Origin of the sequence: Desulfosporosinus fructosivorans, from assembly GCF_004766045.1 — a bacterium.
Taxonomy (GTDB): Bacteria; Bacillota; Desulfitobacteriia; order Desulfitobacteriales; family Desulfitobacteriaceae; genus Desulfosporosinus; species Desulfosporosinus fructosivorans.
The window spans coordinates 1-57256 of the sequence record NZ_SPQQ01000010.1; the positions used below are offsets into that span (position 1 = coordinate 1).

At 43.0% G+C, this 57256-nt stretch carries 66 protein-coding genes, 1 tRNA gene and 1 rRNA gene (1 of these 68 cut by a window edge); 19 read left to right on the forward strand and 49 right to left on the reverse strand.

What is annotated here, in order from left to right; genetic code table 11:
- Window positions 1-531: 531 nt before the first annotated feature.
- Window positions 532-648: ribosomal RNA gene (gene rrf / locus E4K67_RS22060) — 5S ribosomal RNA — on the reverse strand.
- Window positions 649-779: 131 nt separating this feature from the next.
- Window positions 780-1085 carry a zinc-ribbon domain containing protein gene (locus E4K67_RS22065; protein WP_135550709.1) on the reverse strand — a complete coding sequence of 102 codons (306 nt, stop codon included), beginning with the start codon at window positions 1083-1085 and terminating at the stop codon, window positions 780-782.
- A gap of 367 nt (window positions 1086-1452) precedes the next feature.
- On the opposite strand from E4K67_RS22065, the gene E4K67_RS30265 reads away from it, so the two are divergent.
- From E4K67_RS30265 to E4K67_RS22075, 3 genes are read left to right on the forward strand one after another with little or no spacing between them, the layout of a single operon-like run.
- Window positions 1453-1800, forward strand: a complete 348-nt coding sequence (locus E4K67_RS30265) for a hypothetical protein (protein ID WP_199242628.1) — start codon at window positions 1453-1455, stop codon at window positions 1798-1800.
- A 1-nt stretch (window position 1801) separates the two neighbouring features.
- Window positions 1802-1948 (forward strand): hypothetical protein, encoded by a 147-nt coding sequence (locus E4K67_RS29880; RefSeq protein ID WP_158408541.1) that lies wholly within the window; start codon window positions 1802-1804, stop codon window positions 1946-1948.
- The gene (locus E4K67_RS22075; RefSeq protein WP_158408542.1) at window positions 1923-2174 is read left to right on the forward strand and encodes a hypothetical protein; all 252 of its coding nucleotides are present in this window, start codon (window positions 1923-1925) and stop codon (window positions 2172-2174) included. The genes E4K67_RS29880 and E4K67_RS22075 overlap by 26 nt, the downstream gene beginning before the upstream one ends.
- A 475-nt stretch (window positions 2175-2649) precedes the next feature.
- Here E4K67_RS22075 and E4K67_RS22080 read toward each other — a convergent pair whose 3' ends face one another.
- The 3 genes from E4K67_RS22080 to E4K67_RS22090 form a co-directional block, all read right to left on the reverse strand.
- Entirely contained in the window at window positions 2650-2853 is a 204-nt protein-coding gene (locus tag E4K67_RS22080) for a hypothetical protein (protein WP_135550713.1), read from the reverse strand.
- 404 nt (window positions 2854-3257) lie between these two features.
- Window positions 3258-3332, reverse strand: a tRNA-Thr gene (locus E4K67_RS22085).
- 227 nt (window positions 3333-3559) lie between these two features.
- Window positions 3560-3985 carry a DUF4352 domain-containing protein gene (locus E4K67_RS22090; protein WP_135550715.1) on the reverse strand — a complete coding sequence of 142 codons (426 nt, stop codon included), beginning with the start codon at window positions 3983-3985 and terminating at the stop codon, window positions 3560-3562.
- Between the two features lie 441 nt (window positions 3986-4426).
- On the opposite strand from E4K67_RS22090, the gene E4K67_RS22095 reads away from it, so the two are divergent.
- The 4 genes from E4K67_RS22095 to murC all read left to right on the forward strand — a co-directional run bounded on the left by E4K67_RS22095 (window position 4427) and on the right by murC (window position 9124).
- Complete coding sequence (locus tag E4K67_RS22095; RefSeq protein ID WP_135550717.1) at window positions 4427-5557, forward strand: hydrogenase small subunit; 1131 nt, start codon at window positions 4427-4429, stop codon at window positions 5555-5557.
- On the forward strand, window positions 5554-6957 hold the full coding sequence (locus tag E4K67_RS22100; RefSeq protein ID WP_199242629.1) for a nickel-dependent hydrogenase large subunit: 1404 nt from the start codon (window positions 5554-5556) through the stop codon (window positions 6955-6957). The genes E4K67_RS22095 and E4K67_RS22100 overlap by 4 nt, the downstream gene beginning before the upstream one ends.
- A 193-nt stretch (window positions 6958-7150) precedes the next feature.
- Window positions 7151-7681, forward strand: a complete 531-nt coding sequence (locus E4K67_RS22105; RefSeq protein WP_243454582.1) for a cytochrome b/b6 domain-containing protein — start codon at window positions 7151-7153, stop codon at window positions 7679-7681.
- 90 nt (window positions 7682-7771) lie between these two features.
- Window positions 7772-9124: a UDP-N-acetylmuramate--L-alanine ligase gene (gene murC / locus E4K67_RS22110; RefSeq protein ID WP_135550721.1), complete on the forward strand. Its 1353-nt coding sequence runs from the start codon at window positions 7772-7774 to the stop codon at window positions 9122-9124.
- Between the two features lie 107 nt (window positions 9125-9231).
- Here murC and E4K67_RS22115 read toward each other — a convergent pair whose 3' ends face one another.
- From E4K67_RS22115 to E4K67_RS22230, 23 genes are all read right to left on the reverse strand, one after another.
- On the reverse strand, window positions 9232-9792 hold the full coding sequence (locus E4K67_RS22115; protein WP_135550723.1) for a 5' nucleotidase, NT5C type: 561 nt from the start codon (window positions 9790-9792) through the stop codon (window positions 9232-9234).
- Between the two features lies 1 nt (window position 9793).
- Window positions 9794-10567, reverse strand: a complete 774-nt coding sequence (gene nadE / locus E4K67_RS22120; RefSeq protein ID WP_135550725.1) for an NAD(+) synthase — start codon at window positions 10565-10567, stop codon at window positions 9794-9796.
- The gene (locus E4K67_RS22125) at window positions 10554-12032 is read right to left on the reverse strand and encodes a nicotinate phosphoribosyltransferase (RefSeq protein ID WP_135550727.1); all 1479 of its coding nucleotides are present in this window, start codon (window positions 12030-12032) and stop codon (window positions 10554-10556) included. Before E4K67_RS22125 ends, nadE begins: the two co-directional genes overlap by 14 nt.
- Window positions 12033-13144: 1112 nt before the next feature.
- A complete protein-coding gene (gene argH / locus E4K67_RS22130; RefSeq protein WP_135550729.1) occupies window positions 13145-14515 on the reverse strand; it encodes an argininosuccinate lyase in 1371 nt (456 codons plus the stop codon).
- 199 nt (window positions 14516-14714) lie between these two features.
- Entirely contained in the window at window positions 14715-15923 is a 1209-nt protein-coding gene (locus E4K67_RS22135) for an argininosuccinate synthase (RefSeq protein WP_135550731.1), read from the reverse strand.
- A 118-nt stretch (window positions 15924-16041) separates the two neighbouring features.
- Window positions 16042-16986 (reverse strand): ornithine carbamoyltransferase, encoded by a 945-nt coding sequence (gene argF, locus E4K67_RS22140; protein WP_135550733.1) that lies wholly within the window; start codon window positions 16984-16986, stop codon window positions 16042-16044.
- Window positions 16987-17197: 211 nt separating this feature from the next.
- Complete coding sequence (locus E4K67_RS22145; RefSeq protein WP_420841574.1) at window positions 17198-18058, reverse strand: YitT family protein; 861 nt, start codon at window positions 18056-18058, stop codon at window positions 17198-17200.
- A gap of 103 nt (window positions 18059-18161) precedes the next feature.
- Window positions 18162-18917, reverse strand: coding sequence for an REP-associated tyrosine transposase (locus tag E4K67_RS22150; RefSeq protein WP_206752220.1), 756 nt, complete (start codon window positions 18915-18917; stop codon window positions 18162-18164).
- Between the two features lie 195 nt (window positions 18918-19112).
- Complete coding sequence (carB, locus tag E4K67_RS22155) at window positions 19113-22307, reverse strand: carbamoyl-phosphate synthase large subunit (protein WP_135550737.1); 3195 nt, start codon at window positions 22305-22307, stop codon at window positions 19113-19115.
- Complete coding sequence (carA, locus tag E4K67_RS22160; protein ID WP_135550739.1) at window positions 22297-23397, reverse strand: glutamine-hydrolyzing carbamoyl-phosphate synthase small subunit; 1101 nt, start codon at window positions 23395-23397, stop codon at window positions 22297-22299. The genes carB and carA overlap by 11 nt, the downstream gene beginning before the upstream one ends.
- Before the next feature lie 164 nt (window positions 23398-23561).
- Window positions 23562-24788: an acetylornithine transaminase gene (locus tag E4K67_RS22165; RefSeq protein WP_135551126.1), complete on the reverse strand. Its 1227-nt coding sequence runs from the start codon at window positions 24786-24788 to the stop codon at window positions 23562-23564.
- A gap of 108 nt (window positions 24789-24896) precedes the next feature.
- Entirely contained in the window at window positions 24897-25796 is a 900-nt protein-coding gene (gene argB / locus E4K67_RS22170; protein WP_135550740.1) for an acetylglutamate kinase, read from the reverse strand.
- A gap of 17 nt (window positions 25797-25813) precedes the next feature.
- Window positions 25814-27070, reverse strand: a complete 1257-nt coding sequence (gene argJ, locus E4K67_RS22175) for a bifunctional glutamate N-acetyltransferase/amino-acid acetyltransferase ArgJ (protein WP_135550742.1) — start codon at window positions 27068-27070, stop codon at window positions 25814-25816.
- A gap of 214 nt (window positions 27071-27284) precedes the next feature.
- Window positions 27285-28310 (reverse strand): N-acetyl-gamma-glutamyl-phosphate reductase, encoded by a 1026-nt coding sequence (gene argC / locus E4K67_RS22180; protein ID WP_135550744.1) that lies wholly within the window; start codon window positions 28308-28310, stop codon window positions 27285-27287.
- A 367-nt stretch (window positions 28311-28677) separates the two neighbouring features.
- Window positions 28678-29844, reverse strand: a complete 1167-nt coding sequence (locus E4K67_RS22185; protein WP_135550746.1) for a M20 family metallopeptidase — start codon at window positions 29842-29844, stop codon at window positions 28678-28680.
- A gap of 104 nt (window positions 29845-29948) precedes the next feature.
- Complete coding sequence (locus tag E4K67_RS22190) at window positions 29949-30413, reverse strand: hypothetical protein (protein ID WP_135550748.1); 465 nt, start codon at window positions 30411-30413, stop codon at window positions 29949-29951.
- Window positions 30367-30945: an RNA polymerase sigma factor gene (locus tag E4K67_RS22195; RefSeq protein WP_135550750.1), complete on the reverse strand. Its 579-nt coding sequence runs from the start codon at window positions 30943-30945 to the stop codon at window positions 30367-30369. The genes E4K67_RS22190 and E4K67_RS22195 overlap by 47 nt, the downstream gene beginning before the upstream one ends.
- A gap of 238 nt (window positions 30946-31183) precedes the next feature.
- The gene (gene rocF / locus E4K67_RS22200; protein ID WP_135550752.1) at window positions 31184-32086 is read right to left on the reverse strand and encodes an arginase; all 903 of its coding nucleotides are present in this window, start codon (window positions 32084-32086) and stop codon (window positions 31184-31186) included.
- Window positions 32087-32304: 218 nt separating this feature from the next.
- Window positions 32305-32718 (reverse strand): endolytic transglycosylase MltG, encoded by a 414-nt coding sequence (locus E4K67_RS22205; protein ID WP_135550754.1) that lies wholly within the window; start codon window positions 32716-32718, stop codon window positions 32305-32307.
- Complete coding sequence (locus tag E4K67_RS22210; protein ID WP_135550756.1) at window positions 32715-33188, reverse strand: DNA-binding response regulator; 474 nt, start codon at window positions 33186-33188, stop codon at window positions 32715-32717. The genes E4K67_RS22205 and E4K67_RS22210 overlap by 4 nt, the downstream gene beginning before the upstream one ends.
- 687 nt (window positions 33189-33875) lie before the next feature.
- Window positions 33876-34586 carry an N-acetylmuramoyl-L-alanine amidase gene (locus tag E4K67_RS22215; RefSeq protein ID WP_135550757.1) on the reverse strand — a complete coding sequence of 237 codons (711 nt, stop codon included), beginning with the start codon at window positions 34584-34586 and terminating at the stop codon, window positions 33876-33878.
- 1505 nt (window positions 34587-36091) lie between these two features.
- On the reverse strand, window positions 36092-36391 hold the full coding sequence (locus E4K67_RS22225) for a hypothetical protein (RefSeq protein ID WP_158408544.1): 300 nt from the start codon (window positions 36389-36391) through the stop codon (window positions 36092-36094).
- A gap of 115 nt (window positions 36392-36506) precedes the next feature.
- The gene (locus E4K67_RS22230) at window positions 36507-36719 is read right to left on the reverse strand and encodes a helix-turn-helix domain-containing protein (protein ID WP_135550760.1); all 213 of its coding nucleotides are present in this window, start codon (window positions 36717-36719) and stop codon (window positions 36507-36509) included.
- Window positions 36720-36941: 222 nt separating this feature from the next.
- Between E4K67_RS22230 and E4K67_RS31630 the strand changes: the two genes are divergently transcribed.
- From E4K67_RS31630 to E4K67_RS22290, 12 genes are all read left to right on the forward strand, one after another.
- Window positions 36942-37121, forward strand: a complete 180-nt coding sequence (locus tag E4K67_RS31630; RefSeq protein ID WP_420841578.1) for a helix-turn-helix domain-containing protein — start codon at window positions 36942-36944, stop codon at window positions 37119-37121.
- Window positions 37122-37140: 19 nt separating this feature from the next.
- On the forward strand, window positions 37141-37371 hold the full coding sequence (locus E4K67_RS22240; RefSeq protein WP_135550763.1) for a helix-turn-helix transcriptional regulator: 231 nt from the start codon (window positions 37141-37143) through the stop codon (window positions 37369-37371).
- A 124-nt stretch (window positions 37372-37495) separates the two neighbouring features.
- Window positions 37496-37738, forward strand: coding sequence for a hypothetical protein (locus E4K67_RS22245; RefSeq protein WP_135550765.1), 243 nt, complete (start codon window positions 37496-37498; stop codon window positions 37736-37738).
- Window positions 37738-37962: a hypothetical protein gene (locus tag E4K67_RS22250; RefSeq protein WP_135550766.1), complete on the forward strand. Its 225-nt coding sequence runs from the start codon at window positions 37738-37740 to the stop codon at window positions 37960-37962. The genes E4K67_RS22245 and E4K67_RS22250 overlap by 1 nt, the downstream gene beginning before the upstream one ends.
- Window positions 37963-38123: 161 nt before the next feature.
- Window positions 38124-39431, forward strand: a complete 1308-nt coding sequence (locus tag E4K67_RS22255) for an FtsK/SpoIIIE domain-containing protein (protein ID WP_135550768.1) — start codon at window positions 38124-38126, stop codon at window positions 39429-39431.
- Window positions 39432-39456: 25 nt separating this feature from the next.
- Complete coding sequence (locus tag E4K67_RS22260) at window positions 39457-39978, forward strand: replication-relaxation family protein (RefSeq protein WP_158408547.1); 522 nt, start codon at window positions 39457-39459, stop codon at window positions 39976-39978.
- Window positions 39979-39982: 4 nt separating this feature from the next.
- Window positions 39983-40228, forward strand: coding sequence for a hypothetical protein (locus tag E4K67_RS22265; protein WP_135550772.1), 246 nt, complete (start codon window positions 39983-39985; stop codon window positions 40226-40228).
- A gap of 12 nt (window positions 40229-40240) precedes the next feature.
- Window positions 40241-40957, forward strand: a complete 717-nt coding sequence (locus E4K67_RS22270; protein WP_135550773.1) for a M23 family metallopeptidase — start codon at window positions 40241-40243, stop codon at window positions 40955-40957.
- 15 nt (window positions 40958-40972) lie between these two features.
- Window positions 40973-41695, forward strand: coding sequence for a hypothetical protein (locus E4K67_RS22275; protein WP_135550774.1), 723 nt, complete (start codon window positions 40973-40975; stop codon window positions 41693-41695).
- A gap of 59 nt (window positions 41696-41754) precedes the next feature.
- Window positions 41755-41985 (forward strand): hypothetical protein, encoded by a 231-nt coding sequence (locus E4K67_RS22280; protein ID WP_135550776.1) that lies wholly within the window; start codon window positions 41755-41757, stop codon window positions 41983-41985.
- A gap of 151 nt (window positions 41986-42136) precedes the next feature.
- Entirely contained in the window at window positions 42137-42634 is a 498-nt protein-coding gene (locus E4K67_RS30780) for a hypothetical protein (protein ID WP_243454583.1), read from the forward strand.
- A 17-nt stretch (window positions 42635-42651) separates the two neighbouring features.
- Window positions 42652-42855, forward strand: coding sequence for a hypothetical protein (locus tag E4K67_RS22290; RefSeq protein WP_135550778.1), 204 nt, complete (start codon window positions 42652-42654; stop codon window positions 42853-42855).
- A 517-nt stretch (window positions 42856-43372) separates the two neighbouring features.
- Here E4K67_RS22290 and E4K67_RS22295 read toward each other — a convergent pair.
- The 21 genes from E4K67_RS22295 to E4K67_RS22385 all read right to left on the reverse strand — a co-directional run.
- Window positions 43373-43648 carry a hypothetical protein gene (locus tag E4K67_RS22295; protein ID WP_243454584.1) on the reverse strand — a complete coding sequence of 92 codons (276 nt, stop codon included), beginning with the start codon at window positions 43646-43648 and terminating at the stop codon, window positions 43373-43375.
- Between the two features lie 211 nt (window positions 43649-43859).
- The gene (locus tag E4K67_RS22300; RefSeq protein WP_135550781.1) at window positions 43860-44627 is read right to left on the reverse strand and encodes a DUF5677 domain-containing protein; all 768 of its coding nucleotides are present in this window, start codon (window positions 44625-44627) and stop codon (window positions 43860-43862) included.
- Between the two features lie 112 nt (window positions 44628-44739).
- Window positions 44740-44952 (reverse strand): helix-turn-helix domain-containing protein, encoded by a 213-nt coding sequence (locus E4K67_RS22305; RefSeq protein ID WP_135550783.1) that lies wholly within the window; start codon window positions 44950-44952, stop codon window positions 44740-44742.
- Window positions 44953-45081: 129 nt separating this feature from the next.
- A complete protein-coding gene (locus E4K67_RS22310; RefSeq protein WP_135550785.1) occupies window positions 45082-45405 on the reverse strand; it encodes a hypothetical protein in 324 nt (107 codons plus the stop codon).
- Between the two features lie 20 nt (window positions 45406-45425).
- Window positions 45426-46133, reverse strand: coding sequence for a hypothetical protein (locus E4K67_RS22315; protein WP_135550787.1), 708 nt, complete (start codon window positions 46131-46133; stop codon window positions 45426-45428).
- A 21-nt stretch (window positions 46134-46154) separates the two neighbouring features.
- Window positions 46155-46808 (reverse strand): hypothetical protein, encoded by a 654-nt coding sequence (locus tag E4K67_RS22320; RefSeq protein ID WP_135550789.1) that lies wholly within the window; start codon window positions 46806-46808, stop codon window positions 46155-46157.
- A 408-nt stretch (window positions 46809-47216) separates the two neighbouring features.
- Window positions 47217-47636, reverse strand: a complete 420-nt coding sequence (locus E4K67_RS22325; protein ID WP_135550791.1) for a hypothetical protein — start codon at window positions 47634-47636, stop codon at window positions 47217-47219.
- Between the two features lie 45 nt (window positions 47637-47681).
- Window positions 47682-48431 (reverse strand): N-acetylmuramoyl-L-alanine amidase, encoded by a 750-nt coding sequence (locus E4K67_RS22330; protein ID WP_135550793.1) that lies wholly within the window; start codon window positions 48429-48431, stop codon window positions 47682-47684.
- A 12-nt stretch (window positions 48432-48443) separates the two neighbouring features.
- A complete protein-coding gene (locus tag E4K67_RS22335; protein WP_135550795.1) occupies window positions 48444-49481 on the reverse strand; it encodes a S8/S53 family peptidase in 1038 nt (345 codons plus the stop codon).
- 15 nt (window positions 49482-49496) lie between these two features.
- Window positions 49497-49748, reverse strand: coding sequence for a hemolysin XhlA family protein (locus E4K67_RS22340; protein ID WP_135550797.1), 252 nt, complete (start codon window positions 49746-49748; stop codon window positions 49497-49499).
- A 191-nt stretch (window positions 49749-49939) separates the two neighbouring features.
- Window positions 49940-50107 carry a hypothetical protein gene (locus E4K67_RS29885; RefSeq protein WP_158408548.1) on the reverse strand — a complete coding sequence of 56 codons (168 nt, stop codon included), beginning with the start codon at window positions 50105-50107 and terminating at the stop codon, window positions 49940-49942.
- 39 nt (window positions 50108-50146) lie between these two features.
- On the reverse strand, window positions 50147-50308 hold the full coding sequence (locus E4K67_RS29890; protein WP_158408549.1) for a hypothetical protein: 162 nt from the start codon (window positions 50306-50308) through the stop codon (window positions 50147-50149).
- On the reverse strand, window positions 50301-50732 hold the full coding sequence (locus tag E4K67_RS22345) for a hypothetical protein (protein WP_135550799.1): 432 nt from the start codon (window positions 50730-50732) through the stop codon (window positions 50301-50303). The genes E4K67_RS29890 and E4K67_RS22345 overlap by 8 nt, the downstream gene beginning before the upstream one ends.
- Window positions 50733-50836: 104 nt before the next feature.
- Entirely contained in the window at window positions 50837-51916 is a 1080-nt protein-coding gene (locus tag E4K67_RS22350) for a hypothetical protein (RefSeq protein WP_135550801.1), read from the reverse strand.
- Between the two features lie 18 nt (window positions 51917-51934).
- Window positions 51935-54082, reverse strand: a complete 2148-nt coding sequence (locus E4K67_RS22355) for a right-handed parallel beta-helix repeat-containing protein (protein ID WP_135550803.1) — start codon at window positions 54080-54082, stop codon at window positions 51935-51937.
- Between the two features lies 1 nt (window position 54083).
- On the reverse strand, window positions 54084-54503 hold the full coding sequence (locus E4K67_RS22360) for a hypothetical protein (protein WP_135550805.1): 420 nt from the start codon (window positions 54501-54503) through the stop codon (window positions 54084-54086).
- Window positions 54504-54573: 70 nt separating this feature from the next.
- On the reverse strand, window positions 54574-54729 hold the full coding sequence (locus tag E4K67_RS22365; RefSeq protein WP_135550807.1) for an XkdX family protein: 156 nt from the start codon (window positions 54727-54729) through the stop codon (window positions 54574-54576).
- Between the two features lies 1 nt (window position 54730).
- Window positions 54731-55018 carry a hypothetical protein gene (locus tag E4K67_RS22370; protein ID WP_135550809.1) on the reverse strand — a complete coding sequence of 96 codons (288 nt, stop codon included), beginning with the start codon at window positions 55016-55018 and terminating at the stop codon, window positions 54731-54733.
- Between the two features lie 13 nt (window positions 55019-55031).
- Window positions 55032-55814, reverse strand: coding sequence for a hypothetical protein (locus E4K67_RS22375; RefSeq protein ID WP_135550810.1), 783 nt, complete (start codon window positions 55812-55814; stop codon window positions 55032-55034).
- 12 nt (window positions 55815-55826) lie between these two features.
- Window positions 55827-56438, reverse strand: a complete 612-nt coding sequence (locus E4K67_RS22380) for a baseplate wedge 1 family protein (RefSeq protein WP_135550812.1) — start codon at window positions 56436-56438, stop codon at window positions 55827-55829.
- A 9-nt stretch (window positions 56439-56447) separates the two neighbouring features.
- On the reverse strand, window positions 56448-57256 hold the 3' portion of the coding sequence (locus tag E4K67_RS22385) for a baseplate J/gp47 family protein (RefSeq protein ID WP_135550814.1). Its footprint extends 367 nt past the window's final position; 809 of the gene's 1176 nt are visible here — the last part of the coding sequence; its start codon lies beyond the right edge, outside the window; its stop codon occupies window positions 56448-56450.

Here is a 57256-nt window from a genome sequence, read left to right on the forward strand (position 1 = left end):
GATTCGCTCATTGTTTTTTTGAAACTCCTTAGAGTTTCTCTCATTGGCTGTCCTTGTTGTTTAGTTTTCAAAGACCATTAAAGTCCATGGTTTATGAGTTTGTATCCCCCGCACCCGTTTGGGCCGGATCTACATCTTAGCATTTTCAACTTGCGTTGTCAATGACTAATTTACTGTGGTTTAGATTGAATAGTTTGAAGGTTTAACCCCTCACTTGTTCATTCAGTGTGCGTCTTTGTGGCGCTCAGTTATAATAACCTCTTTTAGTATGTCTTGTCAACTGTTATTTTTATACATGATTACGCCAGTTGTTTTATAATTGGCGAGCGCTTAGATTTATATATCTTACTGGCATCTCAACTAGTTATATTAAACTATAAATATGCATACGAATCATCTGTATTTTAAACTCTATTTCCGATAAATACGCTTCTCAAGGGTTTTAGCTATCTACACTTTAAGCTCCGGAGGAATTGTGTGCGAATATCAAAGCAAAGAGACTGTCTTAAAAGGCAATCTCTTTGCTTGTTTACCTGGCGATGACCTACTTTCCCAGGGGCTTGCGCCCCAAGTATCATCGGCCCTGGAGGTCTTAACTTCCGTGTTCGAGATGGGAACGGGTGGAACCCCTCCGGCATGATCACCAGATGTCTGAGATAAGAGTGTTCTTAGGCACGCACTTACGAGGGCGTCTAGCCAGTATACTACCGCCTTGAGTATGTATAAATTAGAAACCTTCCCAAGCACTTATGCACAGGAAGGTTTCTACTATTAACGATTTACCAGTTGTTACGTGTTGGGGGTACGAAACACTCGCGGCAATAAACAGGTTTGTCGCCTGATGGTTGGAAAGGAACAGTAGTATCTTTTCCACAAGTAGCGCAAACAGCTGGGAACATTTGGCGTTCTTGACGACCATAGCCACCGCCATCATTTCTGTTTTGTGCTTTTTTAGCTGCACGGCACTCAGGGCAACGTCCTGGTTCGTTAGTGAACCCTTTTTCAGCATAGAACTCTTGTTCAGATGCTGTAAATTCGAAATCCCGACCACAGTCTCTGCAATTCAAAACTTTGTCATTAAACATTATTAAAAAACCTCCATTAAATATATTACCCGCGCTACATGGCAAGTCACAACTTCCTGAAGCCTTAGGCAATAGAGAAGGTTTGCGTAAATCCACTAGTTTTAACGAGCTTTTATTAGTATAACTGGATAATTGCAACATGTCAAATAAAATATAATGGTACAAATAACTTTATGCGAAGAACATGTTCAAATTAACAACAGTCAACGTCCCAAATTGAGTTGTATGCTTACTAAAATTATGTGCTCCAGCTGAAGCGAGGATGTTTGACCTCTTGTTATGTGCGTGCGTGCGCGATATACTTATGTCTGACCAAAGAGTTGTTTGCGGATCACAAAGGGGATCGAGGCACGAAGGAGCTTTAAAAATGATTAAGGTATATAGTAATTATGTTGTATGTGACACTCGCGAGGAAGCCATCAAAGCTCAGACGATTATTATCAATGCAATGTGCCATATTCCTAAGATTTGTGAGGAACGGGATATGTTTCTAGTCCACCATGAACTTGGCGAATACAAAATGCAAGCATTACTTAATCCTAAAGCCCTAGCAACCCTTTACAAAGAATGGCGTGAACTTACGGCTGAACATGAACAGGATGGGAAATCCATTGATTGCGGAGAATCAAATGTTCGCTCCGACTTTAGCGCCTTTGCTGAACTTGATGAAACAATCAGCTTTGAAGAAATGCTGATACTCGAAAGGGCGTATTAACATGCAAGTGGGACTAAATACACGCATCGAGCGTGATCTTCGGGTCAGACTCAATGCTCAGGTAGAGAAAGAGAAGCGTCCAATCGCCCAAGTTGTTGCCGAAGCGCTGGAGAAATACCTCGATGAAAAAGATAGTGAAAGCAAATAGCAAAGCACTCGTCTCCGCCTGCCCAACGTTAACGAGTGCTTATCCAAGATACCTTGCTGACATTGTACGCGATCGCCCAGGGTTTCTCACTACCCGATTACTCGATGCCAATGAGCATCTAAAAATAGTTCAAGAATTGCTCGGCCCTGCAAACTTCACAGTGACACTTGAGTTATATTCTCACTACTTCTGTGTGATGAATATGGCAGCAAAGATGAAATGCTGAGGGCTTTAACTATGCGTGTTCGTAACCTTTTGAGACAAGCAAAGATATTTTACAGATTGAAGTAGTAGGCATTCTTTCAGTTCCTTCAAAAAAGAAGAGTCGGCCATCTCTCCTTTTTTACATCTTACAAAACCCACACTTGCAGGTATCGGCTCGAATCCTGTAACACTGTGGACAAACACACATACGATATATTAATTAAGGCATGATTTACACTCCTATAGCTCTTCTTCCATTCTTGGTCTTATGGACTGTGTTAACAGTCACTTGAAGGAGGGAGGTATTTTATGTCTCAGACAATCCCACCTGGAATTATTATCCGAATTTTAAGAGCTTTAGTAAGATTGATTACCTTATTGCTTACCCTGATAACCTAGCCTTATTTTGTGGCCGGAACAGTAGACCTTTTCTAAAAAAGGAGGGTGGTTTAGAATTTAACCACTCTCTAGCTAATCCGGTTCAGTAAATTTTTCTGCTAAGCAACCAGCGTTACCAATAAAACAACAATAATCCATACAAACGGAATAATCTTTAGTGTAGAAAAATAAACTTCTTTTTGAAATCTAAATTTAAATCCCATAATAAAAGGCGCTATAATGTTTACTGAAATTACTGAAATAATGCCTAAAAATAACGCGAACTCTTTTCTGTTTCTAGGGAGTCTTGTTTCACCTTGCATATTTTTTGTCATCTCCATAAATATATTTCAGATGGCAGACGTAGTTGTGAAACAAATATTTTGATACAGTTGGTACAAAAATTGTAAAAACAATTAGAATTCCCACTCTATCGCTACACACTGATTTAGTAAATTTATCACGTTCCTTAAATCAATATCAAGCCTTTTCCCATCAAATTAGCATTCAATTGACGGTCAATTCGTATTACATTTTTAATGTTTGCGATAGGTAACGGAACCCGTTACTATAAAGCCTGCCCTATTTTTTATGTATTTTTGATTTATATAAGGTTCAGTTCAGTCTCAATATGCAGTGCCTGTCCCCAAATGTCCCCATTGCCTATTTTTATGCAACCTCTGTATAAAACAAAATCCCGCAATCGCTTGCGGGGTCTAGTTTCCTATGGAGCCGATGGTCGGAATCGAACCGACGACCTGCTCATTACGAGTGAGCTGCTCTACCTCTGAGCCACATCGGCATGTGAAACGTCGATCTAAGCCTGTTTCCAATTATAACAGTCACTGAACTACTGAATAGGGCAGTTCTTTCGACTTAGACAGTATAACATAAGTGGATTAGTTTGTTAAGGATAAATTTGTGAAATTTATAATAATAAATAAAACCAATTTTCTTCGTCAGAGGGGCCTAGTTCTCCGTGCACCTGCAAGACACACTCTGGAATTTTGATATATAAGCTATTATTGTCTAATTAATTTTAAGAATGATCGGGGTGCCTGCAATGATTTCACTAGCTTCCATTGTGAATCCAGCGAGGCCTTTCGGTACGTCATAGCTTAGATACCCTTCAACGATATTTGCAGGGTTGACTGTCTGAAACGATAATGTTTTATTTTCAGCCATTTCCAAACCCATTGTTCCTCCAGTTGATATGGTAATTTCATGTGTGTCCATGTCCAGTATTTTGAAGTTCAAGGAGTTTAGGTTAATTGCATCCTTCTCCTTCTGATCGTTTTGTATGCTGAGCTTAACAACCTTCCACGGCCCTTGAGGGTAAGGCTTGACTGAATCCCGACGAGTATTGTCTTGGGTTGTAACCTCAAGGAGCTCGATATTGATATTAGTAGATACGACTTCTGTGGTAGGAACAACAGCTGATGGAGTGAGTGATATGAGCGATGTTTCAGAGGTTGATTGAGTTGCAGTCTCTGTGGTGGTCTTCCCCCATTTGCAATAGACTTAATAATTCCTAATACAATGAGTGCTCCAACACCGATAAGCAACTTCTTTCCACATGCTTTACAGTTTTTCATTTTAACTGCTCCTCATACTTAACTTAACTCCCCTATTCAAATAAACTTAAGAGACTTAAATCAGCGTAAACAATTACCTTATACTATATAGCAAGGATAGAGACATTAGACTACTTATTACAGTAGCGGATAGTCACCCCTTTTCAAAGAAATACTTACGTATTTTTTCGCGTACAATTAATGTCAAACTCTTTTATCATTTCGCGAAAATCACTTTATAAATTTAGTTTAGTGGGTTTTAGAATACTTTTGGATTTATCTTTTTCTTTTTGGAAAGAATACCCTCTTAAGGGGGGGTAAAATGTTAAGCCGACGGGACTTTATAAATTTAGTCATTAAAGGGGCTATTTTGGGTAATTTTTACGAGCTAGTTACCCCACCCCTAGCCCAAGCTGTGGCCGCAGGTGAAATTACAAAACTTCCCGTAGTGATGATTGAGACGGGCACTTGTACTGGAGATAGTATCTCTCTTGATAATATTTGGACACCTACTTTTTCTGATATCATAACCAACATCGTCGAATGGCGCTACGATTGTACCATGAATCAGGTACAAGGAGATACCGCCTACGGAATTCTTCAGGAAACGTATGAAAAAATGCCAAATGAATACGTTCTCCTCGTCCAAGGCGCTATGATCCAACGTGACGATGGCCATTATAACCATGTTGCTCATGATAAGGGCAAGCTAATTACTGGGCTGGAACTGGTTCGCCGCATTGGATTGAAGGCAAAATACGTGGTTGCTATTGGGAGCTGCGCCACTTACGGTGGCCCAGTATCCGGTTACCCGAACCCAAGTCATGCAACTGGTGTGCAAAACATTCTACCCGAACTAAGAGTCATTAACGTCTCAGGGTGTCCTGCTCATCCAGATTGGATTATGGGGACTCTACTCCACTTAGCTTTATATGGTGAACCTGAACTTGATAAATTTGGACGTCCAAAGCTTTTCTATGGAGAAACCGTGCATAACCGTTGTCCTCGCAGGCGCGATTATGATCAAGGAATTTTTGCCACGGAAATTGGGCAAAAAACATGTCTATTTAGGGTAGGCTGTAAAGGACCGGTCACCTATGCTGACTGTCCGATTCGACGGTGGAACGACCGATTCAATTGGCCAATCGGCTGTAACACGCCGTGTATTGGTTGTACTGAACCCGGCTTTCCAGATTTGATGTCGCCGTTTAACGCGCACTCCCCCGACATCCCCTTCCCCGGAGGGACAAAGGTTGCTTCTGATACGATTGGACTGGGGGTGCTGGGATTAACTTCCGTAGCCATTGTTGGTCATGTTGCCACTTCACTCTATAAGGGCCGGATCCAAAAGAATTTACTTACATCCTCTGTCAAGGGTAAATATCCACCTTCAATTAAAAAGGTGAAGACCTTCCATCAGTATCGGGTAAAGAAACTACCTAATAAGGAGTGACCATTCTGGAGAAGAAAACGATCTTTCCGATGAGCCGAATTCACTGTCCTATGTTAGTTGAGGCTTGGCTCGAAGACGGGGAAATCAAAGACGCCTATATTTCCGATACTCTCTATCGAGGATTCGAACAAATTCTTATAGGTCGTTCCGCCATGGATATGCCTTATTACACTCAACGAATCTGTGGCATATGTTCATCCGCCCACGCCATTACTGCTGCACTCGCGGTAGAGCAAGCATTAGGAATGCAAGTTCCCCCGAATGGGCTGTTAATCCGCAATCTAATTCTAGCTAGTGATTTTATCCAAAATCATTTTCGGCACCTTTACCTGTATACTTTCCCAGACTATTTCCGTGGTCCAGACATCGCACCGTTTATTCCCCATTCCGAATCAGACCAACGTTTATCCAGCAAGGAAAATACTACAATGACCGAACACTATTTCAAATCCTTTGAAATAGCTCGCACAGCCCATGCTGCCTTTGCTATTTTCGGGGGCAAGGCCCCTCATGGACACGGGATTGTTCCTGGTGGTGCCAGTATGGAGGTTGATGCCGATAAAGTAAATCGTTATCGCGGTTATTTGATGGAAATCTTAGGTTTTATTGACGATGTCCTGCTTCCTGATGTAACTCTGATTAGGGAGCGTTATCCTGAGTACGTTGACCTTGGAAAAGGGGTCGGGAATTATCTGTCAGTCGGAGGATTTCAGCTTCCTGGAGGAAGTACACTTTTTCCCCAGGGCGTAATTCTCCAAGGAAAGAGAGAAGCCTTTGATGAAAAACACGTCACGGAAGATGTGACAAATGCATGGTACAAACCACACGGGCCGCTCCATCCCTCGGAGGAAGATACGGTTCCTGATCACAATCAGCCCAAGGGGTACACCTGGGTTAAATCTCCCCGCTACCGTGGTCAGCCTGTGGAAGTGGGCCCATTAGCGCGGGCTGTTATCCAGGGAGAAGCGGTCATCGGTCAGGGGGCTCTTGCTCGGACCTGGGCACGTTCACTGGAACTTAAAAAGATCGCCAAAGCCACTCTGTTATGGCTCAATCGTCTGGAACCTGGAGCGGAAACTTACAATGGAAAGAAAGGACAAGATTCCGGGATAGGCATTGGACTCCATGAAGCCATGCGTGGAGCATTAGGACACTGGATATCTGTGAAAGACGGGCGAGTCAACCACTATCAAATCATTACTCCTTCTGCTCTAAACTTTGGCGCTCGTGATGAAAAAGGAACCCGCAGTGTTGGTGAATCATCTCTCCTAGGATTAAAAGTTAAATCCGAAGACCTCAAAGAGGCAGGACGGATTATTCGTTCTTTCGACCCTTGTTTTTCTTGTAGCGTACATGTTATTGACGGTGTGAATTTATACAATTTAAAAATTCAAGTCTAATTAAATTTAAGGGGTTCACCCCCTTAAATTTAATTCTTAGTTCGTATAGTATGGGGGCAAGGTAAATCACATGAAACGATCGGTCAAAATCAAAAAGCCTGTCCTGAAACAATTTAAGCAAGCAGATCATGAAAAGCTCGTACTATCTAAGCCGATATGGGTTAGAATCTTTCACTGGGGGTTCGTAGTCAGTATGATCGCGATTCTCCTGTCTGGCCTTGAATTACATAAGCCAGCAAATTTTCTGCTTCTTAACTATGGAAAAGTGTTGATTGTGCATGTAGCATCTTGCTGGTTTGCTTTGGGATTTATGACACTCAGAATAACAGATGCCCTGATCCGTCGCGATATTTCGTTGATCCCAAAAATTCATGATCTTAAGGGGCTTCCAAAACTCTTGGGATATTATTTCTTCCTGCATTCTGCCCCCCCTCCAAGTCGAAAATATAATAGCGGGCAGTTGTTAATCTTCTCCTCGTGGTTCTTCCTTTTTTTGTTTGCAAGCCTGCTTGGACTAGCTTCCTATTGGCAAGGGAAGCATCTAATTTGGGTCTGGCATATGGTGGGAGGTTTCCAGATCCTCCGTTGGATAAAGTTTGCTATTACCATCTATTTTCTTGCGACGATCCCCATTCATATTTATCTTAGTTTAACAGAAGACATTAGCCGCCTTCAGGCGATGATCACTGGTTACGAACGAAAAGGCCCCCCAAAAAACCGCTAGTCAAAATTTTCCTTGTATATAATGATACATTTTAGCTTGAGTTTGGGTATAATGGGGGGTAGAGTTTATACACGGAAGGGACGATAGGCTTTGACATTACATATTCATTTCGTTGGCATAAAAGGAACAGGTATGAGCGCTTTAGCTCAAATTAGCGCTCAAATTGAAGGTGCAACCATTTCAGGGTCTGATGTAGAAGAGAGCTTTTATACTGACAGCGTCCTGAAACGTGCCCAAATTCCCGTATTGAGTTTTTCTCCTAAAAATGTTGAAAACGCAGATTTAGTGGTTACCTCTGCAGCCTATACAAATTTACATCCAGAAATTTCTCGAGCAATGGAACTTAATATTCCAGTCTTGACTTACCCCCAATATCTAGGGCGCTTGCTCTCCAAAAAACGCGGAATTTCCGTTACCGGTACGCACGGTAAAACTACGACGACCGCCATGATGGGCCTAATAATGCTCCAAGCTGGATTAGATCCGACGATTGTTGTTGGCAGTGATGTTCCAAGTATTGGCGGGAATGCACATTCCGGAAAAGGGGAATTTTTCTTAGCAGAGTCTTGTGAATATCGGCGTCATTTCCTTAATTACTCTCCTGAACACTTGGTAATTACCAACATTGAATTTGACCATCCGGATTATTTTAATGACCTTGATGATGTTATTGCTGCGTTCGCTGAACTTGCCAAAAAGGTACCGGCGCACGGCCATATCTACGTTTGGGACGAAGACCCGAATCGAAAATCCCTCTTGTCAGACGCGCCAATCACAACCTTTGGGCTCTCTGAGTCCGCAGATGTTCGCGCAACAGAGATTGTATTCCAAGACGAACGAAGTTCGATGAAAATTATGCTTAAAGGGGAATATGTCGGGGATCTTAATCTCCATGTTGCAGGGAGACATAACATTATCAATGCCTTGGCAACCATTGCCTTATGCTGCGAGATCGGCATACCTATCCAAGCAATCCTATTCGGCCTAGGCCTGTTCAATGGAACAAAACGACGCTTTGAGCATATAGGAAGTAACAAAAATGGCGCCTTGATCGTTGATGACTATGCACATCATCCAACCGAAATCCGCACCACTCTAGAAGGGGCACGCCTATCCTTTCCTGATCGTCGCATCCGTGCCATTTTCCAACCTCATACCTTTAGTAGAACAGAAAAACTCTTACTTGAATTCTCGCAATCTTTTCAAGGGGCGGACGAAGTCGTAGTCGCTGACATTTTCGCCTCAGCAAGGGAACAGGAACATTACACAGTTTCTTCCTTAAATTTAGCGGATCTAATCCTTAAACAAGGGATTCAAGCACGCTACATCGGAACGTTGGAAGACATAGGAGTTTACCTTAACGATACACTTGCACCAGAGGATCTCGTCCTTACTTTAGGAGCAGGAGATATCTACAAAGTCGGATTAGGCATCGTCAGCTAATTATGACGTGATTTTAGGGGCAGTTACGAATTCTTTTATTCGTAACTGCCCCTATCTGTTGTTGTAATAAATCATTTGATGCTCGTAAAACCGTTAATGTCATATCTTTATCCCTTGATTGCCTGGATCCCCTTTATAATCTCATCCCAGCTATGACAGCGCGTTATACCACTGGAGAGCTCCTCTTGATTATAACTGGCATCAAGTAAGAATACCGGCAGTCCACTTTCCGCAATCAATCTGGCATTCACCTGATAATCCTCGATAAAAACCTCGATACCCCAAAGTTTGACCAACTCTAATTTACTACTAACCCCCGCGAAAAGAACGCGTTCATGCTCGTGTGGAATTCCACACATTGAGAGCCAGCGAACTGTGACATCCTTTTCTTCAGGTGTGCGAGCCGTAATATAAATTACTTCATGCCCCTCCCTAAGAAGGGTCTCAATCCCCTCCTTGGCGCCCGTTATAGGTTTGGGAGCCATCAACAATCGCTCTGCATTACAGACAAAGTAGTCGTTCATAGCATCTCTTGACACATCAAAAACCAAATGCATTTCATAGTCGTCGATGACCGCTACGTTCCTATCAAAGTGCAGATTCAATTCTGTTAACCAACATGGATAACTATCAGAAACGACACCGTCAATATCTATTCCAATACGCACGTTAGTCTAACCCCTTTAGTTTCGGAAGTTCCAGGCTGGGAGGAAGATTACGTTTATGTTCACTCTGACGATGGAGGGTTTCAATACGTTCTTGTACCTCTGGAGCGACCTTTTCCTCAAGTAAATAACGATCAATTAAGTCGTATGTTAGGCCCATTTCAGATTCATCCGTTTGCCCAGGCCAGAGCCCTGCAGTCGGTATTCGGGTAGCAATTCTCATGGGAAGTCCTAACATCCTAGCCCATGCGCGCACTTCTGCTTTTGTGAGCGAACTGATCGGTAAGATATCGACACCGCCGTCGCCATATTTCGTGAAATACCCTGTATAACTTTCTGGAGCATTATCGGTCCCCACCACCATGTAATTCATGGCATTTGCCACGGCATACAAAGTAGACATCCGTAAACGTGCCTTCAAATTTCCCTGGCTTAACTTTTCCCCTTCTAACTCGCAGCCTTGACTTTCCAACCCCTTCTTGACTTGTCCCATAATCTGGGTATGGGCACCGCCGAGGTTTACCTCTATCATTCTTATTTCAAAGCCTTCTGCAATCCATAAGGCATCCTCTTTATCCTCTGGATCAGAATGACTGGGCATAACTAGCCCGATGCAATTATCAGGAAAAGCGCGACTACAAAGCCCTGCGACCACTGCGGAGTCAACTCCCCCAGAGATTCCTACCACGAGTCCTTTTGCCTTAGCCTCGGACACCCTTTCACGTAACCAATCCACCGTTTGATTGATACGGCCTTCTAATTCGTTATCTGTCCACATTTTGATCTACCCCCTGATTTTGATTATTTGCTAAAATATCCTGATGGATCGTTAAAAGTAATTTCTGTTTTAATTCAAAGAGATTAGTCGACAAATCGACAATATAGCTGTGTGGATTCGTTAATCGTTTAACTTCATCCCAAAGAGTATCCAATTCTATTTTAGCATACTCCTGAACCTCTGTGAGCTTTGGTAAGTCATAAACCCGCTTTCCGCCTCTAAACACAGGAATCATGAGATCTCTGGTGCTGAAATTCTTTAATGTTTTTTGTTTCCACGTCTGAACAGGATCAAAAATCGTAAGGGGCTTGCCCTCTGTGAAAACTTCATTTTCTAAAGTAATAAGATCTGCCATCGCTTTTCCAGCTCGGTCGTAAAAGCGCACTACTTTTTTAATGCCAGGGTTCGTGATTTTGGATATGTTCTCAGAGACTTTTAAGCGAGGTTGAAACACATTCTGCTCCCCTTCAGCGGCCAGTTTGTATACCCCTCCTAAAGATGGGCTGTCCTTGGATGTAATTAGACTCGTTCCGACACCCCATGCATCAATTGCTGCGCCCTGAGCCTTAATTGCGAAAATAGTTTCTTCGTCTAAATCATTAGACCCTACAATAATAGCACTCTTTAGCCCCGCTACATCGAGCATACGACGGGCTTCCCTCGATAAATACGTTAAATCCCCGCTATCTAAACGTATCCCTACGAAGTGGTGACCTTCCGCTTCTAGTTCAAGACCAACCTTAATTGCATTGGGGACACCAGATTTGATAACATTGTACGTATCCACCAGCAATAAGCATTTATCTGGGAAAGTCCGCGCATAAGCCCGGAACGCCTCCAGTTCCGTTGGGAAACACTGAATCCAGCTGTGCGCCTGGGTTCCTGAAACGGGAATACCGTATCGTTTTCCGGCTAGGACATTTGACGTAGATTGGCACCCCCCGATAAATGCTGCCCGCGCTCCTAGAACTCCAGCATCTGGTCCCTGCGCCCTGCGCAAACCAAATTCCATAACTGAACCACCATGTGCCGCTGACACCACCCGTGACGCCTTGGTTGCAATTAAGCTCTGAAAATTCACCAAGTTCAAAATAGCTGTCTCTAGGAGCTGAGTTTCCATGATTCGCCCTTTAATACGGATCAACGGTTCAAATGGGAAAACAGGGGTCCCTTCCGGAATCGCGTCAATATCCCCAGTAAAACGGAAGTTACGCAGTTCCTCGATAAAATCCTCCGTAAAGAGGTTTAGGCTTCTCAAATACGCCAGATCCTCTTCTCCAAAGGTGAGGTTTTCGATATATTCGACGACTTGTTCAAGTCCCGCTGCCAGAACATATCCACCTTTGAATGGAAGCGTTCGAAAGAAGACATCAAATACGGCTTCCTTATCACGACATCCGTTCATGTAATACCCCTGCATCATGGTTAATTGATAAAGGTCTGTTAACATCGTTAGATTTTGCATTGCAAATCCCCTCGCCACTCTCACTTGAAATTGGTTGATTGCTGTATAAACTATAGCTTACTATATTTGATGCAAATCATGCGTGAGAATTTCGACCTTTTACCCAAGATATCCTGCTTTCAACCATAAATAAAAACCTAAAGGATAATCCCTCTAGGTACAAAGAGTTAAATTGTCGTATTTTCGGCGAGATGGACTAAGGACTTATCCACAGGAACTGTTCAGTTATCCCCTATTGTATAAGGTTTATCCACCATGAAATTCGATCTATTTTGATATTGTCCACAGAGTTATCCACACTATACACAGATTTATTCTAAATTGCGTGAGAACTCAGTCATAAAACCCAGTAATCAAGCATGGTACATACTTGCTCCAAACCCTATACCGGTATCAGATCCCCTTTTTAGTGTATAATTCCATCCAATGCCTATTTTTCCGCTTGCATACGGCATTAACTACTTCTTTTCTGCATTTTTTTTGACAATGTCAGTTTTAATTTTTCTGTGCAGCCCCTGTACCTCATCTTGATGGGGCTGTGCTAAAACTTGTTTGTGTTGTTTTCACATCTCCACTTTTGCTTCTATATCATCAAAAAGCGTCCTCACTCCACTTTGATAGTGAAATGAGTACGCTTTTTGATTCTTGTAACCACTTAGAATTTTGGAGACTGAGTTTTCACACGGCCTCTCCCATGGCAAGGCTCACACCTTACCCGTTTCCAACCAGGTACTCAGAATGCAAGTCGAAGAACCGTCCCCCAACTTGCATCCAATGGCCACAGAGACAAGACGGTGCGCATGAAATGCGCCGTCTCCCCAACATCTCCAAAGCAAATCTAACCGTTTCCCGTTGTTCTCCGTCCTCCGACCCAAGCCCGGGACGCAGTGTCACACAAGCGCGACGTCTTTACGTAAGCAGCCTAGCAAACTTCCGTGTAAGCGACCCCAAATACGGGGCTGAGCACAGGACGTGCGAAGCCACCAACTGAGCCAAGGATGGCGAATTTGGCGAAACACTCACCCGTGTTTCGCCCCGCTCCCCAGAGACAAGAGCTTACACGGTTAGTTTGCTCTGCGGCGTAAGCACGAGTGCTGTGTGACACAAGTCCCTCACACAAGTCCCTCTCGGCTTACCCTAATTCCTTCAGCAACCGTTTCAGGCGAAGGACCTCCCGTTATCTTGCGAGCGCGTACACAATGTTCTATCCCGATAGCTCCAAACAAATCCTCTTCGAAGATTGGAGAAATGCCCTGATACTCACTTAATCCCATATCTTCCAATCCAATTCCCTTTTTGCTACAATGTAGTACAATGCGTCCGACTAACTCATGCGCTTCCCGGAAAGGAACTCCTTTCTTAGCCATATAATCTGCCAGATCCGTTGCATTGGTGAACCCACCTTTTGCTCCACGAGCCATCGCCTCTCGGTTTACTACCATCGTTTTAAGCATGGGTTCAACAACTAGCAAGCACTTCTGAATCGTATCCACTGCATCAAAAACCTGTTCCTTGTCCTCTTGCATATCTTTGTTATAAGCTAGCGGAAGGCCTTTCATGACTGTTAAGAGGGCAACTAAATCACCATATACGCGCCCAGTTTTCCCTCTCACTAATTCTGCCACATCTGGATTTTTCTTTTGAGGCATGATACTTGACCCTGTGGAATATCCGTCATCCATCGTAATAAATTGAAATTCCCCAGTGGACCAAATAACGAGTTCCTCACACATTCTGCTTAAGTGCATCATCATGATAGATGCGGTTGCTAGAAATTCCAAGGCGAAATCTCGATCGCTCACCCCATCTAAGCTGTTTAAAGTGACTCCGTCAAATCCAAGTTCCAGAGCCGCTTGCATCCTATCCAGCGGAAATGTCGTTCCGGCCATCGCTCCTGAACCGAGAGGAGAAGTATTTAATCGTTTACGAGTATCTTTGAGTCGATCAAGGTCTCGTAAAAACATTTGCACGTAGGCCATCATATGATGGGCAAATGTGATTGGCTGTGCCTTTTGCATATGTGTATATCCAGGCATCCAAGTTTCAAGATGCTCTTCTGATATATTGAGAAGAGTGTTGACCAACTCCTCCAGTAGAATTTTAGTCTCGTCAATCTCGCTTCTCAAATAAAGCCTTAAATCTAAGGCTACTTGGTCATTTCGACTGCGCCCGGTATGTAATTTTTTCCCCACCGGCCCAATTCGTTCTGTTAATAGCTTCTCGATATTCATATGGATGTCTTCTGCGCCGATCTCAAATTCCACGTTTCCAGCTTGAATATCTTCGAGGATCGCCATTAGACCATTAATCATACGATTTGCTTCCTCTTCAGATATAACCCCAACACTGCCGAGCATTCTTGCGTGAGCTACACTCCCTAAGATATCCTGTTTGTAGAGGCGTTGGTCAAAGCTAATTGAGGAATGAAAATCTTCTACCAATGCATCTGTCGTCTTTTCAAAACGTCCGCCCCAGAGCTTCAAATCTCATCTTCCTTTCATCTGTCGATAACATTTTCCCTAATTCTTCAATGTTATCTCTCCCTATTATTTATATATTATCCTAAAATCTACCCAGTAAAGAGTACCTGTAAGGGCAATTCACGAATTGACCTTGCAGGTAAAGTTATACTTTTAGACTGGTACGAAGAAAGCGCCGTTTACCGGCGCTAGTCTTCGTTCTTTATTTACGCAATCCTGACTCTTTCTCCATTAGTGCTCTTACCTTTAACGGTAAACCAAAAAGGTTAATAAACCCGCCAGCATCCTTTTGATCATACACTCCGTCCTCACCAAACGTTGCATACGCTTCATTATAGAGGGAGTAAGGGGATTTCACACCTGCTGAGGTGCAATTTCCTTTGTACAATTTCACGCGTACTATACCTGTAACGTTTTTCTGAGTTACATTGACAAAGGCATCTAAAGCTTCACGCAGGGGAGAATACCACACTCCGTCATAAACTATTTCTGCATACTTTAAGGCTAATTGTTCTTTGTAATGAAGTGTAAGGCGGTCAAGCGTGAGATGTTCCAGAGCCTGGTGTGCCATATAGAGGATTGTTCCACCTGGAGTCTCATATACACCACGCGATTTCATGCCGACTAGGCGGTTTTCAACCATATCGACAATTCCGATGCCGTTTTTTCCACCCATTTCATTGAGGGTTTCCAATAAAGCGACTGGAGCAATCTTCTCGCCATTTAAGGTGGTTGGAACCCCTTGTTCAAACCCAAGTTCAAGGTATGTTGCCTCATCAGGCGCATCCTCTGGAGAAACACCTAATAGATAAAGGTCACGTTTGGGTTCATTCCAAGGATCCTCCAAATCTCCACCTTCATGGCTCAAATGCCAAAGGTTACGATCCATGCTATAGGGACGATCTTTCGTTACCGGAACTGGAATTCCACGCGCTTCAGCATAGTCGATGCAATCTTCCCTAGATTTGAGATCCCAAATCCTCCAAGGGGCAATAATCTCTAAGTCTGGGTTAAGGGCTTTAACACTCAGTTCGAAGCGCACTTGATCATTTCCTTTACCAGTTGCGCCATGGGCAATCGCCACTGCTCCTTCTTTCTCAGCGATTTCCACTAAACGACGAGCAATCAGAGGACGAGCAAACGAAGTTCCCAAGAGATAGTCTCCTTCATAAACTGCACCTGCCTTTAGCGTGGGAAAGATAAATTCCGTAAGAAATTCCTCTCGCAGATCTTCAATATACAATTTACTTGCACCGCTTTTAATAGCCTTCTCCTGCAACGGAGCCAACTCTTCCCCTTGCCCGAGGTCTGCCGCCATGGCAATCACTTCATACCCGTACGTTTCCTTAAGCCAAGGAATAATTATGGACGTGTCCAACCCACCGGAATATGCTAAAACAACCTTTTTCATGTCTATCTCCCTCTTTTTAAAGAATCGTGTGAATGTATTGTGTATAGTATATAATCTACACGATGTTTTTATTTATCCTTAATTGTACTACATGTTGCTGTCATCCATCAATTATCAATTACATAACTAATGCCATAATCGCTTTTTGAGCATGGAGACGATTTTCTGCTTCGTCAAAGACGACAGACTGAGCACCTTCAATCACATCATCGGTAATTTCCTCTCCACGGTGAGCCGGAAGACAATGCAGTACGATAGCGGATTGGTTCGCGAGTTTTAAAGAGTTTGAATTGATCTGATATCCTTCAAAAGCCGCTTTACGCACCTTAGCCTCTTCTTCTTGACCCATACTTGCCCAAACGTCCGTGTAAAGCACATCGGCACCTTTTATGGCCTCTAAGGGATCATCCACCACTTCTACTAACCCACCATTATTTTTGGCATCTTCCTGGGCCATAGCAACAATCAACGGATCAGGCTTATAACCCTGAGGGGAAGCAATTGAGACATGTAATCCCATTTTAGCACAACCAAACATCAGAGAATGAGCCATATTGTTCCCATCTCCAACGTAGGCTAGCTTTAAGCCTGCTAAGCGACCTTTATGTTCCTGTATTGTCATCAGATCTGCAAGAACCTGACAGGGATGTAACAGGTCAGTTAGTCCGTTAATAATCGGGATAGTAGCAAACTCCGCCAAATCTAAAACCTCTTGGTGGCTAAATGTCCGAATCATAATGCCGTCGACCATTCGAGAAAGAACACGCGCTGTATCAGCGATTGTTTCTCCTCTTCCTAGTTGGATATCTCGGCCACTCAGAAAGAGCGCATGCCCCCCAAGTTGGTACATCCCTACTTCAAAAGAAACGCGGGTCCGCGTAGAAGACTTCGTAAAAATCATACCCAAGGTCTTGCCCTGAAGAACTGTATGAGGACGTCTGGCTTTTTGATCTGCTTTGAGTTCTTTAGCCACATCTAAGATGCAACTTAATTCAGCCTGGGAAAAATCATGAAGTGATATAAAGTCCCGTCCTTTAAATAATGATCGTTCAATTGTTTTCATATCTCATCCACTCCTCTATTATGCATTATTATACCTTTTAATGTATAATAATGCAATACAAAAATATGCTTTCACAGTTTGCGAATAATTGACATTTGTTTTTATCTGTTGTTCTGATCTACCCGTCGAAGGTTGACCACAAAGCTAGCTCCTACCAGCCTAAACTAGTAGGAGCTTTAAAAGCGTGTCCAGGGTCTTCGTAAAATCCAAGCTAATGAATGGCTTTCTTTTTGAACCTACCGCCCATGACTTCATGGACACTACTAATTGTGACAAAAGCGTCCTCGTCGATTTCATTCAGGATTGATTTTAGCTTAGAAACTTCCAGACGCGTAACTACACAGTATAGCACACTCTTTGAATCTCCTGTGAAACCCCCTTCTCCCAGAAGCCGAGTAACCCCTCTGCCCAATCTCGCCATCAGAACTTCAGCGATTTCTTCGTATTTGTCAGAGATAATCATGATTTCCTTAGATTCGTCTAATCCTTCAATAGTAAGGTCAATGACTTTGAAAGCTATGAAATAGGCAACAAGTGAGTACATTGCTCTATCCCACCCGAAAACCATTCCCGCACTACTTAATATAAAAAGGTTAAAGAACATCACTATTTCACCCACAGAAAATGCACTTTTCTTATCGAGTACTATGGCGATAATCTCAGTCCCATCTAAAGAACCACCATAGCGAATGATCAACCCAACCCCAATTCCTAGAACAATTCCTCCGAAAACGGAAGCCAGAAAGACATCCTGAGTAATCCCTGGTACCGGATGCAAAACACTAACCCACATAGACAACATAGCGACTGAAAATACAGTAGAAATAGTAAATGATTTTCCGATCTGTAGATATCCAAAGATAAAAAATGGAATGTTCAAAATGAAGATAAACAAACCTACAGGCCATTGTGTAAGATACCCTGCCATGATCGATATACCTATAATTCCACCATCAATTACGTTATTAGGTATTAGAAAAATTTCTAATCCAACCCCAGCAAGGGCAGAACCAATCATGAGAAATAGTATTCTTTTAAGGGTGTTTTGAATTCGTTGTTTTTTATTAAGCAATAGCCAACCTCCTTCTGTTATAAACAGTATTATGCTCTATCTATTTTTAGGCCATAAGCCATGTAGGTCGTGAGCACTAAGCCGCGGGACGTTTTGTGTGCCATCATTTCTGATGAACTTTTTCGATGATCCCTCTTCCAATATTAAGAACTCTTGATAACTGTCTGTTGCTTGATGTGGTAACCTCTTTTATAGTTGCCAGTAATTCATTTCTGGATCCAATATCTAGTTGATTTAAAGAACTAATATCTACAAAAGAAGAGACAAATTCCTTTAAATCTTCGTCTGTATATCTTGTTTTCAGATTATATTCTAGACATTGATCATTATTCAACTGCTTCATGAAAGTCACAAAGTCTTTGGTATCCTTAAAAAAACTTAATACAAACTTTGTTTCGACCAATATATTTTCTGTACCCAAATACGCATTAAAACTGCTCCATTGATAATCTTCAATATTTTTTACCATTCTTGCTTTTAGAGGATTTTGGTGAATATATCTTAATACTTCGAGGAAGTATACATCGTTATCTATGATTTCACTCCTAAATCTGTTTTGAAAAAGGTGCCCCGTTCTACCGTTTTGAAAATTATGATACTGCGCATATCCAACAGTTATCCTTCTAACGATATCTCCAACATCTTGTGTTTCTGTCTGTGTTTTTATTAAAAGATGTATGTGATTGGTCATCAAGCAGTATGCGTATATCGTGAATTCGCACTTATCTTTTGCCTTTTGAATGTAATCAACAAACTTCTGATACTCTGAATCCTTTAGAAAGAGATCTCTTTTATCGATCCCTCTAAGCATTAAGTGGTATATCCCCGTTTGGCTTTTTTCCCGCGCTGTTCTCGGCACATTATCACCACCCAACTATACTGATTTATCACCTTTTCCCCACCGTGGCAAACGAAACGTCCCCTTGCCAAGCTCTGATTATATGTTATCACTTTTCTCCAAGCGTGGCAAACAAAACGTCCCTTTGCCACGCTTTATAGCTAAAGAAAACTCCTGCTCGTTTAGCAGGAGTTTCTTATCGTATTCGAATCTTTTCTACAACGCCAAATACTCTTGCAATGATAGTACTTGAGGAGTCGTCTGACTCCGCATTTCTTGCAGTGCCCGAACAACTGCTTTCGCTGTATCCATTGACGTAAAGCAGGGAACTCCATGTTCGGCTGCTAATCTCCTCAGCAAATAACCTGTTCTCTCCGGTGTTCCTTTGGTCGGGGTACTAAGAATAAAGGCAAATTCTCGCAGTCGAATAGCTTCCCTTAAGGCCTCACTAGCTTCACTCACCTCTTCGACTGCTACCCCACACAAGGCAAGAGCCTTGGCTGTATCCCCCGTTCCTTTGACTCCGAAGCCAAGTTGAGCCAATTGCAAGGCTAGAGTTATAGCCTCTGGGCGATCCTTTTCCGCCACAGAAACTAAAATGTTACCATCTTTCGGAAGAGGAATATGTGAGGCCGCGAAGGCTTTCGCTAATGCATGCCCAAATTGAGTATCCATCCCTAAGACCTCACCGGTCGATTTCATTTCCGGGCCCAATGACGTTTCGACCTTTGTCAGCTTTTCAAAGGAAAAAACCGGGGCTTTAACTACAACAAACGGTGCCTCTGGTGCAAGACCATGTGCGTAACCCATATCCTTCAATTTCTTCCCTAGGGACACTTGGACTGCCAAGTTGACTAAGGGGATCCCCGTGACTTTAGAAAGGATAGGCACAGTACGACTGGCCCTGGGGTTCACTTCTAGTACAAACACTTTACCTCTAACAACGACGAATTGAATATTAATTAGTCCTCTGATCCCAATTCCTGCTGCTAGACGGCATGTAAAATCTGCAATTTGTTCAATTTCAGCAGGCGATAAGCTTTGGGGTGGATAGACTGCCAAGCTATCCCCTGAGTGAACTCCCGCTCGCTCGATGTGTTCCATGATACCCGCTATTACAGTGGTTTCTCCGTCTGAGACCGCATCAATTTCAACTTCTTTTCCTTCTAAGTATCTATCTACTAAAATCGGATGTTCGGGAGATAGGTGGATCGCCCTTCGTAAATAGTCTTCGAGTTCATTGATGTTTTCCACCACTTGCATGGCCCGTCCTCCGATGACGTAAGACGGACGAACAATTACCGGAAATTCGAGTTCCTTTGCAATTTTTTTGGCCTGCTCTACCGCAGTAACGCTTCTCCCTTCGGACTGGGGGATTCCTAATTGACTTAAAAGCGCTGCAAAACGTTCCCGATCCTCTGCCATATCAATCGCATCAACCTGTGTACCTAGAATCCTAATCCCAGCTTGGGTCAATCGACCTGCCAAATTGATGGGCGTCTGTCCTCCAAATTGAACCAAAACTCCATCTGCTTTTTCCTTATGCAAAACATGTAGCACATCTTCCAAGGTCAAAGGCTCAAAATAAAGTTTATCTGCGGTATCAAAATCTGTCGAGACCGTTTCTGGATTATTGTTTATCATAATAGCTTCCACACCCGCTTCTTGCAAAGCCGAGAGTGCATGGACGGAGCAATAATCGAATTCGATCCCTTGTCCGATCCGGATAGGTCCTGAGCCTAAGACGACGACTTTGGGGCCAGTACTTATCGAAACTTCGTCTTCTTCTTCATAACAAGAATAGTAATAAGGCGTTGCCGAAGCAAACTCGGCGGCACACGTATCCACGGTCTTGTAGACAGGAACAATTTGGTCTGCTAAGCGCATGGAACGAATCGTTTCTTCTGAGCGCCCCGTAAGTTTAGCAATCGCTAAGTCAGAAAATCCTTGGACTTTAGCGAAACGCAATAACTCCGTTGTCAACGACTCACTTTGCAAACGCTGTTCAAGTAAAACTAGGTCTCTGATTTTATGCAAATAAAAGGGGTCTATTTGGGTAAGCATTTGCACTTCCACGATGGTCCAATCCCGTCGAAATGCTTCAGCTATTGCAAAAAACCGTTCATGGTCAGCACGACTAAGTTTGTCTTCGATCTCCATCTCCGTCCAGCGACCGGAATCATCAATTCGGAGTCCCACAGTTCCAACTTCCAAAGAGCGCGTTGCTTTTAACAGAGCTCCTTCCAAGGTCCGCTCCATGGCCATCACTTCTCCGGTCGCTTTCATTTGCGTACCAAGACGATGGTCTGCCGCAGGAAACTTATCGAAAGGCCAACGAGGGAACTTGACCACCACATAGTCTAGCGCTGGTTCAAAGCAAGCACTGGTATTGCCAGTTACAGGGTTAGTTAATTCTGGCAGGGTAAATCCTACTGATAAAAGTGCGGCCATTTTAGCAATGGGATATCCGGTTGCTTTCGAAGCGAGCGCACTAGAGCGACTTACTCGAGGATTAACCTCAATCACAACATATTCTCTACTCATCGGATTCAGGGCATATTGAACATTGCACCCACCATTAACCTCTAGCGCCCGAATGATTTTTAATGCGGATGCCCGCAACATCTGATATTCTACATCGCTCAGAGTTTGCGACGGCGCAACAACGATACTATCCCCAGTATGTATTCCTACAGGATCGATATTTTCCATATTGCAAATTGTTATGCAGTTATCCGCCCCATCTCGCATAACTTCATACTCGATTTCCTTCCACCCAGCTACGCTTCGCTCCACAAGGCATTGTCCAATCGGGCTGGCCTGCAGTCCTCTTTGCAAAATTTCTTCTAAGTGTGTGGAGTTTTTAACAATCCCACCACCGGTACCTCCAAGGGTATAAGCTGGTCGTACTATTAACGGAAATCCCTGCTTATTGGCGAACTTCTCCCCTTCTTCAAGGGTCGTCACAATCACACTTTGGGCCACTGGTTCACCTAGTGAAAGCATTGTTTCCTTGAAGGCATCCCGATCTTCCGCTTTGTAAATTGTTTCAGCATTACAGCCAATGAGGTCTACGTCATAACGTTTTAAAACCCCGCAGCGTTCTAATTCCATCGCTAGATTAAGTCCTGTTTGACCACCGAGTGTGGGCAACAGAGCATCCGGCTTTTCTTTCCTGATAATCTCCTCTAACCGATCAGGCAAGAGAGGTTCGATATAGGTGATATCTGCGGTTTTGACATCCGTCATGATGGTTGCCGGATTACTGTTAACCAGTATAACTTCGACGCCCACTTCACGAAGGGCTTTGCACGCTTGGGTTCCAGCATAATCGAATTCTGCTGCTTGCCCAATCACAATAGGGCCAGACCCTATGACAAGGACTTTTTTCCACGCCGGGTTAAGTGGCATGTTGAGCCCTCCATTCTTGCATTAGTTGTGCAAACTCATCAAATAGATAGAGGGATTCGCTCGGTCCTGGCCCAGCTTCCGGATGATATTGAACCGAAAAGACAGGCAACTCTCGATGTTTCACTCCTTCGACGCTTTGATCATTGAGGTTGCGGTGTGTTACGTAGAGTGGGGTCTGCTCCAAGCTTTCTTCTGCAATGGCATAGCCATGATTCTGTGAAGTAATCGTCACTCGTTTCGTATTGAGATCTTGCACCGGTTGATTTCCACCTCGATGCCCAAATTTCATCTTATAGGTGTCTCCTCCCAGAGCAAGCGACAAGAGTTGATGCCCCAGGCAGATACCGAAGACTGGGCGTTCACCCATTAGCCCTCGAATTGTTTCAATTCCTACTTCGACGCTCTTAGGGTCTCCTGGCCCATTGGACAGAAAGACGCCATCTGGTTGCAGGTCTAAAATTTGCGTGGCTGTTGTGGTATGGGGAACTACTGTCAAACGAAATCCACTCTCTTGCATCGCGTGCAAGATATTTTTCTTAATTCCGAAATCAAGGACCACGACATGTTGTGAACTTTTCACAGTTTGAGTTGCGGGTAAGGTGTAGATTTCTGAGGTACTGACCTTAGCCACAACATCTGCTGGAACAAGCCACGCTTTCACCTTTGGGATCAATTCACTTAGGTGCTCAGTTTCAGTCGTAATCACCCCACGCAAGACCCCGTGTTCCCGGATAATTCGCGTTAAAGCACGAGTATCAATCCCTTTGATCCCCACAACTCCAGCCTGTGCTAACGTCCTGGAAAGGTTCTTTTCCATCTGCCAATGACTTGGATTACGGGCGGCCTCTTTCACGATAAATCCTTGAACCTGGGCCTTTTCCGATTGGTCATCCATTCGATTTATTCCATAATTCCCAATGAGGGGATAGGTCATACATACCATCTGTCCTGAGTAAGAGGGGTCGGTCAGTACCTCTTGGTAGCCAGTCATACCTGTGTTAAATACAACTTCTCCAAAGGCCTCTCCGATTGCCCCGTATGACTCCCCCATTAAAATTTTCCCTGTTTCAAGTACGAGTGCTGCTTTCATTCCATCCCTCCTTGGAGAAAAATCCTTATCATCTTCTAAGCCCCTATAATCTCTACCTATTTGTTTGTTACCTAGCTCAAGCCATTTAGTAATTCAACTTCTCCTTCTATCTTCTATCTTCGCCTACCGACTCTGGATTCTGGGCTCTGATTTCTGGCTTCTGATTACCAGAGTTCAGAAAATACTGCATCCAAAATTTCCAGTGCCTTATCCATCTCTGGTTTTTCGACAATCAGAGGGGGGAGGAAACGCAAGATCTTGCCACCAACACAGTTGATAAGAAGCCCGTTTAGTCGGCAAGCCTCTACGATCTCGGGGCCCAACTTAGAGACAGGCCACCCTATAATAAATCCCTGTCCTCGGACGGGATCTCCGGTCAGATACTTACTGGCCAGTTCTTCAAGTCCCTTTTGAAAATAACCGGAGCGTTCCTGAACCCCTGCCATGAATCCATCCTCGAGCATCACATCCAAGACTGCGCACCCTGCGGCAGTCGCCAAAGGGTTTCCCCCAAAGGTTGACGCGTGATCTCCAGGCTGAAAAGCGTTGGCAACTTTATCTGTGGCCAACATGGCTCCAATTGGTACTCCACCGCCCAAGGCTTTAGCTAAGGTCATGATATCTGGAACCACACCGCTCCACTCATAGGCAAAGAGTTTCCCTGTCCGTCCAATGCCACACTGTACCTCATCAAAAATCAACAGAGCATCAAATTGATCACACAGCTCTCGTGCTCCTTGTAAAAACTCAAGAGAAGCAGGAAGCACGCCCCCTTCTCCCTGAATGGGCTCAATAAAGACTGCTGCTGTGTTAATATTCACTTTAGCCTTTAGACTTTCAAGATCGTTCAATTTTGCATAAGAGCATCCTACTGGAAGCGGATCGAACCCTTCTTGATATTTAGTCTGACCTGTGAGCGTGAGGGTTGCCAAGGTTCGACCGTGAAATGAATTTTCCAGTGTGACTACTTCATATTTGTGGGCTCCAAAGTTTTTCTTAGCATATTTACGGGCTAGCTTAAAAGCCGCTTCATTCGCCTCCGCTCCACTGTTGCAAAAGAACACTTTATCCGCAAAGGAATTTTCCACCAAGCGCTCAGCCAAGGCGACTTGGTTTGGTATCCAGTACAAATTTGAGGTGTGCATAATCTCTTTGGCCTGCTCTTGGACAGCACGTACGATCGCTGGATGACTATGTCCCAGTGAATTAACCGCTAGCCCTGTCAAAAAATCTAAATAACGCTTTTCTTCCGTGTCCCAAACCCAGGCTCCGTCTCCTTTGACGATCGTCATTGGTAGGCGGCCATAGGTATTCATGACTGCATTTTTCCCTCGTTCGATAATTACCTCGCTTGATAACCCTTCTAATTGTTTCAAGTTTAATCCCCCCATCTTTTCAATATTGATCTTCATATATCTAATATTCATATTCTCATTCGAACCTCGAACCTCGAACCAACTAATTCTGGCATCTGATTACTGATTTCTGGCAATCAGTAATCAGATGCCTTTGAACATCGTTCCGATTCCACCATCTGTAAACAGTTCCAGTAAAATAGCATGACTTAGGCGCCCGTCTAAGATATGCACACTTCCAACTCCACCCTCCAAAGCGGAAACTGCACACTCTACTTTAGGTAACATCCCGCCGGTTAAGATTCCTTCGGCTGTAAGCTGATCGACTTCCCCTCTGGAAATAGTAGAGATAAGGGAGTCCGGATCCGTAACATCGCGCAGTATGCCACTCACATCTGTCAATAAAAGTAACTTATCTGCCTTCAGTGCCTCAGCAATTTTCCCCGCAACAGTATCCGCATTCACGTTATACGTTTCCCCATTTTCTCCACTGGCAACTGGAGAAATGACGGGGATATATCCATGTCCCAGTAAGGTGTTCAAAATATCGGGCGTGACACTCTGTATTTCTCCAACACACCCCAAATCAACATCTTCCATCTGCCCTTGGCTATTTGCCATCTGCATGGGCTTCTTAGTAGCTATGAGGAGTTGCGCATCTTTCCCGGATAAACCGACACCCTTCCCACCAAAGCGATTGAGAAGAGATACCATCTCTGTGTTCAACTTTCCTAACAAAACCATTTGTGCAATCTCCATGGTTTGGGCATCAGTAACTCTTAAACCCCGTACAAATTGACTTTCAATCCCTACTTTCTTCAGCATGGCGTTGATCTCTGGTCCGCCGCCGTGCACGACTACTGGCCGAATTCCCACAGAATGCAAAAGCAAGACATCCATTATGACCGACTCTTTCAAGACTGGATCAATCATGGCGTGCCCGCCATACTTAATGACGACGGTCTTTCCTGCAAATTTCTGAATATAGGGAAGGGCTTCTACTAAAACTCGAGCTTTGCCTAATCCCTGTTCCATCGGTGTCAATTCTTTACCCTCCCATCTCAAGTTCGGTAACTCCCATTAATGGTGACGTACTCGTGGGTCAGATCACACCCCCAGGCAGTTGCCTGTTCTTCTCCCATATGAAGGTTCAATCTAATATGAACGTCTTTCAAAGCAAGAATTTCTTTAGCCTTTTCTTCTGAAAACGCTACTCCTCTTCCCGCTTGTGCAACGATTAAATCCCCTAGCAAGATATCAACCTTTTCTGGGTTAAACTCTGCTCCAGCGTACCCTGCTGCCGTAAAAATACGACCCCAATTTGCATCTTCTCCGAAGAGGGCTGCTTTTACTAAGCTAGAGCCGCAAATACTCTTCGCAATTTTTTGGGCGTCTTCTTTTGTTTTCGCTCCGAATACCTTGACCTCCATAAATTTACTGGCTCCCTCTCCATCTCGGGCAATGTCTTGAGCCAGCTGAATGCACATCGTCTTCACCATATTCTCAAAGTTAGACAACTCTTCTTTGCTCAGGGTCATACCTGAGGCCCCATTCGCCAAAAAGAGGACCATATCATTGGTGCTGGTATCCCCATCTACGGTCACCATGTTGAAACTTTCGTCAACCGCTTCACGTAAGATACGCTGCAATTCCGAAGAAGCAATGTTAGCATCCGTCGTCAGGAAACCCAACATGGTTCCCATATTCGGATGAATCATTCCAGATCCTTTAGCCATCCCCCCTAGGCGGACCACTCCTCCCTCACAAGGAAGTTCATACGCACGTTCTTTGACTGTCGTATCCGTCGTCATAATCGCTAATGCTGCCCGATGCGCTCCGTTCTCTGAAATCTCCTTTGGCTCACGAATCCCCTTGACCATATCTCCGAGGAGCTCTGCACTTGCCGCCCGAATTCCACTTAAGACTCGATCAATCGGCATCTCGACCCCAATCACACCAGTTGAAGCCACGAGAACATCCTCAGCAGGTACAGCCATAAACGTTGCTACCACTTGAGCCATCGCCAGAGCGGCATGATCGCCAGCTACTCCAACACACGCATTGGCGTTACCACTATTAACTACAATTGCTTGGGCTAAACCATTCTGCAAATGGCGCTGCGTTAGATAAAGAGGGTGTGCTTTGACCAAATTCCGAGTATAAACACCGGCAGCTTGAGCTTGAACTTGGGAGAAAACCAACGCCACATCATATTTATCCTTAGCCTTAATTCCTGCCTGGACGCCAACTGCATAAAATCCCTTCGGGGCAGCTACTCCCCCGTTAATAAACTTCCAAGCTATACTATTGTTATCCACTAATTTACACTCTCCTTCACTTAGCCCAAGTATAAATCCAGGCTAGTGCCAACCCCAAATGCTGGCAGTCCCACTAACTATCAAAGCCTACAATTACTTACATATCTCTATGAAAAATCGAAGAAAGATCTCTATGCGATTCAAGTCAGGATCGATACAAGTTCAGGAACCGTCCCCCAGCTTGCACGGGAACCGTTTCCCCGGCTTGCACTAATCAGGGCCAGAGGGCAGTTCCAGAAATTCCTTGGCTCTCAGGGTATCCCATCGCCAGATTCATATTTTGAATTGCCTGGCCTGCTGCCCCTTTCATCAGATTATCAATCGTTGCCACAATGATGACATTTCCAGTTCTCTGATCCACTGTCAATTGTAAAAAAGCATTGTTGCTTCCACTGGCAAATTTCGTCTGGGGCCATGCCCCTAGAGGTAAAACGTGTACGAACTCCTCTCGCTCATACTGTTCTTTCCAGCACTCCCGAAGGTCCTCCTCTTGAATCCCTGGCTGAACCGCAGCATAAATCGTGACCAGCATGCCCCGCGTCATAGGAACTAAATGAGGCGTAAAATTCACGGTTAGTGGCACTTTGGCAGCTCGAGACAGTTCTTGTTCTATTTCTGGGGTATGGCGATGATTTCCTACCCCGTAAGCCTTAAAGTTTTCATTAACTTCAGCATAGTGCGTGCCTAACCCGCCCCCACGACCAGCCCCGGATACGCCCGACTTGGCATCAATAATTAAATAATTTGTTTGAAGCAAGTTATGGCGGAGCAGAGGAACTAGGGCAAGTAAGGTTGCTGTTGGATAACAACCCGGATTTGCAATTAGGGATTGTCCCCTAATTTGCTCACGATAAAGCTCCGGCAACCCGTATACCGCATCTTTAAGAAGCTCTGATGCGGGATGCTTAACCTTATACCATTCCTCATAAACCTGGGCAGAATTCAACCGAAAGTCTGCCCCTAGATCAATGACTTTAATGTTGCGTGCTAAAAATGCACTGGTTCTTGCCGCCGTCAACCCATGTGGGAGTGCGCAAAATAGCACATCAAGATCTGGTACGTTTTCATCCTGCAAAATCCCCACTCTTTGACCGCTCCAATGTGGATATACTGATTCATAATCCTCCCCCGCTACGCTGGAGGAAGCGAGATACAGGTCCCCCACTTCCTCATGGCGTTTCAACAAACGGACTAATTCCTGTCCTGCATATCCCGTGGCCCCTAGTACACCAACCTTCATGTCATAACCCTCCAATCTTCGGATTTACTCTTTTCTATACGATAAGAGTAAAACTGTCTTTATATGCTTTCTGGAAGCATAAGTACGACTTGGCGGCCGCCTTAGCTGAGGTTCAGCGCCAACCAAAATTTTATTTATCTTCTGACTAACTGTCCAGCACAAGGTTCAGATAGCGAACTATTCTAGTCATTTTAGCTCTTGGATAAGTGCCTTAAAACTCTCATTAAAATATTCATTTATAATTATACATTTAATTGTATAAACATTCAATACTATACCGCTAAAAAAGAGGGGTCCTCTCCCCTCTTTTATACTAACCTATCTATGGTTCCCAATTTTGTATGTATTAATTATGATGTCACCAAAATCACTTCACTGTAAGAAACTCCCGCTTCATCTGTTGTAATAGCTTGTTATCACTTACAACGTCCCAGCCCGTTAAAGCGAGCGCAAGCATTGCCAACATAACTAAACTCTCCCCATCAGGAGAAAGGGCCGCTTGGGCAAAATCCCGGGTATGTGGAATCTCTGTGCCCATTCCTAACGTTAAATAGGGATGAATCGCCGGAACAGCGCGACTCACGTTTCCCATGTCTACAGAGCCCATTGCGGTTTGAGGAGGAGCAATTTGCTGAATTCCCAACTCGTGCAGGTTTTTAGTAAAACACTCAGCCAAGGCCAGATTCGTATGCATTTCATCATAAGAAAACTCGAATTTCTGCCAAGTCATCTTTGCTGAGACCATGGTGGCTGCCCCTTCAGCGCAACGAATTACTTGTTCTCTCAATTCATCCAAGTCTTTACGTTTTCTTGCTCGTATATAAAAACGTGCAACCGCTCGTTCAGGGATAATATTGGGGGCAGTTCCTCCCTCAGTGATAATTCCATTAACTTTCATATCTTGAGGAATCTGCTTTTTTAATGCGTTGATCCCAACGAAGAAATTGATGAGAGCATCTAACGCATTTATACCGAAAGAAGTAGCTGCTACAGAATGGGCAGCTCTTCCATGAAATGTAAATTCCAACGCATCCAAAGCTAAGCTGGAAATTACAGGAACGTTTTGACTACCTGGATGAAACATTATTGCAGCGTCAACATCCTTAAAGATCCCTTTTTCAACTAAAGTCACTTTCGCTCCACTTGTTTCTTCAGCTGGACTACCAATCACTAAAATTTCACCCGCTAGTTCCAAACTCTTACTCAAGATGACTGCTGCACCTGCACTGGCAGCTCCTATTAAGTTATGACCGCAGCCATGCCCCACACCTGGTAAGGCATCATATTCCGCCAAATAAGCAATCCGTGGGCCTGGACGTGTACCTTTAAATCGGGCCAAAAAGGCCGTTTCTACCCCAGAGATCCCACGTTTTACTTCAAACCCATGTTTCTGAAGATAACAGCATAACACCTCAGCCGCAAAATATTCCTTGTATCCAAGTTCTGGATGTTCCCCAATCTGGCGCGCAACTTCCCATACATCTTTGCGGAGATACTGTGCCTGATCCCTGAAAAACTCCTTTATTGCATCCATGGAGTATCCCATCTCTCTTCTTCTCTTCTTCTCTTTATTGATTTGCTCTAGGGCATAATGACTAATTACTTCCCACGATTACAGTTTAATCCCATTTTAACTTTTTAGATAGAGGGTTTTTCATTCTGAACTTGATTCGCACTCCTAAATATTACAAAAACGGATACTAACCCGAATATTGGCCATGAAATAACCCCCCACAGAAGACTTAGTCCTGTCTCCAACTCCCTTAAGAGTATCAACTTCTCTAGTATTACGTGTCCAATTTGCTGCAGATCAGAAACATAAGTTAATCCAGATACCATAAACCATAGCGCATTTAATCCTTGAAAGACTATATTACGTTCAAACCATAAAAAGACCCCAAAAGCTAATCCCGCGACCATTAAACTAATGACTAGCCCGATACCCCACTTTCTAAGCTCGACAATGCGTTTTTCCTTTCCAAAATCCACAGGATTGGCCACTATCTGAGCTATAAGCTGTGTTTGAAAATGTTCTAGCACTGTACCGGGAATGGGTTTATCTTGAAACAGTTGAGTCAACAACGCCTTGTCCATCTCCTTCATGGATATCCCGCCTTTCCAAGTGCTTACGCAGTTTTTCTTTTCCCCGATGGAGGTAGGTCTTGACACGACTTATTGGGACGTCTAACACTAAGGCTATTTCCTCGTACGATAGTTCTTGATGAAAACGCAAATAGAGTGCCAGTCGATAATGTTCTGGGAGCTCGTTTAACACTTCCGCAAGCAGGGAGACTTGTTCTTTTGCAAGCAAGACCTCCTCTGGCATGGGTTGATGATCAATCAAGTTTTCATCTGGGAAGAGAGGTACCTCTCTTCGCCGTTTACGCAAAAGGTCAAGAGCTTTATTCCGAGCGATAGTGTATAACCAAGCACGAAATGGATGCACCTCAGAGTATCGACTTAGATTTCGGTAGGCTGCTAGAAATGCTTCCTGAGCGCAGTCGAAAACCTCCTCATCCGTGCCGAGAGTTCTCCGCAAAAAATGAATTAGCGGTATTTGATAACGCTCTACAAGGTCTGCAAATTTTTCGTGATGGCCGTCGAGTACTTGCCGAATGATCTCGGCATCTTCCATACCACTTTAGCTCCTATCCTGAGTTCTAAATCTAACTCAAACTCTAACTCTTAATATTCCCTCACTCTATGTACGTATGACTAAGCTTAATAGTTTCTTCTCAATTGAGAAGCTTCCTAAAGAAGCCAAACATCAAGTGATAGTTCATCTTGCACAAGTTCCATTGTATTTCTTAACACTTTATCTTCTGCACTCATTGACTCAATTCCTCTCATCCAATTTCATTTGCAACCTGAAATCAGTAAATTCGTTTTCCAAAAACCGAACATATCAGTCCCACTGCTAGTTCGGCGGTTTTATTCCTATTATCTAGAATCGGATTAACTTCTACTACCTCCATACTTAATACAAGGCCAGAATCTGCCAAGTGTTCCATCGCTAAATGCGCCTCTCGATACGTAATCCCTCCGAGAACGGGCGTCCCGACGCCAGGCGCCTCCTCAGGATCAATAACATCTAAATCAAAACTCACATGAATTCCATCTGTCCCTCGAGAAGCAATCTTTATGCCCTGGGAGATAACCTCCTGCATACCTAATTGATCAATGTCCCGCATTGTAAACACAGTGATCTTAGATTGGTGTAGCATTTCGCTCTCTTGGGGATCTATTTCACGGGCCCCAATAATCACCGTATTCTCCTCACTAATTTTTTTATGTTCTCCCCCAATTGACGTTAATTCTGGTGCCCCAATACCGTTAGCCACAGCCAAGGGCATTCCATGGATATTGCCGCTGTCTGTTGTTGCAAGTGAGTTATAGTCTCCATGTGTATCAAACCAAATCAATCCGAAATGACGTCCGTCTGACGCCAGACCTGCAAGAGAACCGATTCCTAGACTATGATCTCCACCGAGAATTACCGGTATAACCCCCTCTTTCATTGCCTCGGACACCATGAGATGGAGCTGTTCGTTAACTTTTACGATTTCCGGCAAATATTTAAGCCGCTTATCCTTGATTTCAAGCTCCTCCTGAACTGGAACCTCAACATTGCCAAAATCCTCTACATCCCATCCCAACTGTCGTAAACGCTCATTTAAACCAGCAGTACGAATTGCACTAGGGCCCATATCTACCCCGCGCCGACCAGCCCCCAAATCAATAGGTACACCAATAATCCTGATGACATTCTTTTGCATAGATTTATACCCCCTATCTTGATTCTCTCCTCCGAGTAATTCACTCAAAAGAAGCCAAACCCCTTGGTGAAAGGTAGTCTCCCTCACATCAGCCAAATTCCCAGTCTATCTTAATGTACCCCCAATATAGAAAAAGCTTGCAAATAATTTTGCAAGCAGCATATATCTCATAATAAAAGTCAACGACCGTTCTCAGACTACTAAGTTCCTCACTTAAGTCACTTTAATAATCGACGAATCAATTCCTCCGTGGTAAGACCCAGAGACACAGTAAATGTCCCTGCTTTAAACTGACTTTCTGCCCCCATTTGATGAGCACTCTCTAAGAAAGACTTTTTATCCTTAATCAAGCCTTGAGCGACCAATAAATCTGCGATCTTTTCCGAACTAGCTCCTTTTGGAATAATGAAATCCTGTTGAATAGGTATATTAGGTTCAGCAACCGGCAGAGGATCAGCTTGTTTCTCAGCCGCAAGGGGTGGATTTATTGCTTCTTGCTTTACAGATGGAACAGAAGCTAGATCTTGAGGTATCACAGCTTGTCCCTGTTGTGGTGATATGACTAGCGCCAACATTGCACTAATAATAAGCCCCGAACTCAAGCCGAGCAAGAAGGAACGAGTTACTCTCATTTCGCAGCTCCTTTTGATTGCGTCTGCAAAACCATCATTACTGCATCCTGACTTAACAATAATTGTTGAGCTATTTCAGGTATACGATGACCCTTGGCCGCAAGTTCTATCACTTCTTGATATTTCGGTGAGATATTGCGTTTCCGTTCACTCCCACTTGTTCCTTCTGTCTGCTCTTTGGTCTTTAATTCATAAAGTTGACTTTTTTCATTACACTCAATTCCTCTATGTTCTATTTCCTTATGTTCTATCTCTCTATGGGCAGCATTCTTAGATTCGTTCTTTTCCACTGTTTGTATTTTGTCCTCGAGAATATGCACCTGATCCTGAACCTGAATAATCTCTCTTTTTAAATACGCTAGCCCCTTTAAAGCAGTCATAGCTTCTTCGTTGGGTGGATTCTGCCAACGCCAACCCAGGAACAAGAATACAATTCCAAGTAAAAATAAAATGATCGGCAAATTACTCACAAAACCACTTCCTTTTTCTTCCTCTACGCAGGGTTCGCCTACATAGTTTTATTTCTGTCTTTATCCACTTAGATAACTAGAATATTCGCGGAAAATTACGGTTTTCCTGCAAAACCATCCATTTCCAACTATCTCTTTTACTAATGTGCGCAAGCAAAACGATCTACGAAAGCAGAATAACATTCCGTGTAAGCTTACCACCGATACAGGGCCGCAGCAACATAGCATTTCGTCGCGCCGTTACGGCGCCTTGCCCTCCTTTCCGGCGCTTTAAAATGCAAGTTCAAAACAACTGTCCCAAACTTGCACAAGAACCGTCCCTAAACTTGCATTGAAACGCCCCTATATCACAAGACGGTGCACATAAAATGTGCGGTCTCCTACGTTCCATTCTATCACCGTCTACCCCCCCGTCTTCCGTTTCGTTTTACCGTTCCCCGCCCAAGCCAGGGATGCAGCGTCACACTAGCGCGACGCTTTTACGTAAGCACAATAGCAAACTTCCGCGTAAGCCCGAACCAAAAAACGGGGCGGCGCACAAGGACGTGCGTCGCCACCATTGCGCTAAGGACGGCGCATATGGCGAAATACTCACTCGTGTTTTGCCCCGCTCCCCACAGTAGGAGCTTACACGCTTAGTTTGCTCTGCATCGTAAGCACCGAGCTTGGTGTGTCCCAAGTCCCCTACTACTTACTAAAATACACACTTAAACCCTGATATATGGCAATAGCTAGTTTTTCTTGATACTCTGGAGTTGTAAGCAGTTGTTCTTCTTCAAGGTTTGATAGAAATCCTAGTTCGACGGTTACTGCCGCTTGATGTGCCTTTTTCAAAACGTATATATCCTGATTTCCTTTAGCCACTCTTTTGCCCTGCGTCATACTATTCAACTCCTGCTGAATAGCCTGAGCCAGCAACTTCCCTTCTGGCGAACCCGAATGATAGAACGTCTGTGCACCCGTCAATTTTGCGTCTGGAAAACTGTTCGCATGAATGCTTAGATATACTTCAGCTTGGACGTCCATGGCAAGCTGGATGCGTTGCGCCAAATCTTCTCGTTTTCTCTTTAAAAGGCCCTGTGCCGTACCTAAATCGCTGTCATCTTCTCTGACCATAACTACTTTAGCCCCACCTTGCTCTACTAGGACTTGCAGTCGTTTGGATACAGCCAAGGTCACCTCTTTCTCTAGTACTTTACTTATGCCCACTGCACCTGGATCTACACCCCCGTGACCCGCATCGATAACGACAACTCTATTTCCCAAGGTCCAACTCCATATTTTTTTATCCTGTCCACCAAATCCCCAGCCAAGGGCTAATGTCATAATAAGCGCAAGAGCGATTCCCAGAACTACCCGTCTACGTCGTTTCATACTTACAACCCAGATTGGTCTCATTTCCATCAGCCTCCCCCAGTCTATTCCGTCTTACCTTATGGGGGAGATATTCAAAATATGCATTTAGCTTGTTCATTTCAATTATTGCTTGTCATAACACACAAGCAGCGTATTTAAAATAACATATTACTCACTTATTACCGTTGAATACTTCTCCGAGTTGCTCGAGATAAATGGGCGTATCCAGCGTTACGCTACAATGCTTTTCTAGGTTCCGATACCATTAAATTATAGGAACCTAGAATCCCAAAGATAATAGATTTCTTCTTCTTGTTCATTACCCTTGTGGAAGAATCATAGCCAGTCCATTACTACATGTCACCACCTCCGGGAGGTTTTTGTTTCCCCACAAAGAAAAGAGCCTAGGCATAACAGTTAAGGTCACTATTACTTCCTATGGGCATATCCTGTAAGGGAAGGAGTGATAGTATGCTCTACCTCTGCCTGGGTTTATTTTTCATTGGTTTCATTATTCTATTTACGATCGATGATGCATCTGGAAAAGTTTTATTTGTATTTTCGCTCCCTATAATATTCTATATTTGCTTTATGGCAATAAATCTACTCTTTCGAGTTCTTTTTTGATGATTACACTGAGGTTCCTCCTCACCCCCGCCTTATCTGCCTTATCCCTTACTCCGCATCATGCGATCAATACTCCACGAACATTCAGTGGACATGCTGAATAACATGTATCAGGAATGCACTTATGGTAATCAAAATTGATTAGGTGGTGAAAATATATGCTTTTACTAGGTGTAGGGATTTTAGTAGCATTATTAATAATTATTGCTTTGTTGTTACGAATCATCGCGATAATTACTCCTCCATGCTGAGTTAGCTTAAGTCCACCTAAGTTGGCCTAGGCATTTATACCTGGGCCTTCTTTTACATCGGGCGTTAATACCGCGGTTACTCAGCATTATATGATTTAAACGAATCAAACTTGTATCCTCGTACTTAATTGGTACAAGTGGAGGTTTAGCTGCTCCTTATTTCTTGCGTTTATTCTTAGTCATGTTCCCCCTCCTTTGCCCAAACAGAAAATAGCCCCTAGGGGACTCTTCAAAATACAATAGAAAAACATAACTAATGCCTCGAAAAAACTTACGAAGGAGGAGGTGAACGTCATTGCCGGCACACCTTCGCAACACTGATGGATAATGCAGGAGCAAATAAAGTGAGCATTAAACACATTATGGGACACGCGAGTACTGATATTACCGACAAAGGTGTATACCTATAAGGATATTGAGGAACTTAAAAAGGCAATTGATCTGATCTAAATTTTTTTGTGTATTATATGTATATTACCCATCGAAATTCATAGATTCTCACAGGGGCTTAATAACACGAAAACCCCCGAACCACAATGGTTTGGGGGTTTTGCATTTTCACAACAATTAACGTTTGGAGAATTGAAAACCCGCGCAGATTAGGGATCTTCGACTCATTTGTGTCCTGCCAGTGTCTTATATATAGCACCTAATGAGTTCCTAGGCATGTTATGCTTTAAAACATATCTCTCTAAGTAAAGCAACCCCATCAATAAATCCTTTCCTATATACATCGCGGAGTGAGGCGTTTTCGTCAATTGTGGACAATTCTTCATACTGCATAAAAAGATTCTGCTCCGAACCTAATTTATCCCTTATGATCTTACTCAAGGAAATTAACTTTTCTTCCATCTTAGATTCCCTCGCTCCTTGGTGTGGAGTATTAAGGACTCTTTCTTCTATTAAGTAGTTCTCTATGATCTTATCGAGTAAACCATTGGAGTGAATCTGTTTTTCCTTAGCCTCCATTTTATCCATCTCCTACTTTTTTCGACTTACCTTCTGCTAAATAAGGAACGTTTATTCCCTATTATTAGAACACATGTTCTGTGTTTATTCAAGGGGTAATCTATCGTAATGTATTTCAATATTTTTCTCTCAAAAGTACTTCAAGTTCTACATCTAGGCATTCTGCAATCCTCGCCAATGTTTTGATCCGAGGTCGCTCTCTCCCCTCCTCAATAGCTGCAAGATATCCCTTGCTCATTCCGATCGTTTTTGCTAATTCAGCCTGGGTTAACTTCTTTGATCTACGATAGCGTGTGATATTCCTGCCTATCTCCCTGTTGTCATTCACTTATGTCTAGGCTCCTTAAGTATATATCTTTTCGTTAGTCGAAATAGTTTGCTTTAAGGGGACAAAAGTACATATCTCGCGCTATTCTACGACAGTATACGACAATTAAGTGTCGAATGGTATATATCAACGCATATATTGTCTGCAGTCAAAGGGAATGGGTTCATCGCCCGAGAAATACTTCCCTCGGTGATGGGATTGATAAATCAGTTACGAAAAGAAATGTTACTTAAGCGTATTACTCAGCAGGAGTTATCTAAACGCACTGGTATTCCTCAATCAGATATAAGTAAGATAGTCAATGACGAAAAGGAAATTTGGCTTCTTACGGCATTCAAAATAGCTGACGCCGTAGGGTGTACAGTCGATCATCTTTGGGGGTACAAGTATCGAAAAAGGTAAGCAGGAATCTGCTAAGGTAATGTGGAATAATCTTCCTGTGGTGATGAATATGAATAGAGTTCGAAAAGTAAGGCTACAAAAAGGTCTTACCCAACATGATCTTGCTGAACTCGCAGGGGTTCAGCAAAAGGAAATTAGTTTAATAGAAAATGATTTAAAACCAGATTTTACCCTTAAAGTCGCAAAACGTATTGCTAATGCCCTTGGAGAAACAGTCGACTATTTATGGCCCGATAAATGGCCCGATTAAGGAGGGCTATTTTTTTACGATAAATTATTGGCGTACATGCATATTATGGGTATACGCCAATATAAATACAACAGGTAATTTGTGACACACGCGAAACACACTCGAAGCATAGGAGGTACACAAAATGGCCGACATATTAATTCTTAGGGCAAGGCTCCGCAAGCGAGACAAGGACATCCAGCAGGCTGTTAAGCGCCTAAACCTAGAGGAAGGAGAAATGGCAGATATGCTCCGGGACGGATTCCGAATGAAACTAACTGAGATCGGAGCGATGCGACCACCAGCTCCTCCCATTACTCCAGATGACGCAAGACTCGTGGCCAGGGAGCTAATGAACAATCTCAAAGCTGAAAGGAGCGGATCATAGTGGCAAACGTACTCGACATCCTCAAGATCCAGAAAACCATCCGTAAGTCCATTAAGGACCATGTCATTGAATCCAAGCACGAGGAAGAAGTTTTGGTTATTCTGCTTTCGGCGGATCTCTATCTCGCTTTGGAGGAAAAGGATACCCCTCCCCCATCGAAGCCAAGGAGAAATGCTTCAGCGGTTACCCTCACGACCGTTCCCTCCGCTAACGAATCACAATAATTCTTATCATCATTATTGTGATTCGTTTCTCTTTTTTGCTTTGGCTGTTTCGTTCATATTCGTGGATGAAACCATTTAGATAGTAATGTGGCTTAAACTGGTGGACACCGTGACTGATAAACCATCTACGCATGGTTTCCACTAAACCAAGAAGGTGAAACATGGACAAATATGGTATGATCGGCGAACTTCAAAACGTTACTGAAGGATTAGGTCAGAAATATCGAAACTGGTTATTAAAAAAAGCCATGGGTGATGTTCCGGTTAGTGTTCGTGAAGTTCTTAATTCAGTTTATCCTGAGTATATAGGCAAGCAAAAGAAACTAGTCCCAATAATCTTAGTGGAGAAACGTGAAAAAGAGCATGAATGGTTTTATGTACTGTCTCTTCCTCCGGATCTACTGTTTGAGAAATTTCAAAGAGACTGTGAAGAATTATTTGCTCAAAGAATAGGGGGTCAGTGTAGAATCTCCAAGGAAGGTCGATCCGTAAAGATGTATCTATCAGACATGGAGCTTAATAATCTCTATCCATTTAAGTTTGACCCTAAGAAGCACACTGATAAATATTTACCTATTCCTTATGGCTACTCTACCACTGGTGAAGTTGTGGGCGATCTCAGCCACTACCCTTACCTGTTCATTGCCGGCAACCCCAGGGATGGAAAAACTAATCAGATTCTAAACATTATTGCCAGCTTACTCATAGCTAGTAAACACACCCCCAAGAGCCACTGTATGATTTTTGTGATCGATTATAAGCGAGTTGATTTTCAAGACTTCAAAGATTACATCTATTTATTCCAGGATCCTAACCATAAATCCCAAAGGGCATTACTTAAATTTATCTGTCTTGTAATAGAGGGTAGGGCAAAAATACTTAATGATCTGAAGTGTAAGGATTGGCACAGGGTTATCGACAAGGGCTACGACATCCCCTGGATCGTGATTATAGCTGACGAACTAACCATGATGCAGGATAAAGAATGCCAGCAATACTTCAACCAAATAGCAAGGGTCAGTGCAGCTGCCGGCGTAACTATCATAGGCGCTACTCAGCGCCCAAGTGCAGATATGTGGCAGTACGAGAAATTTAGCAATACCAGACAACTCTTTGATGCTAGACTGGCCCTACCCTTACCGGATATTGCGAGTAGCCATATCGCATTAGGTGATGGATACAAGCAAGCAGCATTTTTGCCAAAAATAAAGGGCCGAGCAATCTATAAATTCGGTGAAATACAAGAAGTTCAAACGATGAAGTTTCCAGAGGAGGAGAATGAAATTGCCAAAATACTTAATCGAATCAAAGGCTCCCCCGCCATTAACCCTAACATCTACAACGCAATGCAAATTGACGAATCATCAAATCTGCTCTTACCGAGACAGTCGAGTTATCGCGAGCCTAGAACACTACGGATTGCTGAATACGAACCAGATATATTCACTTCATTTTTCTTCCGTAAGTAAGCAGATGTGCAATAGGAGATTAAGGATGCTAGTGAAGCGCAAGGCCATTAAGCCACCTGGACGATATTCTATAAGTGAACCTAATTTCTACTTCTTAGACAAAAGGCCACAATCTCACATCGAGCATCGTTTAGGTGTTAACTGGATCGTCATATGGTTCGAGAAGTACGGCAAGAGGATTAAAGGTGATGTTATTTATCAAGTTGACTTCGAAGTTGATTATAAAATTATAAAACCAGATGCGTTTTTGGTCGTGCAAGCTAGGGACAAATCACTATGGTTCTTCTTCCTGGAATTCGATCGCGCTGAAAGTGGAAATGATTTCGGTAAGAAAGTAAAGAAGTACAACGATCTCTTTGAAACTGGAATGAAATCTGCATGGTGGCGCCAACACACGGACGGATTCCCTAGTATCTACGTGGTGACTACCGGATCTAAAGAGAAGATCAAGAAAAAGATCAGCGAGAACAATCGACATGGATTAGATTTTCAGATATTTAGTCTAGAGTGGATCATTACCCAGTGCTCGAAGAAGCAAGGAGGCTAGTAACATGGGCCTAAAGGGAGGATTCGATTGGGTATACTCTCAGGGCTATGGGCAGGTCATTATGGGGATTGCAGTAATAACAATTCTTGGTATGGCTGCTGAAACTGTTGTCGTGCTCTCTGGGTATCCTGATGCGATCAATACGGTTAAGAGAGCAGTAAAAAGCATCCAACTCCTAGCTTCAATCGGTTTACTCATTAAAGTGCTAATCGCCTTAAATGATCTAGCAAAAGGAAATTATCTAAACTAGGAGGGGGGTAGCATGGATTGGTTCGTAAAGGTGGTCTCCATAGTTATCTTTTGGTTCCTACTTTCCGCGCTAATGACAATGTTTCAGGGTAGGCGTTCCGCCAGGGTAATTAACCTACCAATAGCCTTGTTGATTATCGTTATTACCTTTGAGCACGCTGGACCAGCCCTAGCCAGGGTAAACGGTCACTACGAGGAAGTCCAGCAAGACGTCAGAGGGCTGACTGACGCACTCAACGTGGTCGGCAACACGCGAAATAAAGTTAACGACTCCATAGAGAACGTTGAAAACTCCCCAATCATAAATTTCGGATCCAAAGCAAAGCTACCCGGTCGCACGTTCTCTGAAATATTTAGTGGTGGTCACCTAGAATGGCCCCTGAAGTCAAAAGAGATTACGCAGAAATTCTCTCCGCCCGATCATCACGGCATAGACTTCGCTGTCGAAGCTGGAACACCCATCTTAGCTGCCAGAGAAGGACGGATCCGCGAAGCTGGCGTGGACTCGTCAGGTATTTATGGAAACTATATATTAATCGATCACGGCGGAGGATTCCAAACCTTGTATGCTCATTGCTCAGAACTTAAGACACAGCGTGGTAAGAATGTTTTTGATAAGGATGTTATTGCATTATCAGGAAACACGGGTAATTCAACTGGGCCACATCTGCATTTTGAAGTGCGGTACTCGGGTAAGGCTGTTGATCCGATGCAGTATCTAAGAAAGTGAAGGAGCGTGAATACTATGTTCATTGTATTGCGTAAGCAGTCCATCAAGCGCACCCTAGCCCTCTCCATCCTGCTCATCATCTCCGGCTACACCATCGCTAACCCCATCTCCGCTAGCGCATCCAATAAACCTCTAACGTATCTATACCCATATGCAAACAATAACCCCGTGGAAGTCACAGGATTGTTCTGGCTAGAGTCAACCCCAGAGATGGGCGCTTACCCCTTGGCAGCATGGACCACGATCTTAAGTAACAAAATGGTAGTCGTAGGCATACCCGAAAACCAAGGGTACATGATGGGATCTAGCATGATAGGTGATAAGTTAGGAAAGTACATCGTTTACCGGATAAAGAATAAACTGACAGCTACTCCCCCCAAAGAACTCGCGCCACAAAAGGCAACTTCCCCGCCTAAGGATAGTTTCGTTTACAAGCGCACAGTGGGCGATGTGACAGAGGAGATCAAAGTAGACGTGGGAGAACATTTTAAAGACAATGACTCGTTCAGGAAGTTCATGGACACCGTTAAGAAAAACCTTACTAGCGGTGATCTCATCAAGGAAACTAACAAGAACTCCAAGGTACCTGCTCCATCAGATAAAAAACTAACGTTACTCCCTGATGAAGCGCCTGCACCTGAGGCTACCCCCGAAGCAGCTAAGGCAGTTGGAAATACGCTTATGCTCGGTGGGGCGGCCCTGATGCTACTGAAACTGTTACCTCTTTTAGCATTATAAGTCATATTACGACATTTAAATGACGGAACAATATGGTAAACTAACCGAGAGGTGATGACGTGTCGATGGACGAAAACGACAACCTAGAATTACTATCTATTAAATGCCCACACTGCTCTGAAGTCACACGAGTTGACCAGTGGGTAACGATGGCCGTAAAAACTACATCCTGCTCAGCGAGCTTTAGCTTCATGGGTAAACCTAAGGATTCTAACAGTTTAATATGTCCGAAATGTAAGTCAGAAAGTAATTATCTAGAGATACTCGATGCGATGGCGAGAGAACAGTAGCATACAACGCCGCCGATAAGACTCCCGGCATTACGCCAAGGGGTCTTATTTTTTATGTTTAAAGGTCGCAAAACCATTAATCCTGTCACATGGAAGGGATTTGATTTACAATATTGAATTTATAAGAAAATTAAGAAAAGGGGTGAATCATTTGAAAGGTTCATGGAATGTGAAAATTGTAGGTGTATTTATCGCACTATTATTAACTATCAACGGATGCTCTAGTAATTCCGTACCAACCACTAGCCCCGTCAAAACTGAGGAGTCACAACAGGTTAAAACGCAAGTACAACCGGATACACCTGTTATAAAGGATGCTGCCCCTACTCCAGAAGCTACTACGCCAACCCCTGTACCGGTGATTGTTGAAGCGCCTGCCACAACTCCTGTCGTAACTCCCGCCCCTACTCCTACCACTCAAAAGGTCGTAGCTCCCGCTCCCGCTCCCGCTCCCGTCGCTCCACCGATTGTAACTCCTGCGCCAGCCCAAAAACAAACTCCTCAAGCTGTAACAGTATACATAACTAAAACCGGAGCAAAGTATCATAGAGACGGTTGCAGGTACTTATCAAAGAGTAAAATTCCAATTAGCTTATCGGACGCAAAGAGTGGTTACGGTCCATGTAGCGTCTGTAATCCACCTCAGTAAGGAGAAAGGATGATTCCATGCGCGACACATTCCTATTCCCTAACTTCATCCTCTTTCTGATCCTTTGGTTCCTCAGTCTAGCCCTCTTCTACTACATCATAAAAACAGCTGTCCGGAACGGAGTTCAGCAAGCACACGCGGGGCTGATCGAGTCAGTGAGGCAGATCGAGAAAGATGTCCATGAGATTAAGCTAGAAACAAGCAAAAAGGAGAGCAACTAAGCTCTCCTTAAAAGCAGAAACCCGGTGCCCCCACACACCGGGTTTCTGTAAACGGGATATCACGATAATCGATACTACAACCAACCATCTCTATGATCCACCACACTATACTATATGTCCCTGTCCCAGAAGATGTGACAAGACGCCGGTTAATCCCCGGCGTCTTTTTTATGCTCCGGCAGATCCCCCACAAGATTCGTAACATTTTTGGACAAGCAAGCATACAATACATCAGATGCGATAACAGGCATTTTATTCACTCCAAAAAGGGTAGCCGGGCAGACTCTCCTTTTTGAACCTCTAAATCCCTATAGTTTTCTCTCTTCAGGTCTTGGTCTTATGGACTGTGTTAACAGTCACATGTAAGGAGGGATGGTTTATGCCTCCCAAGCCAATCTCACCGGGAATTATTAACCGAATTATAAGAGCCTTATTAAGATTGATTAGGACCATCAAGTGTTTACTGAGTAAAAGGACGAAGGCGGTTTTATTACCACCTTCGTCCTAATCTTAATACCTACATCTTCCACAACATCCATTTGCAAGTCTGCAGCTCATACTTCAACTCAAACACCTTCATGACTCCGTCCACTTCGCTCTGGCAGCGAAAGCACAGCATACGATTGCCTGCGAGCTTCTCTTCAGTTGTGTGGATAACCTGTTGGACTTTGACAACAGAACCTTTATGCCGGAATCGGACTGGGTGAGGTTTACCGTTTAGATCAAACCAGCAGACCATTTCCACGAGCTCTGCCACTACTTTCATACATACATTCGCTCCTAATAAGAACATTTGTTCTTATTATAGCTTAAAATGAGCAAATTAGTACAGGTAAGTTTTGGGTATACTCTGACACTTGAAGATCGGGTGAGGCGTGCCGTTCTCGAACCAAGCTAGGACTTCGATGGGGGTTGAGAGGATTTTCATGGGATCACCCCGCTATTTTGATCTATATTAAAATGCTTCGTAAATACCAATATTATGTCATGGTGCTCAGAGCCCCCTACCTAGAAAACTCATCATCAATCAACAACTTGCTTTTTTCCCACGCATTAATTATCTCCTGTGAATCCATTGACCAATTTTGGGTAACTTGCAATAACATTCCTCTTGTTAACTCGATCGACTTAGAGATTATATCAGTGGCCTTGAATGGAAATTGACCAACTTTTACAACTTTTTTACCATCTAACTTTTGAATGAGTTTTAAGGATGATCTAACATTGCTATGTACGTACGAGGATTCAATACTATAAACAATGTCGTACCAATATTTAGCCTGTGTGTCCTCTAAATTGTTTGTCATTATATCCATTCTTCTCCAACTCGTTTTTGGTTTATAATTATCCTTAACAAGTTCATAGTTTTGTAATATAGAATTTCTAACATTATCATCAATTACTTCTTCAGGATAATTCCTTTCAAATCTATCGAGAATTCTTTTTCTTATGATATGGTCAAACTCGATAAACAACTTGATCCTGTCCTGCGGTTTCTCTGAGATATATACGAGATTTATTAAATTTTCCAGTAAAGTACGCAACAAAATACTTGCATCTTCTTCAAACCCAGAAACTATAAGAAGTCTAAAAGCTAATAGGGTTTTGTAAAACTTGGCCAGCATAAACATTGTAACATCCGCCAAATCATTATCAGGAATCTCGTTCTCTGTGAGATAGTCATCACATAACTTACAGAAAGCGTTAAGTGCAGTTAGTGATTTTTCATGGTTCAATTGCATTTCATTTAGCACATTGCCATTTGTATACATTTACTATCTCCTATCACCGTTAGATGGACTAATTATCTCACGACTTCCTCGCAAAATTACGGGAAACCTGTCCCACGAAAATATAAAGGCCCTTACCATAATAGTAAGGACCTCAACATTTTCCTACCAACTCATCTATCGAAACCCCTAGCCCCGCGGCCAACCTTGCGATCGTTTGTATCTGCGGAACCTTTCGTCCAGTTTCTATATCACTGAGATGTCTAGGACGAATTCCAATACTCGTGGCTAGGTTTACTTGGGTCAGGTTACGCCTTTTTCGGTAGTGGGCTATGTTTTTGCCGAGGGTTTCGTTAGTTTTGAGCATGATGATAGCCCCTCCGGATAATGTGAAATCTGGACTGTGATTGGGGTTGAGGGGATTTTTATGGTGTTGGGCTCTCTGCATAGTTTCTGAGTAAACAGATCCCCGACGCGTACTGGGGTATCCTAATTACTAAATAGTTCCTTTAAAGTATCCTACCATATATATGCACAATAAAAAGAAGGTGCACAAAAGCATTACAAACTGGAGCTTACTACCTTTTGGCAAGGTAATCTGATCAATCGCTTTATTCGGATTACTGCGACTTATAATAGCATAGGCAACCCAATCCATTATTCGTTTTAAAATATCTTTTACAAAATCACCAATAATATAAAATATTAAAATTAATCCAAAAAATGCATTCAATAAACCAATGAGGCTACCGAATTCTAACGTAGCAAAAATTATTGCCATGGATGATAGGCTCTCGATAGGATGTATTATGATCTCCACAAGAAACCCCCAATTATTTATTAATAAACTACAAAACCAAATATCATAGTTATTAGAAGGAATACTGAGCCAAACATCCCTAGTATTGAAGTATTTGGGTTTATTATAGTTATATTTTTAAACTTCCACATACAATAAGTACCGAAAAACAACGCTACAAAACCTACTAAGAAAAGGCCAATGCCTAGCATCTTAGTAGTTAATGCAGAAATAAAACCGATAATTATACACATGATCCCAATCCCCATTATTGTTGAGAAGGGTTTTGAATTAGTTATTTCCATAATCATTTCACCCTTTTCAGCTAATTCCGCTGTTATAGATCCATTAAGACTCATTGCAGTAGAAAGCTTTTGTGTTAAATCATATGCTTCCATTTGGTATTTTGATACCAATAATTGCAGTTGCTGATTTTCTTTTTTTAAAATATTTGTGTTATTTGTATTACTAATAAGGTGAAGACTAGGCTGGATACTTTGTGATAGACCTTCTATACCGGTTAAATGAATTATTGTGCCGTTATTATAAGAATCGTCAAGAGGTTGCAAGTATAAAGACGAAGCATGATCCCCCAATATATCTGCGATCTGTTCAAATTTCAACTTGGTAATTAAAGCCGTTGAATAATCTTCCTTTGAGGAAATAACTTTAGAATAATCCTCAGTTAAATCAAACTCCTGGCTCCTATTCCGTGCTAAGGCTGCTGTCCCATTAATGTAACCAAACATTGGGCTCCCCCTATATCCATTTTATATCAAAAAGTTATCCTTTGCAAAACCAAAGAAAATCTCAAACTTTGTTATTTGTGCTAGTATTACTTCTTCTAACTCTTTCGTCGACATTTTTTGTTTAGACTTAACGTTAAAACCAAGATAGAATTTCGATAAGTCGCCTAAAAATGGTTCTATCTTGGCATCAAGAAGGAATTTATCGTTATCGTCAATAAATCTAAGACCTACGCCCACTAAGTTGGGAAACATAGTTTCGAATGCTTTTTTATTTAGAGTAGTAAACTTTTGGCTAGACTTAATTGCCGCAGCTCTTTTCCCCTTTTCAAGGCTATCAACAAGTCCACCAAAATCAATTTCTATTGAATCAACGATATTATCTATAGTAAACGCGTTCGTAATGGCATTGTAAAGCTCAATATACTCAGGAATCGAGCCACTTAAATTTTTTAAGATGTCTTCTGAGTCTATATTTATATTTATTTGTCCAGACCCCACAACTATAGCGGATTTTTTAACAGGATTTATATAAGCGTATATCCCTAACGCTATCATTTGCTTTTGAGAATATTTTGCCATTAGTAGTTCATCAAGCAAGACTAGTCTTTTTTCACTTATTGAACCTAGATTCAAATTTGCATTAAGTTTACAAGAAACAATTTTCAGATCCATCATTAATTCCTCCTAAAAACAGCAGTACTATTATTACAAAGTATTATTTTTAAATAGTATCTCATACTTCTTGTACTATTTATGTCGAATACTGCCGGTATGTAAAATAAATTCTCTGTGGGATAAATTAGGAGAAGCTCCTATAAACGCAAAAAAGCCTCCTCCAATTAAGGAGAGAGGCCTTCGTTATATGCAGGGAATCCCTCTCCAGCACTTCACTAGGAGGGAAAGGCATGAGAAGTTGGTCTATATTTCAACCGTAAACGTACGTGGTCTTGCTATACATTGATCATACTCCCTATTTGTTGTCTCTCGATTAACTTTATGTAAAGAATGTGTTAAACCCGTATAACGCAAAAAAAGGTCTCCCTCCAATCAAGGAGAGAGGCCTTTTGTTGTGTCAAAAGTATATTAAACTTGAGCTGCTTGTGCTGTTGGATCGCTATCAGTCGAAGTCGTAGGTTGTGGCGTAATGATTGGCGGACTGACATCTACTACTTGTGCCTTATAAATAATTGGCTCATAGTCTTCAAGTGTGCTTACCGTAAGTTGAGTTGTTGGTTGACTAATATTGTGTGCCCCTGCTGCGGTGATCGCCACAAGGAACGAGTTAAGCACGGCAAGCCCGATCGCCTCAACTGTAAAATTGCCAGACACAAACAAGGTAAATAGTTGGATCGCCAACGCAAATACCACAGCCAAGAGCCGGATCCACCAGTCACCTAGATATTTCTGCATCGGCTCCTTGAAAAATTGCACTAATAGAAAGGTCACGGCCACGAGTCCAGCATAGCTTCCTAGATAACTTGTTGTAAATAAATCTGACGGCATGTTAATTCCTCCTCATTTTAAATTGGCAAGCGCTTGCTAATTTGCTTACCCTAAATACTTCTTAACAGCTGCAGCAGTATCGTACTTGTCGTTCCCGGATAGCAAAACCTCGTTCGGGTGCCCCACCGTTGCCCCGCCGATCACGAATAACTTCTCAGCGCTCTTAGCATCCTTCGGTACGGACCGATCCTCTCCCCGCACAAATACTGCGCAATTGCCATTCTTGACAGACACATCGGCCCCCGCCCAAAAATCATCCTTGGTATTTAACAAAACTGCTACACCCAACACGTCATCCTCCCCTTTCAAATCTTTAGATAGTCGATCCCAAGGAAATCCTGCACCTGGACAATTTGACTTATTAACCGAGTCAATCCGGTAATGGCCAATGATATTATCCCGAGTCACCGGGATCCCCAGCGTCTCGATCAGCCACCGATGCAGAGCAAGAGTCGCTTGATACTGCTTTTCGGGCATTACGTCCCCACTTTCGCCCTCGTGCTCAATGCTGACCGTATAATGGTTCGGATTCACGCCGGACTTCAACAGTGACCAATCAGGCTTATTAGCGACACCGTTTGCCCATGCTGGATATCTCAAATCGACGTACTGGTGAATATCACCGTTCTTCCCTACTCCGAAATGTGAACTAACTCCACTTGACGGATTGGAAAACCACGAGTCAGTACCGATTAGTGTCCCGGCCATGATGTGGTCTACGATGGCAATCATTTTATAACCCTTTGGATCACTGTAGTTTGGCGATCCGATCCACTTAATGTTTGGCTTATCCATGGTTTTCTCCTTTCAGTATTGAGCGATGTAGGTGTCAACTTCCTCGTTCTCAAGTAAATTATTCTGCTGATTTACGGCGTTTCCCTCTACTCCAAACGCTCCGAATTGCAGGGAATGGACTAAGTATGTCGTGATCCCCTTAGCTCTGAGTGCGTCAGCCTTGGCCTGTGCTTCATCTTGCTTGAGGTAGGGAGTACTTAATACGTGATATAGTTTTTTAGGCTCTGCGGTCAATGGTGGGACCTCCTTTACCTCTGGGATGGTGACCGGTACAGTTTCCGGCATTACGAGCAGGCCGTACCCGCTCCGTATGTCATAACCCTTTGTTAAAATGTCCAGGGCCACGCCATGCGCGAAGGCTTCTACCTCTGCGGGGGTCATGTCGGGTAGACCCGCGTCTTCTAGGTACTCTGCATAAACATGTAGCATAGCCGTAACAGTAGGAGACGAAAAGCTTGTACCGTCTACGGGCCATACATACCCATCTTCGCGCTGAATGTAGACTCCACTAGGCACAACGACATCTAGGCCCTCTCCCTCGTTGCTGTAGCCCGCTATGCCGTTGCCGTCTCTGGTGGCTGACCCCACAGCAATAAAATTAGGCGCCGTATATCTAGCTGGGTAGCTTATCCATTCCTCGCTGTCGTCGTTTCCGGATGCGCAAACTAGTATTAGACCTAGGGCAGCGTAGCGTAAAAAATCTGGAGTCTCCATGCCACGTAAACCAGCTTGACTGACATTAATAAACTTAATCTTAAGTCTGTCTTTATTGGCCTTGACCCACTCAAATACGGCGTCTTTGTTTCGGGTACTGTCAAGGTAGTAGATATGGGCGTCGGGAGCGAATTCGTGGATTACCTGAGCAACGTTTGACGCGTGTCCAGATTCGGTAGCGGTGCCGAAAACGTCCGTAAGGTATGGTTGCATGCCAGCTCTTGGCTTACCCTCTGGCCCGTCTAGAATAACTATATTACCCTTACCCCTGTATCCTGCATCATGCCACGGTTTTACCCGAAGTAGTTTCCGGACGGCATCATTTTGTGGTAGCATTCATTCCACCTCCTCCTACTTAAAAACCACTACCGCTCCGACAGCGGCAACAATCATGGATCCTGCAACCGTGCGCCAGAGCCACGTGTTGGCTGCTTCCAGCTTATCAATGCGATGAGTGTTTGACTTAGATCTAGCCTCTGTCTCTGTGGCTTTTTCCTCCACGTTGCAGGTCCGATCCCTGAGATCGTTTTGATTGTCGAGCTTAGTCTCGACTCTAACTAAACGTTCGCGTATGTCAATCAGGACTTCTTGTGGGTCTGCCAACTCGCCCACCCCTTTCCACCTCTTATCGTTTGCTACCTGTAAACGCCCGGGGTGCCCTACTTCGCGGTCACCTCTCCGCTTTTCAGACTTAGATTCCCGGGCATAAAAAAGACACCTCTTGTTTCAAGGTGCTTGATGTTCGATTTAGTTTAGCAAAGGTTATTTGTGTCGGATCTGCTGTCTACTACGACTTAAATCACCTCGTATTCATCGTAACTGTAAGTTACGGAAGCGTCATTGCTGGTTAATTTCATCTCTTCAATAAACTCAATTGCCCCATCTTCTTGATTAAAAACTTTAACGATATCAGTATCACTGTACTCTTGCTTAATTACTATATAGACATTTACCTTAGGCATCTAAATTATTCTCCTTTAATAGTTCAATACCTTTCATTACTAGCTATTAATAATGTGTTTTTCTCCGCATTCACATGTGAAATTATAGTTTGTTAGTTTAATGACTTTTAGCATTTTTTTATCGCCACTATAGATAACCTTCCCACATTTACAGACATACTCTAAGGTATCGCCATTTTCTCTCCACCCATCTTTAGGCATCCAAACCATACTCCTTTGCTAGTTTTATATTGTCATATCCCTCATCTTTAGGGTTCGTGATTTCTCCGCTCCCTTTAATTACTGTACCTAATACTAAAAGATTGCCCTCGATAATTGAAATTTGCGCTAAGGTTGATAGGGATGTCTGAATGTTGGTGATACCATATTTCAAAAGTAGTAATTTTAATTCTTCACAAAAATCTTGCATTTCAGTACCGCATACGCCGTCAATGTGGCACCCGTATATAGTGTCATTCTCTTTTGCTAAATCAAAGGGTGTCATATTACCTCCCTCCTCTTCTATGAATGATTTCATCTTGGCATTAACCCAAGTTGATGTTTGGATACCTTTTTTCTCAGCAATCTCGCTGAAACATTTATATACTACTGGGTCGAGAGTTATGTTTTGACGTTTCATTACCATATAATCACTTCCTTGAGATAATCATATAACCAGTGTGTATTAATGTCAACTAATACACACTGGTGCTCATGATTGGTAGAACTAAACCAAAACTCTTTCTCGTTCTAGTACTCAACAATCCCATTATTGCCACAGTTCCCCAGCACCTCATAGTTACTAACTGTAGCAGTTTCAATCCCAACAGGTTGCGCAGTATTATAGCCATCTCCAAAGCTGTTACCCATAATAGAAATGCTCTCAGCCTGTTTAATATTTATACAGTGCTTAACAAAGGGGTTGGATGGATTCTTCTTGAATAGGTTGCTGTTCAGGGTTATATTTTTGCTTTTAGTCACACCGTCCATAAGCCCCTCTATGTGAATAACATCTGCTCCGGGGTCTAAATACCCAGCGTTGCTGAAGATATTAGATGTGACCACCAAATCAAACACAGATCCGCTAACATAAATTGAACCTTTTAACCCCTGCTCAAATATATTGCCTTCAAATAACATGGCTCTAGCACCATCTGGCATGTAAACATTATACTCAGGAGTACCGCCATCAAAGTGGTTGCCTATAAATCTGCCGATAGCCCCTTGTATTTTCATATTAGCCCCAAGTGAGCCTACATTGTTGAAGCAAAACCAAGAGTCAGTTACTCTCCATCCCCAGCATACGCTAATCTCGGAGCTGTCTTGAAAATTACAGTGTTCTATCCTATTAAGCAACCCTGAGTTATCTCCGGCGAAATCATCATAGTTGAGTTTCAGATTAAATTTTGAGTTCTTTGTATCAACATGCCTTATGGTAGAATGTGTTACAGAGAGGTGAAGTGCTGTACCACCAGATACAAAATTATTGTTTTCTCTATCCATGTCAATAGATAAATCAGATAGATTAAACCACTCTATATATTCGGTATTTTCAAAAGCGTTTATATCCGCAACAGCTTTAAATAGAGTGGATTCACCAGAACCTTCAATATTTATTTTTGACTTAGGACGTACAGGAGTTTGTAAATTAATTGTTCCGTCTAGAAATTGTAATTTCCCTCCATTTTGTAACATGTCCATTATATTATTAATATCATCTGAGTCGTTAATGCCCTTTAACACAACTCTAGCTGTATTTTTTTGCAAAGAATTAAATGGTGCTATAGTAATAGCACCACTAGAACGCAGAAGTAACGAAGATAAACTCATCTCTTCCCCCCTCCCTTATTAAGTTGTTTGGTAAGGCATAGCCGTTAACCCTACATTTAGCATTGCTCCCCAAACCGTTAGATCTAGCCCCGAAACACCCAAATCTCTGACAATATATAAACCGATACTAGTGCACCCGGCTGGAGTAGTAAATGGAACTCCAATTCTGGTTAATGTCGACTCATTTAATTGACTTAAGTATGAAGTCGCTCCAATAATATCTGCTCCGTTAGTATTGTCGTACACACTATATTTTGCTTCTGCACTTGAATTACTTAGTGCGTAAAAACTAAAAGTATAATCGGTTTCTGCTAATACTGTAATAACTTGCCTAAACGCTTGATAGGCCGATGGCGAAGTTAATTGATCGGCTGTCATAGTCCCATTTAACCCTAACGCTATATTTGGAGTTACCACAACATCCGAAGAAAACCATACTTCTGCATTATTAAAATTCTCACTGCTAAGAAGAAGATTATTATTTGCTGGATAATCTAAGACTCCCGTTGGATCAGACACTAACTCTTCGATAGGGGTTGTCATTTTATAATCCGAGGCGGTCGATCCTTGGTTTAACTGAACGCCCCACATAAATAGGTCTATCAAGTCTCCAGCATCACGAACTGGAAAAATATATAGTTTGGTGCAGCCTTCTGGGGTAGTAAAGGTTTCATATATCCTCACAAACCCATCAAGTCTCAATTTATGTCTGTAGGATGTCGGGGGAATAATGTCTACACCATTGCTTAAGTCATGCACGCTATATTTTGCAGCCGAACTTCCATTATCTCTAACATAAAAGCTAAATGTGTATTCTGTATTGGGTAGGACTTTTACAGTTTGTCTAATCGCTTGATAGGGGATGCTTGAGACTAATCTGTCTGCTGTTTTCTTACCGTCTGGCGACAGTACAGCGTTTTTAGTAACTGTAATATCAATGTTTGACCAATAAACCAAATTGTCTAGTTGCTCGCTGTAAGTTATCAGATTAGTAAACACTGGTTCATCGAACCCTATGGGGGCTACCCGCGATAGCATGTTATTGGTTGCTTGAGTATTTTCTCCGACAATCTTAATTGGAGTTGGTTGTGAATACCCATTTAGAAATAGGTTATTTGATATCATGTTGTCGTCACAGTTTTCACACTCTGAAATGCAATACCCATAACCAACATCACCAGCATTGGGGTTAATGGTAAAGTTGTTATTTGCGATGATGTTTCCGTATCCTCCACTCAGCGGCTCTTTACGCATACCCCTAAACGCGATACTATCTCTGTGCCCGTCATTTGTTGCCCCCGGTCTTCCGCCAAAACGATTATTCGCGATAGTACAACCCCAAGCAGTTCCCCCAAATATAATATTTTCGCCTATTCCTCCTTCGAACATATTATTGGAAAACATAAGTCCACCAACAAAATTTGCGACAATATCAACCGTATTATAGGCAAAGTGATTATCAAAAAGTTGGATGTTAAAGGCGTTGAGCAAAATCCCGCAAGCATCCCAATTATACTTAACATCTTCGAATTCGGCATTTCCTCCAATACTACAACCTATCATAGTAGTATCTCCGCCTAAAACAGCGCCTATATGATGATTGTTTTTGATAAAACAGTCTCTCAGGTACCCACCATAATTGCCAACACCGTCTAAGCGCATACCTCCATAGCAATTATCCACAATAACTTGATACATCAAATATTCCTGAGGTTTTATGCGGATTCCATAATGCTCCTCACCTTGATTTTGAGAATAGTTACCATTGATCTGAAAATGCTTAAGAATCGGGCAATACAACACATCATCAGGATGGCCGTATAGATCATAATTTTCGCTTCTCATAACGTCTTTGTTTGAACCGCTTTGTAATATGAATCTGGTATTGTACCCTGAACCCTCCAAATAAAGCATATTCTTAAGCATAACCGGCTCAGAGACATTAATATCTCCATCTAGCATCAATACCTTCGGGACTAATCGTTGATTCCACTGAGCGTTTGGGTTTCCACATAACTCTTCGATGATATTATTCAACTCAACTTGATCATCTGTGCCAGGAAGTACATACCGTGCCTCTGATTTTCTCAGGCAATTGTAAGGAGCGATAGTAATTATGCCATTCCTGGATCCTGAGGAACCTCCACCTATAGGGAAAAATCCCATATCACCTCACCCCCACAATTTGGACAACTGAAGCTACACTAGAAATAACATGGATAACTGTACCTTGCACCTCTGCCGTATAACCCATAGCAGCGGGGATAAGTATGCTTGTGGCCCCATTAACGGTTGGCACGGCATCAACTCTATAATAAATATCTCCTGGGCCTATGTTTAGGATGTCAAACTTTTTGCATAAAGCTGAGAATGTAAAAAGTGTATCTGTGTTTGCTACTAAAGTTTTACGGATAGGCTCATTGGCTAATCCAAAAAACAATGACGTTGGCAGAGGATTCGTTGCGGATACCGGCAAATAAATACCCGCTTTTAAAATGTACTGCTCAGTTGGTATCGCTAGATTACCCTCAGAGTCTAGGTTCCCTATGTAGGGAATTCCACTATTAATGGGAATTGGTAATTTCATATTGACCCACCTTTCTTGGTCAGTGAAGGCATAAAAATAACGCCAATCAAGGCGTTCTGCTGAGATTTATTTAAGCTACGTAGACTTCTCCTGTGATCTCGAAATATTGTTCAGGAGTGACCTTTACTGCTACTACTCCATCGGCAACCATTTCTTTTGACCAAAGTCTTTCGCCAGCTCTGTTAAACGTATCGTAAAACTTCTTAATTCGATCAAACCATACCATTTTATATACCTCCCATCATTAGTTCGTACCATAGCGAGGCGTTGTCGGCTTGGAGTAGTTCGAGAGGTGTCGGTACAGGATCCGGCGCAGGAGGACGTCCTGTTGGTGTGATGTCGATTAGATTTCCTTTGGAGTCAAGGATAAAATCGAAGTAAGGTTGTACTAATAAGATTTTTTTTCCGAGCTCACTAGCATCATCTACTACAAAAACGCCTGTTTCTCCTGCCCAGTTTACATTCGGTTTGTCGTTTCTTGTTAAAACGGATATTGGGTTTTTAAAAATTATCACACTGTCACCCCTTTTACTTAAAGGCTATATAATTGTAAACAGTTCCAGATCTATTCGTAGCCATATAGTTCCACCACGAATTGCTTGATCCGCTTGAGGTATCTTCCTCGTTGTAATAAACATAAAAACTGTTTCCGTTTATGTTTACTAAAAGATCATTACATGGCGTTAACACGCTACCACCATTAGGGTAACTTTGTGTGACACCACTTCTTACAGGGCTACCTGGCAGAGCTAGACCACCCTCATAACTTGCCGACCAGTAGTTGTTATCCCCCGCTCCACCTCTTTGAGAGCAGACGTAAACAGCACTAGGCGCAAAGCCTAAAGGAATAGACCTTGAACTAGCTCCGTTCCCAGTATATGTTCCGGTTACATAGGATTTTTGCACCGGATTACCATAAGCATCAAGTGTTCCAACTCCTCCCGCTGCGCCTTTTTGAGCTGCCGGGATTGCACCTGTTTGTGAAGCCGTTACAACATGAGGGTTATCAGTCTTAGAGGCGTGGACGTTAACTTTATTCTGTGCTCCTACCGGAGTTTCAAACGAACTCTGAATAACCGACACCAACGCGGCTAAATCTCCATCGCTTACCACAGCACCCTGATTAGCCATCACTTGGGCAATAGCTGCAACCATAATTGAGGTCTGTCTAAACAACTTATTATGCATCTTAGTCTTCGCAATACCGGCCGTTAATCCATTCACCCTTTGTGTTTCCGCTAAATAGTCTCCATCGGTCTGGGCATCCAAGAAATTTTCATTAAAAACCTTAAAATTACTGTTTCCAGGCATTAGGACACCTCCTTAAAAATACTGCGCCCAGTATCCATCTTCATAACCCTTAAAATCATCAGTATCAAGTCCATACGAGAAAAACGGATCACCAAGATAAATATAATTCACTGCCACGCCCTCAGGCCTCGGAATAATATAACCATTCGTCATTAAGTCTTTTTGCATTTGAGATGATAGACCGGATACCGAGACATCCATCGTCATGTTTTGATTATCCTTTACCGTAATATAAGCACCCTTAAAGAGAATGCTCCACATTTCATAGAGGCTAGGCAACGTACCGTCCCACATATTTTGTAATATTTTAGACCTAAGCACCAATCTGTAAACGTCATCGTCGAGTACTGGGCTAGGGTTGTTGTAGTAGGTGACCCCTGTAACTCCAAGGCTATAGAACGTGGTTGGCTGAAACGTCACCGCTCTTTCAACACCTAATATTTCGCCTAATGTATCGAGCTGAACTCCAATCGCTAGGTCAATGTCAAAGTAATAATTAAAGCTTTTTGCCAGTGATACTACATCGTCAAGTATGCCTAGTGGAGCAGATAGCCATGCTGCAAACTTAGGCTTATTCTGATGCTGTGAAGTAACTAGATTAAGATACCTTTGTATGTCAGCCATGGCTTCCTCCTATGTCACGTTAATAGTTAGGTACGAACTATTCCCCCGCACCACTTCGTCAAACCCTATCGTGATATCCGCTGTCCCCTGAGTTAGGCCGTGCTTCGCCAGCGTTAGGGAGGTTATCGAGAACGTAGGCTTACTCAGGCTCTGCATAGCCGACAAAGAGCTCCCCCAAAGGGAAGATGCAGGAAGGTCATCACCTATCGATAAACTGTCTAAATAGTTCACGAGTGCCGTTTTTATTAAGGATGTGGTTGCTGAGGTATATCCCGTTAATTGCTTAACATTTACTACCACATCGATATCAACATAACTTGGTCTGTAAAATCCAATTGGTACAATCTGACCAAACTGATCTGTAATATTTACGACAGTCGTGCCGTTCGCAAGACATCCTGGTCCTTTTTTAAGGAAGATTGCCTGAGCTATGTCGGCATCAGATCCGCCTTCGACGACTGCCGTTATGCTATGAGGGGGAAGACCATCTGTATCAACGTCATTTGTGGGGTTCTCGTAGACAATAAATCGAGTGACTCCGCTGACTGCTGCAATAGCGCCCTTGGTACCCTCTAATACTGTTCTACTTGGTTGTGATGTGCTTATAGACTGTCTTCCTTTTAGCTGTGAGTCTGTTTCTGCATTCACACCTTGCACAGCTGCGAGGGCGTTTGTTGCTAAGGACCACCCATATGTTGGTGTTGCGATAGCGTCTATATCTCCGGCATTCGCGGCGATAGGACCTGCTGTTTGACAAGTAACTTGGGCATCTACTGTCCCTGCTGTTCCGATCACAACACTAGGAGGAAGGTTCCAGT

Bases quoted from the DNA above. Each gene is read 5' to 3' on its own strand.
- E4K67_RS22065 (WP_135550709.1), bottom strand. From the start codon at position 1,085: ATGTTTAATGACAAAGTTTTGAATTGCAGAGACTGTGGTCGGGATTTC.
- E4K67_RS30265 (WP_199242628.1), top strand. From the start codon at position 1,453: ATGATTAAGGTATATAGTAATTATGTTGTATGTGACACTCGCGAGGAA.
- E4K67_RS29880 (WP_158408541.1), top strand. From the start codon at position 1,802: ATGCAAGTGGGACTAAATACACGCATCGAGCGTGATCTTCGGGTCAGA.
- E4K67_RS22075 (WP_158408542.1), top strand. From the start codon at position 1,923: ATGAAAAAGATAGTGAAAGCAAATAGCAAAGCACTCGTCTCCGCCTGC.
- E4K67_RS22080 (WP_135550713.1), bottom strand. From the start codon at position 2,853: ATGCAAGGTGAAACAAGACTCCCTAGAAACAGAAAAGAGTTCGCGTTA.
- E4K67_RS22095 (WP_135550717.1), top strand. From the start codon at position 4,427: ATGTTAAGCCGACGGGACTTTATAAATTTAGTCATTAAAGGGGCTATT.
- E4K67_RS22105 (WP_243454582.1), top strand. From the start codon at position 7,151: ATGATCGCGATTCTCCTGTCTGGCCTTGAATTACATAAGCCAGCAAAT.
- nadE (WP_135550725.1), bottom strand. From the start codon at position 10,567: ATGTGGACAGATAACGAATTAGAAGGCCGTATCAATCAAACGGTGGAT.
- E4K67_RS22125 (WP_135550727.1), bottom strand. From the start codon at position 12,032: ATGCAAAATCTAACGATGTTAACAGACCTTTATCAATTAACCATGATG.
- E4K67_RS22135 (WP_135550731.1), bottom strand. From the start codon at position 15,923: ATGAAAAAGGTTGTTTTAGCATATTCCGGTGGGTTGGACACGTCCATA.
- argF (WP_135550733.1), bottom strand. From the start codon at position 16,986: ATGAAAACAATTGAACGATCATTATTTAAAGGACGGGACTTTATATCA.
- carB (WP_135550737.1), bottom strand. From the start codon at position 22,307: ATGCCACTTAACCCGGCGTGGAAAAAAGTCCTTGTCATAGGGTCTGGC.
- carA (WP_135550739.1), bottom strand. From the start codon at position 23,397: ATGAAAGCAGCACTCGTACTTGAAACAGGGAAAATTTTAATGGGGGAG.
- E4K67_RS22165 (WP_135551126.1), bottom strand. From the start codon at position 24,788: ATGGGGGGATTAAACTTGAAACAATTAGAAGGGTTATCAAGCGAGGTA.
- argC (WP_135550744.1), bottom strand. From the start codon at position 28,310: ATGAAGGTTGGTGTACTAGGGGCCACGGGATATGCAGGACAGGAATTA.
- E4K67_RS22185 (WP_135550746.1), bottom strand. From the start codon at position 29,844: ATGGATGCAATAAAGGAGTTTTTCAGGGATCAGGCACAGTATCTCCGC.
- E4K67_RS22190 (WP_135550748.1), bottom strand. From the start codon at position 30,413: ATGAAGGAGATGGACAAGGCGTTGTTGACTCAACTGTTTCAAGATAAA.
- E4K67_RS22195 (WP_135550750.1), bottom strand. From the start codon at position 30,945: ATGGAAGATGCCGAGATCATTCGGCAAGTACTCGACGGCCATCACGAA.
- rocF (WP_135550752.1), bottom strand. From the start codon at position 32,086: ATGCAAAAGAATGTCATCAGGATTATTGGTGTACCTATTGATTTGGGG.
- E4K67_RS22205 (WP_135550754.1), bottom strand. From the start codon at position 32,718: ATGAGAGTAACTCGTTCCTTCTTGCTCGGCTTGAGTTCGGGGCTTATT.
- E4K67_RS22215 (WP_135550757.1), bottom strand. From the start codon at position 34,586: ATGAGACCAATCTGGGTTGTAAGTATGAAACGACGTAGACGGGTAGTT.
- E4K67_RS22225 (WP_158408544.1), bottom strand. From the start codon at position 36,391: ATGGAGGCTAAGGAAAAACAGATTCACTCCAATGGTTTACTCGATAAG.
- E4K67_RS31630 (WP_420841578.1), top strand. From the start codon at position 36,942: ATGTTACTTAAGCGTATTACTCAGCAGGAGTTATCTAAACGCACTGGT.
- E4K67_RS22240 (WP_135550763.1), top strand. From the start codon at position 37,141: ATGTGGAATAATCTTCCTGTGGTGATGAATATGAATAGAGTTCGAAAA.
- E4K67_RS22245 (WP_135550765.1), top strand. From the start codon at position 37,496: ATGGCCGACATATTAATTCTTAGGGCAAGGCTCCGCAAGCGAGACAAG.
- E4K67_RS22255 (WP_135550768.1), top strand. From the start codon at position 38,124: ATGGACAAATATGGTATGATCGGCGAACTTCAAAACGTTACTGAAGGA.
- E4K67_RS22260 (WP_158408547.1), top strand. From the start codon at position 39,457: ATGCTAGTGAAGCGCAAGGCCATTAAGCCACCTGGACGATATTCTATA.
- E4K67_RS22265 (WP_135550772.1), top strand. From the start codon at position 39,983: ATGGGCCTAAAGGGAGGATTCGATTGGGTATACTCTCAGGGCTATGGG.
- E4K67_RS22270 (WP_135550773.1), top strand. From the start codon at position 40,241: ATGGATTGGTTCGTAAAGGTGGTCTCCATAGTTATCTTTTGGTTCCTA.
- E4K67_RS22275 (WP_135550774.1), top strand. From the start codon at position 40,973: ATGTTCATTGTATTGCGTAAGCAGTCCATCAAGCGCACCCTAGCCCTC.
- E4K67_RS22290 (WP_135550778.1), top strand. From the start codon at position 42,652: ATGCGCGACACATTCCTATTCCCTAACTTCATCCTCTTTCTGATCCTT.
- E4K67_RS22295 (WP_243454584.1), bottom strand. From the start codon at position 43,648: ATGTTCTTATTAGGAGCGAATGTATGTATGAAAGTAGTGGCAGAGCTC.
- E4K67_RS22300 (WP_135550781.1), bottom strand. From the start codon at position 44,627: ATGTATACAAATGGCAATGTGCTAAATGAAATGCAATTGAACCATGAA.
- E4K67_RS22305 (WP_135550783.1), bottom strand. From the start codon at position 44,952: ATGCTCAAAACTAACGAAACCCTCGGCAAAAACATAGCCCACTACCGA.
- E4K67_RS22315 (WP_135550787.1), bottom strand. From the start codon at position 46,133: ATGTTTGGTTACATTAATGGGACAGCAGCCTTAGCACGGAATAGGAGC.
- E4K67_RS22320 (WP_135550789.1), bottom strand. From the start codon at position 46,808: ATGATGGATCTGAAAATTGTTTCTTGTAAACTTAATGCAAATTTGAAT.
- E4K67_RS22325 (WP_135550791.1), bottom strand. From the start codon at position 47,636: ATGCCGTCAGATTTATTTACAACAAGTTATCTAGGAAGCTATGCTGGA.
- E4K67_RS22330 (WP_135550793.1), bottom strand. From the start codon at position 48,431: ATGGATAAGCCAAACATTAAGTGGATCGGATCGCCAAACTACAGTGAT.
- E4K67_RS22335 (WP_135550795.1), bottom strand. From the start codon at position 49,481: ATGCTACCACAAAATGATGCCGTCCGGAAACTACTTCGGGTAAAACCG.
- E4K67_RS29885 (WP_158408548.1), bottom strand. From the start codon at position 50,107: ATGCCTAAGGTAAATGTCTATATAGTAATTAAGCAAGAGTACAGTGAT.
- E4K67_RS29890 (WP_158408549.1), bottom strand. From the start codon at position 50,308: ATGCCTAAAGATGGGTGGAGAGAAAATGGCGATACCTTAGAGTATGTC.
- E4K67_RS22345 (WP_135550799.1), bottom strand. From the start codon at position 50,732: ATGGTAATGAAACGTCAAAACATAACTCTCGACCCAGTAGTATATAAA.
- E4K67_RS22350 (WP_135550801.1), bottom strand. From the start codon at position 51,916: ATGAGTTTATCTTCGTTACTTCTGCGTTCTAGTGGTGCTATTACTATA.
- E4K67_RS22355 (WP_135550803.1), bottom strand. From the start codon at position 54,082: ATGGGATTTTTCCCTATAGGTGGAGGTTCCTCAGGATCCAGGAATGGC.
- E4K67_RS22360 (WP_135550805.1), bottom strand. From the start codon at position 54,503: ATGAAATTACCAATTCCCATTAATAGTGGAATTCCCTACATAGGGAAC.
- E4K67_RS22365 (WP_135550807.1), bottom strand. From the start codon at position 54,729: ATGGTATGGTTTGATCGAATTAAGAAGTTTTACGATACGTTTAACAGA.
- E4K67_RS22375 (WP_135550810.1), bottom strand. From the start codon at position 55,814: ATGCCTGGAAACAGTAATTTTAAGGTTTTTAATGAAAATTTCTTGGAT.
- E4K67_RS22380 (WP_135550812.1), bottom strand. From the start codon at position 56,438: ATGGCTGACATACAAAGGTATCTTAATCTAGTTACTTCACAGCATCAG.